Raw genomic sequence first — 57,671 nt, 5'->3', positions numbered from 1 at the left:
TGATCCGGTCAGCGAGACAAATGTCCGGGGAATGCCGCAGGCAGGACAGGGTTCTTGTGGGTCAGGCTCAAGGTGGGGCGCTCCGGACCGGCCCGCGACTGCGGGCCGTAGTCGTTTATTGCAAGACCTGCTTCGTAAATCTGCACGAGCGGGCTCGGCTACTTGTCCCTTCTCTTCTGGACCCTAGAGGAGACCCGAAATGACCGAAACAATGGCCCGACCCCGTGTCCGCTCAGGCGGAGGTTCCGCGCGCCACACGCTGCGCACCACCCGCGATTTCTCCATGCTGCGCGGATTGACCCGTTTACTGCCGCTTTGCGAAGTCATGGACGGCGCACAGGTCGAGATGATCAATGCGGCCTCGATGGACATTCTTGAAAATATGGGTGTGCAGTTCCGCGATCCGATTGCCCTGGCCGACTGGCGGGCGACCGGCTGTTCGTGCTGTCGGGAAGCGATATGCAATCCAAGGACCACACGGTCCTTTTGAATGCTCTGCGGCGCAAGGACCGGTTGACCAAGACCAGTATCGGCGCGTTGTGCTCTGGCAGTTGGGTGCTGGCGATCAGTGGCTTTCCGAATGGGCGGGACGCATTGATCGACTGGGAATACCATGACCGCTTCATGAAAAAATTCCCCTAGGTGAATCTTCTACGGAATGTCTTCGTGGCGGATGACAAACATCCTACCGCGTCTGGCGGCACCGCTACGGCCGATCTCATGCTGCACCTGCGGGCCGAGGACCACGGAGGGGATCTCTCCGTCGCCGTTGCCGACCAGATGGCCTGCAATGCGGTACGCGAAGCGACCGCTGCGCAGAAGGTTTCGCTTCAGTCGCGCAACGGTATGCGCAATTCACATCTGGTCGCCGCCATCGCCCGGATGGAACAACAGCTCGAAAACCCTGTTTCGCCTGCCGGCATCTTCCTGGCCCCCAAAAGACCGAACGGCGGCCAGAGATGCCGGTCGCCTTTTCAGCGCGAATGACTGGTGTCGGTTCTTCAAGGCCGTTGCCAAAATCGTCTGTGACAGTTCTGGCAGAGTGTCTCGGGCCGGAAAGGCTTGCACGGTTTGCTCGTGACGGATCAATGGCGTCTGGATGATGCGTCCAATGCTCCTGTCTCCAGGGCGCGAGCGACAGCATGGCTTCGGTTCATGGCGTCGAGGCGGCGGCAGGCACTTGCTATATGCAGGTCGATCGTTTTTGGTGACAATCCCAGCCGCGAAGCAATCTGCTTGCTGGTCAACCCTTCGGAAATGAGAGCCAGACACTCGCGTTCACGCGGCGACAGCAGAGATGTCGCCGGTGTGATTGCCCCGAAACTCAGGTGCAGGGCATAGGCAGCACCGGCAAGGTTACCGCTGAAACGGGCCAGCCAGTCTTCGAAAACGCCCCGCTGTTCGAAGTGAATCAAGGAAAAGGAGCCATAACGATTGGCTGCCGCATCGTGGATCGGCACCGAAATACCCGCCGATATCCGGTGATCGCGCAAGTGTTGCCAGAGAACGTCCGTGGAACGCTCAAAATCGCGCTCTGCAAGCAGCTTGTTCCAGTATACCGGAGCGAAGCTCGTCCGGATGGCCGCACGTACGGGATCAACGGCGTGACGCTGCGGGTCGTTGCAGTAATCCGACCACCAGCCTTTTGTTTCATCGTCACATAGAACCCTGTCGGAACGTGGGCGCGACCTGCCGGGCGCCTCCTCTCTTGGGGCACCGAAGGCATAAAACAGTGCGGTCCTGTCAGGCAGGTGCAAGCTTCTTCGGATGTAGTCCAGCCTCGCCTTCGGTTCGAGGTGACGGAAACCTTCAAGAACGTATGCTGTCATGCCAGGCTATCCTGAATATAGGGAATTCTCCCAGATTGCCCTTGCTCGATTGTTCCGCAAAAATGTTTTCGCGGCAAACCAGTAAAGTGATTCAAATGACTGTTTTCTCTCGGATCATCGCGGGTGAAATTCCCTGCGCCAAGGTGTTCGAAGACGATCACGTTTTCGCCTTCATGGATGCCGGGCAGGTCAACCCCGGCCATGTCATCGTCGCGCTGAAGCGGCCGGCCGAGACGATCCTGGACATGACGGATGAAGAGGCCGGGGCGCTTTTCCGGGCGGCACGGCGTATCGCGGTCGCGGTGCAAGCGGCGTTCAAACCGGAGGGGCTGACGATCTTGCAGGCCAACCGCCCGGCAGGCTGGCAGACCGTGCCTCATGTCCATCTGCACGTTTTGCCACGCCATGCTGATGATGGGGTGACTCTGGGCTGGCCCCGCAAGGAACCGGATATCGAAGTGCTCAGGCAACTTGCCGGACAGATCGAAGTGGAATGATCGACTGGCGCTGCCGGATGGTATCCGGTCAAGGCGGGCAGGGCTGCATGAACGCATCATCGATGTGAGCCGCGAAACCAACCGGTTCGGCCCGATGTCTGCCTCGGAGATCCGGCATCGCCGGGCGATAAGGCTGGTGGCATGTCGGCGAGGCGTTCGCAAAGAGAAACGGTGAGCAGCGCCGGTTTTGGCGCGACGCGGATCCCATTCGGTAATCTTTCGGTGGTTCCCCCGATGCGTTTATGCTGAACTGTTTCAAATATCCAAATGGGTGAGAGAGGGTGGCAGGCACGGCTCTTCGCTACGCCGTTTTCGCGGCAATTGCGGTCATGGCAAACCTTGGTGTTCAGCGCTTGTCGTTGAAACAGTTCGACGGTGCCTACGGTTATGTTCTGGCCCTGATGCTGGGAACCGGCGTGGGACTGGTCCTCAAATATCTGCTCGACAAGAAGTGGATCTTTTCCGACAAACTGCAGGATGCCCGTAGCGAGGCACGGAAGTTTTCTCTTTACACTTTGACCGGCGTGGCCACGACCCTCTTGTTCTGGTGCAGCGAGACCATTTTCCTGGTTGTTTGGCAGACAGACCGGATGCGAGAGGTCGGAGCGGTTCTGGGCCTTACGCTGGGGTATACGCTGAAATATCGCCTGGACCGGGCTTACGTTTTTCCGCGTGAGAGGTCAGTACGATATCAGAAAGATGACAATGGATAGGGCAAGCATGCTCAGTCCGACTTTGTCACGGGTAACAAAAACCACCGTGTCGTAGTCTTCGCGTCCCGTCAAGCTCAGCCGGATTACCCTTGCGAGCCAGAGCCCAAAGGGCAGCATTGCCAGGGACATGAGCGGCGGCGTGCTGACATAAGTCGCGGCCCCGTCCAGCAAAGTAGCCAGAAGAAACAACACGACCGAAGCAAAAGCGCTGCCATAGGCGAGTCTTTCCAGATTGCGGGTGTCCGCTGGGCGATACCCGCGACCATGCAGTTGCTCTGGGGTCTTGAGACGAGCCAGTGCCGTCAGGCGTTTGACGCAGGCGAGGGAAAGAAACACGGCAAAGACGAAGCCGAGATACAAGGGCGTTACCGTGACATTTGCGGCAATCGCTCCTGTTATCAGGCGAATCAGAAAGAATGTCGCGAGCAGGCCGAGGTCGATCCAGCGCTTTTTCTTCAGCGACAGGGAATAGGCCAGGTTGAGCACCATGTAGAGTGCCGCCATGGCCCAGACCAATGGATCGACGGCAAGCGCAATCCCCCATGACAGTGTCACCAGTATCGTTCCCAGGCCCATCGCAACGGAAATGGGCAAACGTCCCGAGGCGATAGGGCGGTGCCGTTTTTCAGGATGACGGCGATCGGCGTCGAGGTCGGTCAGGTCGTTGAAAATGTATACGGCAGAAGCTGACAGGCCAAAGCTGAGCGCCGCGGCGAGTACCGCCAATCCGGCTGGCGCACTTGCCGGCAACCCGGCCAGGAACGGAAGAAAGATCAGAAGGTTCTTTATCCACTGAAACAGGCGCATTTCCCGAAAGACATCGCGCAGGGTCCAGCCGTCTTTCACGATGCTGACCGGCTTTCCCAGCCCGTTCAATCTCGCCGTCAATCGCCTGTCGGGCGCAACCGCAATGATCCGCCGTGCGGTTTGCCATGATGGCAGGTCAGCCCAGGAATTTCCCGCATAATCATACCCTTCAGCGCCGAACTGGCCAAGGATCACCGCCGCTTTTTCCTGGCGGGTCAGGTTTCTTTCCAGTCGCGTTCCCCAGTTTGGGCCCGGTATTTCGAACCGTTCCGCGACAGCTGTGACCAATGTTTCATCAGCCCCTGATGCCAGATGCACCGACCGGCCTTGTGCCTTGGAGTTCCGCACCAACTCCAGCACGTCCTGACGTTCCGGAAGCAGGCCGATGTCCGGGCGGGCGATCGCCAGCAGCTTGCGTTTCAATACCGCTGGGTTTGCCAGATTTCCGATCAGCACCAGCAAGGTTGCGATTGCGTTTCTGCCCAGGGCGGCCCAGATCGTTTCCAGCAGCAGGTCGGTTCGCAAGAGCGTCCCGTCGACATCGACGACGAGTGGGATTGTCTTCGGCTCCTGGTGCTGGGTCTTTTCCTGCATGGCGCGCTTTTGCCTAACCGTTTGCTGTTCCGCGAACCTGGCTGAATGTTTCGTATGTCTTGTGATCGTATCAGCATCGGCCCCTTTTATGCGACCTTTCTTGATGCAGATCATGTTTGCGCGCCGAGTGAATGCGTCAGGCTTGTGTTATAATTGGTTCAACCCGGCGCAAGCCGATTTTCGAACAAGCACGGCAGAATAGGGAAACGATGAATTTTCTCGTCACCGGCGGTGCCGGTTTCATGGGCATAAACCTCATCCGTCATCTGTTGGCCAGCGGGCATCAGGTGCGCAGCTACGATATCGCGCCCTTCACCTATCCCGAAGCGGATGCAATCTCGGTGCTGCAAGCCGACATTCGTGACCCTGTTCGTCATGACGAGGCGTTCGACGGGGTGGACGTGGTCGTTCACTGCGCCGCGGCCTTGCCCTTGAGCCCGGCTGAGGAGATCCGCTCGATAAATGTCGATGGGACCCGGATGCTGCTGGAAACCGCGCTTCAACAGGGTATCGGTCGTTTCATCCACATTTCCAGCACTGCGGTTTACGGGATTCCCGACCATCATCCGCTGACCGAGGATGACCCGATGTACGGGGTCGGTCCCTATGGTGAATCGAAGGTTCAGGCCGAACGGATCTGCTTGGAATATCGGGAAAAGGGCCTGTGCCTGCCGGTCCTGCGACCCAAGTCCTTTGTCGGGCCCGAGCGGCTTGGCGCGTTTGAGCTGCTTTATGACTTCGCCTTCGACGGGCATAATTTCCCGGTTCTGGGTTCGGGTAACAACCTCTATCAATTGCTGGATGTAGAGGACCTCAATAAGGCGGTGCTGCTGTGCGCGACCGCGCCATCGGACCGGGCAAACGACACGTTCAATGTGGGAGCGGAGCGCTTCGGCAGCCTGCGCGCAAGTTTTCAGGCCGTTCTGGACCGCGCCGGGCACGGCAAACGGATTGTCGGCCTTCCGGCGGCACCCGCCATCTGGACCCTTAGGGCATTGGAGACCGTCGGCCTTTCGCCGCTTTACAAGTGGATTTACGAGACCGCCGGCAAGGACAGTTTCGTCAGCATCGACAAGATCGTGGATCGGTTGGGGTTCACGCCCCGGTATTCCAACGAGGAGGCGCTGATCCGCAACTATGACTGGTATGTGGCAAACCACGACAGGATCTCGGTCGCATCCGGCGTGACGCACAGGGTGCCCTGGAAACGCGGCGCGCTGAAACTGTTGCGCCTCGTGATGTAGGGAAAATCGGGAAAGGAGTTCGGATGCGCCTGCTGACTGAAATATCCATGACCCGTGCGGTGACGATCGCTGTATCCGTGACCGCATTGCTGTTCCCGGTTACAGCAATGTCCCAATCCGCCGAGACCCTTGCAGAGCAACTCAGGAAATACGAGGCGGTGGAAGCCAAGACCGTACTCGATCTGCAACCGTTTCGGACAGCTTCCGCCGTCGACCTTGCGGATGGTCGGGGAAGCATCGTTCTGACCTCTCTCAATCCCAGTATCGGCGCTTGGTTCCTGCTTCAGGCGGTCGATGCAAAAGGCCGGGTGGTTGAAAGCTATCATCTTGAGCTTCCGCAGCCTGCTGGGCACTCCGTGTTACTCGATCCGGACGGGCCGGCCCTGACCCTGAGCGGGCCCGATGGAGCTGCATCCTGCACCCCTTGGGAAGATGAACTGGAGGCCGCCCGAAAGACCGCCTTGCCCTATGCGCCGGTTTGTGCCGGCCGGCTTTACCTGCGCAACAGGTCCAGGGGCGCACGTACCAGCCTCGAGGCGACGGCCGAGTTTCTGCGCGACAACATATGGGGCGGAGAATCCATCGTGCGTTTCGTGCGCGGGACATTCTTCAAGGATGCCGAACTGGAAGCCAGCCCTGTCGAAGGAAACGAGAGTACGGCCCGCAACGCAGCTGGTCCGCCGCCGATGCAAACCGAGGCCGCCGATAACCTGCGCCCGGTGATAGGTACGCTGCTGGATGTCGCGGTGACTGGGGCGGAAGACGGCCGCATGGCCATCGGGGTCTGGTACCCTGTTACGGGGATGCCGGGCGTCTTTGCCAGTGCCTTCCAGCCCGGCGCAATCGCACGTTCGGTGTTCGACAGCCCCGGCAAGGTCAACCGGCTCGACTCCGTGGAGGCCAACGCAACCGGATACATGATCGCATTCGATCTGTCGGCCTACGATTTGGGGTTTGCGCTGGGAACGGATCACCCAGGCCTGGGATGGTCGCCGCGTCCGGCCGCATCAGCCCGGCCGCGCGGACTGCCCGGACCCGACGGTATTAGGACGGCCGATCCGCTGGTGCGCCTTGGCATGGTCAACCCTGCATTGGCGAACCGGACGATCGCCACGTTCACAGGCGGTTTCAAGCGACAGCACGGCGCTTTCAAGTTCGGAGAGATGGCGACCTTCAACATGGGTCACCATTACGGTTTTATCGAAAACGGGGTGATCCTGAGCAAGTTGCAGCCCGGTCTTTCGACGATCGTGGTGTTGAATGACGGTACCGTGCATATGAAGACCTGGCAGGAGGAGGACAATGTGTTGCTTCCCCTGATCCGTTTCGCCCGCCAGAACGGCGTTGCCCTGCTGGAACGGGATGCCGGGTCCGGACAGGGGGTGCCGGGCGAACTGGTCACACAATGGGGCGGGGGGAATTGGTCGGGATCCGCTGACGCCGAGTTGCGTACCCTGCGGGCGGGTGCCTGCATCGTCGAGGACGGTCAGACAAATTACCTGGTCTACGGCTATTTTTCGACGGCGACGCCTTCGGCGATGGTACGCACCTTCCAGGCTTATGGGTGCGGTTATGCCATGCTGATGGACATGAACGCGTTGGAGCACACCTACCTGGCGCTCTACGTGCCGCGAGGCGGCAAGATACATGTCGCGCATATCGTGCCGGGCATGGGCCTTATCGACAAGAAACTGGCAGGCGGCAAGGTCATCCCGCGCTTCATCGGATATCCCGACAACAGGGATCTTTTCTACGTGATGCGAAAGGAGGTCGTAAAATGAAGAAGCGGAGATTGGCGCTCGCGGTAATGGGCTTTCTGTTCGTCTTTGCGCCCCTGGCAAGAAGCGAGACGCTGCAACAGGCCAACGAGGTATTGTTCGACCAGTTGGCGAGGGTCCACGGGCTGAGTCCGGCCCAGATGCAGCAGGTCCGGTCGATCTTTCAACGATCTGGTTATATCGGGCAGGGTAATCCGCGGATCACCCGGCATCCGATGACTCCGAGTGAATGCCAGGCCCGCGTTCCGGGGGGCGCGACAGGCTATGACGATGCACGGAACCGGCGCATCTGCGGTGATCGCTACATGGCTCCACTTTACGATCCACGTCTGGAAAATCCATCAGACGCAAAGGCTTGCATTGACCAGTTCGAATTTCCCAACATTCCGTGCACGTATCCCGTGGTCTGGGTCAAGGCGCGGGAAGCGGCCGAGATATGCGCGGCCGTCGGCAAGCGCCTGTGCGATGCACATGAATGGGAAGGAGCCTGCGCCGGGGCGCTTGAGCCGCCGGACTACCGGTTCGGCTCGGGTTCCGTTGCGGCTATGCGCCAGGCTCACAACGCCAAATACGGGGCCAGCAAGAATTGGGCCTATGGCAATGCTTATAAAAAGGGGGTTTGTGCCGCAGCAAGCCAGAAAAGCGCTACCTGTGGCGGTGGTGGATACAACAGCTGCGGTTCCAATACCTATCCAGCCGGCAGTTTTCCCGGCTGCAAGAGCGCGCTGGGCGTCTATGACCAACACGGCAATGCGGCCGAGCATATGAATCTGCCGTTGACGCCGGACCAGATGGCAAGCGCGGGCAGTCGCAAGCTGGGGGTGACAGAAATGAAGGGCAGTTGGTTCATCTTTGACCGCTACTATGCCCATCCAGATTGGTGCCGGTGGCGCGCACCCTATTGGCACGGCTCTCCTGTCATGAGCCAGTCGAGCCACGCGAACTACCATCTGGGGTTTCGCTGTTGCAAGACGATCGACTAGAGCGTTTGGGGACATGCCCGAAACATGCGACATCGCCAATGCCGCCAGCGCGCAGGGCACAGGCGATGCGGGGTTTTCCCGAGAGGCTTGAGGCCAACTAGTTCAAGGCGATGCGGGCGTAGCTCCGGAGCAGACCGTTTGCATCCTCGATCGGCCCTTCGCTGCTGACCAGCTTGGAAAGTTCGCGATCGCGCATGATCTGGTCCAGTGTCATGGGATTTCCATCCACATAGGCGATACTGCTGACCAGCCGGACCCCGTGGCTGTAGTCGGCGTATTCAGAGCCGTGCACGGTACTCAGAGGCTGGATCGGCTTGCCGTTCTGACGATGCCAGCCATAAATCGCCACCCGGCCAGGTTTCGCCCTGAGCCGGTTGGACAGCACCAGATCCTTCTTGTGGCCGGCAGAAAGCCCATCTTTGCTGCCCCTGGCCCCCGACATTTGTTGTTCGACCGTTCGGTTGTGAGCGACGAAATACGACGTGGTCGTCATTTGCGAGGTCGGGTCCATGGGATTTGGTGCAACCCGCACGGCCGCCTGTTGGTAAATTGCATCGACGATCTTTGTGGTGGGCAGAAGGAAGCCCAGTTCGGTGGCAAGGTAGGCTGCCGCCGGCAGTCCGAGTGGAACCCGCACGAAATCCCGGTCGTTGCCAATGGCAAGATATTCAGGCGTGACGCACAGGGTGACCGAGATGGCCCGTCCGGTCGACGCGGTTCCCCTCAGGGTCAGCGGCACCAGCTTATTCATGAAAGACGGCACATTGCCTTGCAGCACTTCACTGACGATAGCCCGGTCCCGGATCGGCCCGGCAGCCTCTCCGATCCTTTTCATCACCGTGCTGCCCGGGGCCGCGCGCTCGGGTCGTGCCGAAATTTCCCGCGCCGATGGGGCCTTGCAGGATACCGTGGCCGCGGCGGCAACACCGGATAGCCCCAGACAGATCAGCGAAAGACATGTCGCGCGAACCGCGCGGACGGAGATACACCTCGGTTTCATGGGAAAACTCGCAGCCAGATTCAATTTTTTTCTGAATACGGTACGCTGGCTCGTGATCAACCCCGCCCCGAGGGAATGGGCGGGAAACCGCACAAATCGCGGTAATCGGCGGTTTCAGGGAAATCTGGATCGAGGCAGGGCAGGGGGGATGTCAGCTTTCCGCCAAGACCAGGTGGTCGCCGTCCCGCTATTTGCCCTCGCGCAACCGTGGTCACATGTCTGCGGGTCGCCGCCGTCAGCGAACAATGGCGGGGGGCACACATGACAGCAGTCATTTCCCGATCGGCGGCGTATCAATTTTACGGTTTCGTGAGCAGGCAGGGCGTCTCCACAGCGAAACGCCCTGCCTGGTCAAAAGACAGAATGTCTGCCGATTGAGCATGGTCGACAACCGGCTGCACAGGTGAAATCTTGTAGTGATCTGTCCGGTCACCTCGCGACGGGCGCCACCCGTCCGCCAGTTTACCCGGCCATCGTCATCGGACTAAAGGGCACCTCGGCAGTTTCGACCGCCTTGTCGATGAGGAACAATGCCTCAAGCTTGGTCGTGGCCCTGAGCGGGACCACTTCACCCAGCCGGCAAGAGATGTTTCCGATCGAAAGGTTTTCGCTATCGGACGTCGTCGCGATCTCCGCCATCCGGTTTGCAAGGCCTTGAATGTCGACAGGACAATTGTTGTCAAGAACCACGAGGAATACGCCGTTGCCCCAGTATGTAGCCAGGCTTCTGGCTCCCTGTGTTGCCGACAGGATTTCACGCCCCGCCGCGCTCATGACCGAGCGGAACACATCGGATGTCGAGTTCCGGTAGACCCAGTCGGCATCTTCGACCTTGACGGCCAGAACCGAGGCGTCGAGGGGGTGCGACGTAGCAATCTTGCCAACGTAGTTTTCGAACTCGGCCAGCCCCTGGCATCCGGCAAGCGTATTGAGGACGAGCGGATCACCCAGTTGGAACTCGTGCGCGACCTTGCTGTCAGTCTGCGCATTGTCGAACGCTTCCATCGCCAGGATCGCGGCCTTTCGTTCTGCGGCCAGCCTGTAGGCGTCTGAAAGCCTTTGTTTCAGATCCTCAAATTCAAACGGCTTGGTCACGTAGTCGGATGCTCCCACTTCGAAGGCATCGTCGATGTACTGCTTCTGGACCATCGCGGTAACCATGATGATCGGGGTGAAGCGATAGCCGGGCAGGCTGCGAACCGCTTCGCAAAGATCGATCCCGTTCATCTGGGGCATCTGCACGTCAAGCAGAAGACAGTCGAATGGTTTGGGGTCGCTGCGCAAGATCTCGAGCGCGTCGCGACCGTTTGGGGCGGTGACAACCTCTTCGTACCCGAAAACCGCCAGGATCTGGGTCAGAAGTTCCAAGATGCTCGGCTCGTCGTCTACGGCAAGAATTCGCATGATGTTTAACCTGGGTTGTGGCATCGCGCAGATTGATTGCGACACGGGTGCGATTTCGAACCCGCATGAAAGCGGATCCATGGCGTTTCAGTTAACCTGTGCGGCAAAAGCGGCGAATTGATGGCGTGTCATGGGCGAGTACATGGTTTTTCACCCCTTTAGACGTGGAACCATCACACCCGTAGCGCCGGGCCGGCCAATGCGGCAGGCGGACTGACGGTAGGCGGGAACCTGCGCGGGCAGCATCCCATGATTGTCGTTTTCTGTGGATAATACCCACAGGTTGTGCGATGCTGGCCAGACGTGTGCGTGTTTTCCTGTTTGCTGCTTTCACGCGGCGATCAGGTTTCATTTTCTCGAGTGCCAATTAGTCACACTTGACGTGCAACCTGTGAACGAAGGCTCCCCGGTAGTGGACTTAAAGTCCAACTTGGTGGCAAAATTTGGGAAAAATAAGAGCAGAAAATGGACCAATCCTTCAGGCTGGCGGACTCTTCCCCTGCTTCGATGGTGTTTCCCGAGTTGGAACCCGTCGAAACCAAAGTGGTGCGCGAAGACGTCCTGAAACCTGCGAGGCGTTCGAGGTTTCTGGCAGAACGAAAGGTTAAGCCGGGAACAAGACATTCTCTCGGCAACATTCATGCGACCGCGATGGGGTTTCGCGACATCCACGAACACGGTACTTTACTGGTCAAGTATCTCGAAGCCAGAAAGTCGATTTTCATCGATCGCCTGAACTGGACAGTTTCCGAAGCGGACGGGATGGAGTTCGATCAATACGACACACCCGCTTGCCGCTGGGTCGTTTTGCATGAATTCGGCGAAGTCCTGGGCGGGGTTCGCCTGCTTCCGACTACGGCGCGCTGCGGAACCTACAGCTACATGCTGCGCGACGCGCAGAACGGACTTCTCGAAGGCTTGCCCAGAGATGTGCTGTTCTTCGAGGCGCCAGTGAAGCCCTTTGTTTGGGAAGCATCGCGGTTCTTCATCACCGAAACGGTTCCCTCGACACGACGCACCGACGTTCAGCAAAAGCTGTTCGACAGCATGGCAAGAACGGCTGTGCAGAACGGTGCGTCCAAAATTCTCGGCATCGTTCCCTCGGTGTGGTCGCGCTGGGCCCGTCGCCTGGGGGCAGGCGCAACGCCGATCGGGGCAAAATTCTCGATCGACGGCACCATGAGCCAATCCGTCCTGTTCAATATACGCGACTATTTGATCTGATCCGCGCCCAACCAACAGGGAGCGTACTTCCCTTTGCGGAAGCAATACGCTGCCTGTGCGGCAGGCGGTGGGCTTCGGTCAAACTGTGACCGCAATTCCGACCCACTGCTTCCTCAATGGCAGGCTAAGAAATCGTCGAGGCTCAACTAAAGCAGTTTGACAAATGACGGCGATTGAAGCGCAGCGACTCGACCGGTCATCCGAGATGCCCGTCGATCGGCTACTACAGAACATGAAAGATTACACTGCCATGACCCTGGAGCTCATCTGGCAGCGTCAGGCGATCTTTCTTTCCTCTACGATTCTGACGGCCTTCTTTTTCGATCCGTTCAATGCGCTTCTATTCTACGTTACCATCCTGATACTCGAATGGCAGGACCTGATCCTGGCCAGGCGCGTCGCGCGTCTGAACCGCAACCAGCGAAAGGCTATTGCCAAAGCCTGGGTCCGGATACTGGTTAACGCGATCCTTCATTCCACAGCGATCTGTCTTTATGCCATCTTCGTCGCTTTCGAGCAGCCGTCCGGTGGCCATTTCACGCCCTTGTTCTTCCTGTTTGCGGCAGCTCTGTTCGCCGCCATGAACAATCACCAGATCGTCGGGGCGATGATCATTCGCCTGACCATGTACGGTTTTTCCTTCATGGTGATCGTCGTCAAGGATATCTGGATCGAACGGCCGGACCTGTCATCCGATTTGTGGCTGCAATTCTTCACGGTCGTGTTCGTGATGTACTTTCTTATCGATTGTTCGCTGGTTTTCCTGCGTCTTTACAGGACAAACCTGGCCCAATTGGAAAAGTTGCGGGAAGAACACGAACGGACAAAAGCCGCCTATATCGCCAAGTCACAGTTCGTTTCGACGGTGAGCCATGAGCTGCGCACGCCTTTGACCTCCATCAAGGGGGCTCTGGACCTTATCAACACAGGCGCATTGGGCGAGGTGCCCGACAAGATACAGAGCCTTGTCGACATGGCCAGCAAGAACAGCCAGAGGCTTTCGTCACTGATCAACGACATTCTGGACATCCAGAAGATGGAGGCAGGCGAAATGGTCTATCGGATCCGCCCCATCGATGTCGCCGAGATTGTCAGCGAGGCAGTCGCGAGCAATCTCGGGTATGCCAGTGCTCACAATGTCGAGATAGCACAGGACTATCCGGCCGAAAACGGCATTCATATCTCTGCCGATTCTGCCCGGCTGATACAGGTTCTGTCCAACATGATCTCGAATGCCGCAAAGTTTTCGTTCGATGGCGGCACGATCACCGTCGGTTTCCGCAGGAACGGGGACCGCGTCCGGATTTATGTCAAGGATCAGGGGATCGGGATTCCACCCGGCAGTCGCGACAAGGTGTTCGACCGCTTCTCGCAGATCGACTCCTCTGATGAGCGGCACGCCGGCGGCACGGGCTTGGGGATGAATATCTCAAGGGAAATCGTCGAACATTTTGGCGGCACAATCGACTATGAAAGCGAGTTGGGCGTCGGTTCGACCTTCTTCGTGGAGTTCGGCATCGTTGTCAAAGAAGGCCTGGCTGGAAAGCCTGACAGGTGCACTGTCCAAGGAAACTGAGGCAAGAGTGCCGTGCGCAGTGGTTTTCGGCCTGCTATCGATCCGACTGCTCGTTTCAATCCAGACAACGGGGTCCCCTTTGCCACGGCGAAATTCACCAAGGACATCATCGGATCGGCAGTTGGCAACGGCTTGACCGTGTCGGAAGGGAAAAGTGACGACCGCAGAGACAAAGCTGCGCGCCCCAGTTCGCGGTGCAAAACCTTCAGACCCTGGCCGGCCATTTCGCGGAAGCCGGCGATGAGGTTGCGGACTCCCTGTCGGGACACGAGAGGCCGGTGGGTGTTGCGCAGGTCGCGCCGGATTGGCTGAACAGCAAGGTTCCGGTTAGGAAGGTGCGCGATCTTGCGCGCCAGATGATCAAGCAGCGCCGTTCGGAAAACCGGGAACAGCCCGCATTTGACAGGGTTCCGGTACCGGAACCGGCTTCGGTGACTTCAAGCGCTATTTCTGCGCCAGGTAGCAATCCTTGCCGAAGAGTTCGAGCATGACGCGTTCATAGATCCGTCTGCGCTCTTTTTCCTGAGAGGCGGGTTCCACAAGCCCATCTTCTTCGGGGTGGGCTTCCACGTCCTTGCGCAGCGCCGCTTCGCGCATGTCCACGTTCTTTGTTGCCTTGTTCATCGCAGAGAATGCGCCCGCCTTGGACAGGGAGCGCATCGAAACCCGCTCACCGATCAGCGCGCGAAGCCAGCCGGAGGCGCGGCGATTGCCCAGTATCGTCTGAAACACCTGATTCAAACGTTCTTCCAGAGGCAAGGCAATGGTCGCCTCCTTGCCATGGGTGACAACAAGGAACACGCCGTTGCCGCGATAGGAAAAAACGGCATCCGAATCCTTGGTCGTTTTCTGAATGGCTGCGCCGATATCGGCAATGGCACGACGAAAATCACCGCAGTTGCTCAGGTCGAAGTAGAACTCGGCATCCTGCAGCTTGATCGCGGTCACCCACGAGTCGAACAGCCGGCCGCGGGACAATTGTTCGATGTAATTGTCGAACTCCACATACCGCAGGAACCTGTCCAGGCCTTCGATCGAAAGCGGATCCTCCAGATTGAACTGCTGATTGTAGTCGAGTTCTTCCCGCAGGAACCGCGCCGACTCCATGGTTTTCTGCGCCTTGAGACGTTCCTGCATCAACAGGTGGGCCGAGTTGATGCGGCTTCGCAGTTCAAGGAAATCAAACGGTTTGGTGACGTAGTCGGTGGCGCCTTCGAGAAAGGCTTCTTCGACGTATTTTCTTTCGCTCATTGCGGTGAGCATGATCACCGGGGTTTCTGAATATTGCGGCAAGCTGCGAATCCTGCGCAGCAACTCGATGCCGTTCATCGTCGGCATCTGGATATCCAGCAGGAAACATTCGAACGGGACTTCTGTCTTTTCCAGTATCTTGAGAGCCCCGGCGGCTGAGTTTGCCGCCGTTACCGTGCAGTTTCCGAAGGAGCTCAATGCGGTTTTGAGCAGCTCCAGTATGCTTGGTTCGTCATCGACGACCAAGACCTTCAGAGACTTCTGCTTCAAGGCGCGGAGCTCAAGCTTCTTTTCAAACTGATCTCTGCCTGGGCTGGAATGTTTCATCACTCTAAAGCCGGTGGTTGTCCTGGGTTACCGGTTAATCTTAGGTAATGACTGGGACCAAACCGTGGCGAAGCAGAAAATTTGTTGGAAGAATATGACTGAAATTAGGAAAAATTAGGGCGCCTGTTTCCCTGTGGGACATAGTAGGCGGTGCGGCCGGTTATTGTCGCCAGCTCAACAATAGGTTTCGATCCGGCAATTGCCTTGTGCCACAACCATTCCGCCTTGGATTCTCGACGGGCGGGCCAAAGGTCCGACGGCAACCGCCATCATCCCCTTTTGCCTGTTGCAATCGCTCGTTAATGATACAATTCAACGGTATGTCCGCCCATGTGCAGGTCGGCGGGACGATTGGAGCAAGAGATATGCTGACAAGGCGTCATTTCATCATCACAAGTACCGCGTTGTTTTCCGCGCCGCTCGCCGGCGCGTCCGTAGCGTCGGCTGAAACCGCATCCGATTGGGCGGCATGGGATGCCCGGGTCACGCCGCCGAGTTTCGATTTATGGACATCGAACCCCTGGGGCCTGCATCCTCGTTTCCTGCCGCGTGTGGTCGAAACCAATCGCGCTCTTGTACGCGGGGATATCCATGTGGATGCGGTTGCAAGATACCTCTATTTCATTCAGGACGAAGGTACGGCCCTTCGGTTCGGGGTGGCAATCGCAAAGGGGAATCTGTACGAACCCGGCGTTTACTCGATAAACCGCAAGGCGAAATGGCCCAGGTGGACCCCCACTGCCGACATGATCCGCCGCGATCCGGAGAGCTATGCGCGCTTTGCGGACGGAATGCCCGGCGGTCCGTCCAACCCATTGGGGTCGCGCGCCTTCTATCTCTATTCCGGTGGCCGCGATACCTATCTGCGCATTCACGGCAGCCCCTATCCGAACTCGATCGGCGGCAGGGCAAGTTCCGGCTGTGTCCGTATGGTTATGGCGCATATCATACCGCTGTACGACCGCGTGAGCCTCGGAGCCACGGCGCATCTCTATCCTCCGGAAACCTATGTCACGGCGCGCAGCTGACCGCTGAAAGGGGCCCGGGCACCGGGTTTCTCCGGCGGTTCAGGTGATGCGTCGTGAATGCAGGCCGGGCTAGGACGCCTTGGTGCAGATCGGGCGGCCTTCGGTGGTGCGCAAGGGCAGGTAGGTCGTTTCGACCGGTCCTACATATCGATACCAGTAGCAATTGTCCTCGGGCAGGAGGCGCACGGCCGTCAGGTCCTGGTTCGGCGCGGCAATCGAAGCCACCTCATCGGAAATCCGCACCGACGTTCCAGGGCCAGACTGGTCGGGGGTCGTGCTCACTTCGGTGCAGGCGCCAGCCAATGTCACTAGAACGAGTGCCTTGATAAAATCAGTCAATTTCAATTGTCCCGGGTCACGTGATGGTCGAATAGACTTGGCCATCTTGGCATCCCTCTCCCTGACCTGCAATGGTGGGGTGGGCGGGTCAGGAAACGAAAGGAAAGGACCGCTCGTGGGCGTATTTCGGATGCTGTCTGCTACCAGGGAATACAGCCGAAAACGGAATGCAGGCCAACCGGCTCTGCGGACCCCTACGGAGACGGGATATGTGGGATTTGGACCGAGGTCGTCCTATCCGTCGCAGAATCCTGCCCGACGCGGCGAGCGGTTGAAAGCGGAAAGGGACACGTCCGATGATATTGTGCTGCGGTGAAGCGCTGGTCGACATGATCCCCGAGCCGACGGTGTCGGGGCAACCGGGATTCGTTCCCCATCCGGGTGGGGCTGTGTTCAACACCGCCATTGCGCTGGGCCGGCTGGGCGCGCGGGTTGGCCTGCTGACCGGCCTGTCCCGCGACATTTTCGGCCAGCAGTTGCGCGGCAGCCTCGTGGCGGCCAATGTCGATGCCAGCCTTGCTATCTTGAGCGACCGCCCGACGACGCTGGCCTTTGTCCGGTTCTGCGAGGGGCGGGCAAGCTACAGTTTCTTCGACGAGAATTCAGCCGGTCGCATGCTGACACCCGCTGACATGCCCGCCCTGCCAGACGAGGTCTCGGCCCTGTTCCTTGGCGGTATCAGCCTGGCGTGCGAACCGGGGGCCGAGGCTTATGCCGCGTTGGTTGAAAGAGAGAGCGGCAGGCGCGCAATCATGCTCGACCCGAACATTCGCCCCGGTCTAGTCGAGAATGCCGCCCGCTACAGGGCGCGGCTGGCCCGAATGGTAGGTGGGGCCGATATCGTGAAGGTCTCGGACGAGGACCTTGACTGGATCGTCGATACACCGCGTTCCCAGGCTGAAAAGGCAAGGGTGCTGCTGGACATGGGCCCTTCGGTTGTCATCGTGACCCGCGGCGCCGCAGGGGCTGCGGGGATCCTGCCCGGCGGGACCGAGGTCCATGTCCCGGCGCGGCCGGCGCATGTTGTCGATACGGTCGGCGCCGGCGACACGTTCAATGCGGGTGTGCTGGCCACTCTTTCGGAACGCGGCCAGATGAGCCGGGCAGGGCTGGCGGCTTTAGCACGGGAAGACTTGCAGGAGGCGATGCAATTCGGCGCCAGGGTCGCTTCGGTAACGGTGTCTCGCGCCGGTGCGAATCCGCCGTGGGCACACGAAATCTGACGCGGAGAAGTTGCGGTGCCCTGGCAAGCTGAATGGCCGCCGGCGCGCCTCGGCGGGAACACGCAAGGTCCGGTTTTTCATTCTCTTTTTGCCTATGTTGCGTAGCGCGTTGGCCCGCGGCGGCGAACATCGACGGGCGCGTTCAATATCATCGCGTTATGTGCACGCTGATCGCAATTGGCACGGGGACAAATGCGGCAATTGATTCCGATCTCGGTGATGTTGGGGTTGCTCTGCCTGAATTCCTCGGCATAGCCGATGGCTTCGAGATGTTCGATGCCGCAGCCCATGGCGATTGCCAGGCGCTTGTCTTGTGTGTGACGCGTGAACCTCGGTCGGTTGACCGTTCGGGCAAACACGAAGAACCGTCCGCCATCGGGCATTTCCACGAACTGGGGGACGATCGCTCCGGGTGTGCGAAAGGACGAATGTACATCAAGGCGCGGACAGGCACCGCCATATTCGGCGAGTTGAAACGCGGTCGAGTTGAACCGCTTGGTGACATTGCCCGCCTTGTCGATCCGCAGGAAGAAGAACGGAACGCCCTTTGCCGTTTCGCGCTGCAGCGTCGTTGCGCGGTGGCAGGCCTGCTCGAAGCTGACGCCAAAGCGCAAGGACAGGTGGGTGAAGTCATACTTGCTCGCCAATGCTTCGTTCAGAAACGATTCATAAGGCATGAGAACCGCCGCGGCGAAGTAGTTTGCCAGTTCGACGCGGCAGCGATTGAGGCCAGCGGGCTCGACGACGTTCAGACGAGCCAGAATCGTATCGATCAGTTCGCTCTGCTCGATCAGCGCTGTAACATGAACCAGTTGAAATGTCCGGTTCGGGTGGTCCAACCCTTCGGAGAGACGCAGTATCTTCCGGCTTTCGTCGTATTCACGCAGGGACTCGGGCATCCGGGCGACGGGAACCAGTTCCGTCGTCACGCCAAGCCTCTCGTAGAGGCGTTCCTTCAATGCCGTGTAGACGTCATCGCTTCGAACCTCGCGTCCGCCCCAGAACGCGGCGGCGGCATCCTCCAGTTCCGGAAAGTGGTTCCTGTTGTTTCGGAAAAAGTCGTGAACCACCGCTTCGGGAGATGCTTGCAGGTTCCGCAACTTGGATTCGCGGGCATTGGACAGACCCAGAATCTGGTCTGTGGCGGCAAGATATGACCGGTGCAGCTGCAACAGGCATTGAACGACATCCGGGCAATGCGCCAGGAGGGCGCGCAACTGCGGCAGGTCCGGGCGATGCGCTTCGAAGAGCGGATCCTGGAACACTGTGCGCAAGTCTCCCAATGCCGCGGTGCTGTCGTCCTCGGCGATCTCGCGCCAGTCGACCCCGTAGGCTTCGAGCAGGCGCAGCAACACCGGAACCGATACGCTGCGCTCGTTCTTTTCAAGCATGTTCACATAGGAATTGCTGATCCCAAGCGCCTTGGCCATTTCCGCCTGGGTTTGTCCGGTCTCTTTCCTGAGGCGCCGAAGGCGTGGTCCGATAAAGGTTTTCATGTCTTCAAATATCACAAATTCACAAACTCACAAATATAAAATGATGTGAATTTTCGCATTCACAGCAGGACCCGGTTGCTTTTGCAGCATCGGCTTCTTGCGCGTTAGTGCTCCTTCTAACACGGAGGATTCTACATGCGCACTGGTCATTCCCACCTTTTCATTCCCGGTCCGACAAACATTCCCGAACCCGTTCGCCAGGCCATGAACGTCCCGATGCAGGATATGCGTGCTGCCGATTTCGGGGACCTTACACTTGGACTGTTTGCCGACATGAAATCGGTCCTTCGTACCGAAAAAGGACGGGTGATGTTCTTTCCGGGCTCCGGAACCGGTGCCTGGGAGGCCGCGATCACCAACACGCTCAGCCCTGGAGACAAGGTTCTCATGGCGCGGCACGGCCAGTTTTCTTCGCTTTGGGTCGAGATGGCGAAGCGTCTGGGTCTGGACGTCGTTGTTGTGGACGTTCCCTGGGGCGCCGGTACTCCGGTCAAGGAGTTTTCGCGACTCTTGGGACAGGATCGGGAGGACGCGATCAAGGCCGTGTTCGTGACACATAATGAAACCGCGACAGGTGTCACATCCGATATCGCCGCCGTCCGCCGCGCGCTGGACGAGAATTTCCACGACGCGCTGCTGTTCGTTGATGGTGTTTCCTCGGTCGGATCGCTGGATTTCCGGATGGACGAATGGGAGGTCGATCTGATCGTCACCGGCAGCCAGAAGGGTCTCATGCTGCCTGCCGGCCTTGGTATTCTGGGTGTCAGCGAAAAGGCGTTGGAAGCCTCCAGATCCGCAAGATCGCGCCGGGCATATTTCGAATTCGACGATATGCTGAAGATGAATGCCGATGGCTATTTTCCGTACACTCCGCCAACCCAGCTTTTCCACGGTCTGCGGAAATCGCTCGACCGGATCCGGGCCGAAGGGCTCGAGCAGGTCATCGCGCGTCATCATCGGCTGGCCGAGGGCGTGCGGCGCGGCGTTGCGGCCTGGGAACTGTCGCTGGTGGCCGAACATCACACGCTCTACTCGGATACGGTATCCGCGATCCGCGTGCCTGCCGATGTCGACGCGCGGGATGTCTTGCGCATCGCATATGCGGATTTCAACACATCCTTCGGAAGCGGGCTTGGTCCCCTGGCGGGCAAGGTCTTTCGTATCGGCCACCTGGGCGACCTGAACGACGGCATGTGCCTAGCCGCGCTTTCGATCGCCGAAATGGCGCTCTATCGCGCCGGCGTGCCGATCCGGTTGGGATCGGGCGTTGGTGCCGCACAGGCGTGGTACGCAACACAGGCCGACCTGCGCCCGATGCTGCGTGTCGCAGCCGAATAAACCCTTTCAAACCCCTAATCGATAGAGTTCACAATGTCACATACCTTGCATCCCTTGCGTAAACAGCGCCTGCAACGCTCGGAACTTGCCGTGCCTGCATCCAATCCGACGATGATTGACAAGGCCGCAGAAAGCGCCGCCGACTTCGTCTTCCTCGATCTCGAGGACGCGGTGGCGCCGCCGGAAAAAATCCAGGCGCGCAAGAACGCCATCCAGGCCCTGAACGATATCGACTGGGCCGCCAGAGGCAAGACGGTGTCGGTCCGGATCAACGGTCTTGATACCCAGTACATGTACCGCGATGTCGTCGACGTGATGGAACAGGCGGGAGACCGCGTGCACACGCTTCTGGTCCCCAAGGTGGGCGTTCCGGCCGATCTCTACATGGTCGAGGCCATGATCAATCAGGTCGAACAGGCTGGCGGACTGCAAACGCGCGTCGGGATAGAGGCGCTTATCGAGACGGCGCTGGGCATGGCCAATGTCGAAGCCATTGCGCAGTTCGGAGGCCGGCTCGAAGCGCTTCATTTCGGGGTGGCCGACTATGCGGCCAGCATGCGGGCGCGCACCGTCAATATCGGTGGTCTCAACCCGGACTATCCGGGCGACCAGTGGCATGCCTCCATCACCCGGATGGTCATTGCCTGCCGTGCCTACGGGTTGCGGCCGATCGACGGTCCGTTCGGCGATTTCAGCGATCCCGACGGATACGTTGCGGCGGCGCGCCGCGCGGCCGCTCTGGGTTGCGAAGGCAAATGGGCCATCCATCCCAGTCAGATCGGAATGGCCAACGATGTCTTCAGCCCGCCGGAAACGGAAATCGCAAAGGCCAGGCGCATCATCGCCGAGCTGAAGGCGGCAGAGGCGGAGGGCAGGGGCGCCGCCAGCCTTGATGGAAAGATGATCGACGCCGCCAGCGAAAAGATGGCGCGCAATCTGATCGACGCGGCAAATGCCATCGCTACCAAATCCACCAAGGTCGTGGCAGCGGAATAGTCTGAAACCGGGGAGCAGAGACAATGGACATTCACGAATACCAAGCCAAGGAAATCCTGAAGAATTTTGGCGTCCCGGTGCCGCGCGGCGGGATCGCCTTCACCCCGGAACAGGCCGCCTTTCGCCGCCTTGAGCTGGGCGGGGGCCGCTGTGTGGTCAAGGCGCAGATCCATTCCGGGGGGCGCGGTGCCGCCGGGGGCGTGAAACTGTGCGACACTGACGAGGACGTGCGGGATTTTGCCAGACATCTGCTGGGAACCGCCCTTGTGACCAAGCAGACCGATGCTGCCGGCAAGCGCATCGACCGCCTCTGGGTCGAGGAAGCCTCGCAGATCGAGCGAGAACTCTATCTCGGCTTCGTGCTCGACCGAAAATCCGAGCGGATCATGATCGTCGCCTCAGGTCACGGCGGGATGGAAATCGAGGATCTGGCGGAAGAAGACCCCGACAGCCTGATCCGGATGATCCTGGATCCCGCGGTCGGACTGGCCGAATACCAGGCTCGCGAGCTGGCCTTCAAGCTTGGCCTCGAAGGGGCGCAGGTCGGCCAGATGGTGACCGTTCTGAAAGCCTGCTACCGGGCCTATCGCGATCTCGATGCCATGATGGTCGAGATCAATCCGCTTGTCGTATGCGCCGACGGTTCGCTGGTCGCCCTGGATGCGAAAATGTCCTTCGATACGAATGCCCTGTTCCGGCGGGGCGAAATAGCGGGCCTGAGGGATCCGGGCCAGGAAGACCCGCGTGAGAGTTTCGCCGCCGATCACGGGCTGGCCTACGTGGGCCTTGACGGCGACATCGGTTGCATCATCAACGGCGCGGGCCTTGCCATGGCCTCGATGGACATGATCCACCTGGCCGGGGGAGCGCCCGCGAATTTCCTCGATATCGGCGGCGGCGCCAGCCCGGAGCGGGTCTGCCAGGCGTTTCGCACCGTGTTGTCCGACCCCAATGTCAGCGTGATTCTCGTCAACATCTTCGCCGGGATCAACCGGTGCGACTGGATCGCGAGAGGGGTGATCCAAGCCTACAAGGACATCGGCATCGGCGTTCCGGTGGTGGTGCGGCTGTCGGGCACCAATGTCGAGGCCGGGCGCAAGCTGATCCGGGACAGCGGCCTGCCGATCATCGACGCCGATACGCTGGCCGCAGCCGCAGAGGCCGCCGTGGCGGCCCGTCCACAATCCATCGCAGCCGAATAAGGGGGGTCTCATGGCAATTCTCATCACCGAAACCACGCGCGTCATCGTCCAGGGCCTGTCCGGGCGGATCGGCCAATTCCACGCGCAGGAGATGATCGAATACGGCACCAGGGTGGTTGCCGGGGTCACGCCGGGCAAGGGCGGCACCACCGTGCTGAACCGTCCGGTGTTCAACACCATGCGCGAGGCGGTGGAGGCGACGGGTGCCGAAGCCAGCCTTCTCTTCGTGCCACCTGCGGGCGCCGCCGACGCGATGATGGAAGCGGCCGATGCCGGTATCCGCACCGCGGTCTGCGTGACCGATGGCATTCCTGCCCAGGACATGATGCGGGTGAAACGGTTCCTGCGCCGGTTTCCCCGCGATCGAAAAATGCGCCTGATCGGCCCCAACTGCGCCGGGATCATCAGCCCCGGAAAAGGCTTCATGGGCATCATGCCACCCCATATCTACACGCCGGGGCGGGTCGGTATCGTCGGGCGTTCGGGAACACTCGGATACGAGGCTGCATCCCAGATGCAGGCCCTGGGCATCGGGGTGTCTTCGTCGATAGGTATCGGCGGCGATCCGATCAACGGTTCATCCTTCCGTGATATACTCGAGCTTTTCGAGGCCGATCCGGACACCGATGCGGTCATGATGATCGGGGAAATCGGCGGACCGCAGGAGGCCGAGGCCGCCGCCTATGTGCGGGACCACATGACCAAACCGGTCGCGGCCTACATTGCCGGCCTGGCCGCGCCGAAGGGTCGCCAGATGGGTCATGCCGGCGCGATCATCTCCGCTTTCGGCGAAAGTGCGCAGGAAAAGGTCGCACTGCTCAGTTCTTGCGGCATCGAGGTTGCGCCAAACCCTTCCGCGATGGGAGAGACGATGGCGCGGATCCTGGCCCCGGGCCGGGTTGCGGCATGACGCTGTCCATGGACGGAATGCGCGACATACCTGCCGGGAGCATGCCGAAAACCGGCCCGCCGCCCGGCGCCGGCCTTTCGGATTGGGTGGGCCGAAAGGAAACGGTGACGGGCTGCGTCCCGGTCACTTCGGCCATCGCCATCCATGCGACGCTTTCCCGGCCGTATCTGGACTGTCCAGCGGCAGGGGATCCGATGCCCGCGCTCTGGCATTGGTACGCGTTCCCCAGCGCCGTGGGGACTTGTGACCTGGCTGCGGACGGCCACCCCAGACTTGGCGGCTTCTTGCCGCCCGTTCCCTACGAACGGCGGATGTGGGCCAGCGGCAGGCTGCAATTCCTGGGCGATCTTGTGGTCGGCGAGGAGATCGAAAAGACATCGACCATCACCAGCATCGAGGAGAAGTCAGGCTCGGCCGGGGGCATGGTGTTTGTCGAGGTTGAGCATGAATTGCGCGGACGCCGCGGCCTGGCGGTCCGGGAAAGTCAGACGATCGTTTATCTGCCCATAGCGCCGGAGTTCTCGCCGCCCCCCAGGAAGATGGCTCCGACCAGAGACCTGGTGATCGACATTCGCCAGCCGGTTTCGACCGCATTGTTGTTCCGGTATTCGGCGATAACCTTCAACGCACACAGGATTCATTATGATCTGCCCTATGCCCGGCAGGTCGAGCATTACCCCGGGCTGGTGGTGCATGGGCCCCTTCAGGCGAACCTCTTGCTGGCGGAAGCCACGGCATGGAAGGGCCGCAGACCGGATCGCTTCAGCTTTCGCGGGGTGCACCCGATGTTTCAGGGCGCGGATATCCATCTGCGCGCAACACAAGCCGGGACCGGCCGGCTCGATATGTGCACCGTCGCAGCGGCCGGTCACATCTGCATGCAATCAAAAGCGGAATGGGAGGATTAGATGGCGGGTATCTTGAACGGATTGCGGGTGGTCGAAGGGTCCGCCTTTGTCGCGGTTCCGCTGGCGGGCATGACGCTGGCCCAGATGGGGGCCGACGTCATTCGCTTCGATCGGCTCGAAGGCGGATTGGACGCCGGTCGCTGGCCTCTCGCTCCTTCGGGGAAAAGCCTGTTCTGGGCGGGGCTGAACAAGGGCAAGCGATCGATCGCGGTGAACATGAACCACCCGGAAGGCCGGGACCTGATCACGCGCACTATAACCGCGCCGGGTGAAGAGGCGGGCGTGTTCCTGACCAACCTGCGGGTCAGGGGATGGATGGATTACGAAACGCTCCGTCGTCACCGCGAGGATCTGATCATGGTCACGCTGCTGGGCGACCGTCATGGCCGCCCGCAGGTAGACTATACGGTCAACCCCGCGCTGGGCATTCCCGACATCACGGGGCCCGAAGGGCACGAGGGGCCGGTGGCGAACGCGCTACCTGCTTGGGACCTGATAGCCGGGCATATGTGCGTATCGTCCGTCCTGGCGGCAGAACGTCATCGGCTGAGGAAAGGTTCGGGCCAGGAGGTGACGCTGACCCTCAAGGACATCGCGGCCGCCACGATTGGACATCTCGGCATGATCGGGGACGCCGTGCTCAACAAGGAACAGCGCACAAAATCGGGCAATGCGCTTTACGGTGCCTATGGGCAGGATTTCCTGTGCGCGGATGGTCGTCGGATCATGGTGATCGGCCTGACCCGCAGGCAATGGGCCGGGTTGGTCGAGGTGACCGGCACCGGGCAGGAAATGGAGCTGTTGGCACGACGCACCGGGCGCAACCTGACGGATGAAGGGGTGCGTTGGCAGTTGCGCAAGGAGATCACCGAAATCCTCGCGCCCTGGTTCGCGGCCCGTCCCGTAAATGTGATCGCACAAACCTTCGACGAGGCGAAACTGACATGGTCAGAGTTCCGGACCGTGAAGGAAGCGGTTGCCTGCGACCCGGATTTAGGCCCGGACAACCCGATCTTCACAGAGCTTGCGCAAGAGGGTCTCGGCCGGTTCCCGGTGCCCGGGCATGTGGCCGATTTTTCCGGTTTGGACCGCGAAAAGCCACGGGCCGCTCCGAGCCTCGGGGCGAATACCGAGGAGATACTCAGCGAGGTCACGGGGTTGGACGACACGGAAATCGCACGTCTGTTCGACAAGGGTATCGTCGGCGGCGGCCGGTCGGCCAGGCTGTACACGGCCGCCTGAGCGACCTCACCCGGATTGCCCGGTTCGTCGCCCGGCAATCCCGCTCCATGGCCGCGATCTCCGATGGTTGTGGACGCAAGACCCCTGTCCGGACGCAGGGAACTGCGATGGCGCATACGCTGCGTCAGAAATCTGGGCTCTTGCGACAAGGGCGATATCTTGCTCTGAATTGCCGAGGACGGCCAATGGCCGGATTCCGGGCAGGGACCCAGGAGGTCGAGGAGGGGAAGAGATGAAGGTATTCATTGCAGGCCTGGCGACAGAGACCAACAGTTTCTCGCCGATACCCACGGGAACGCTTGCCTTTCAGGACAGTTTTGTCAGCCGCCGCGCGACCGCCGAACCGGCCAACCTGTTTTCCGCGCCGCTGCACGAGTGGCGGGGCATGGCCGAGGCGCGGGGCTGGGAGGTGATCGAAAGCCTTGCCGCCTTCGCCCAGCCGGCCGGTCCGACCATACGCGGAACCTATGAGACGTTTCGCGACGAAATCCTTGGCGATCTTAGGAAAGCCGCACCCGACATCGCGCTTTTCTCCATGCATGGCGCCATGATCGCCGACGGGTACGACGATTGCGAAGGTGATCTGCTGACCCGCGCGCGGGCGATCCTGGGCGACGAGGTCGTCATCGGGCTGGAAATCGACCCGCACAATCACCTGACGCAGGACATGCTCGACGCCGCCGATCTGATCATCTGCTACAAGGAATACCCTCATACCGACAGCCCCGACCGGGCGCGCGAATTGTTCACGCTCGCGGCGGATACCGCCGAAGGCAAGATCAGCCCGGTAATGCGCGATTACGATTGCCGGATGATCTCGATGTTTCACACCACCCGCGCGCCGATGCGCGGTTTCGTTGACGAGATGCAGGCACGCGAAGGGCAGGGCGGTATCCTGTCGCTTTCGCTGGCACATGGCTTTCCCTGGGGAGACTGCGCCCGGGTGGGCGCACGGATGCTTGCCATCACCGACGGCGACGCCAAGAAGGCGGATGCTGTCGCGCGGGAGTTCGGCGAAAAACTCTGGTCCCTGCGCGAAGGCGTACGGGTGGACTGGCCTTCGATCGGTGGCGCACTGGACCTTGCCCAGGCCGCCCCGAAAACACCGGTGGTTGTTGCTGATTTTGCCGACAACGCGGGCGGCGGCGCGCCGGCGGACTCGACTTTCGTCCTGCAAGAGGTCCTGCGGCGGGGCCTGAAGGATGTGGCGATCGGCATCTTCTGGGATCCGGTCGTGGTGCGCATGTGCATGGATGCCGGGGTCGGCGCCACGATGCAGGTCAGGTTGGGCGGCAAGGTGGGGCCGATGTCCGGCGATCCGGTGGACCTGACCGTGACCGTGCGTGGCGTGAAGGAGAACATGCACCAGATGATGGGCCAGACCCGGATGCCGATGGGCAATGGCGTCTGGCTGGAATCGAACGGCGTACACTTGGTACTTAGCGACAAGCGCACACAGGCGTTCCATCCGATTGGCTTCACCGAACTGGGGCTTGACCTTTCGCGGATGCAGATCGTGGTCGTGAAATCCTCGCAACACTTCCACGCCGGATTCGCGCCGATTGCCTCCGAGGTCATCTACATCTCCGGCCCCGGTGCGATCACCCCGGATTACGCCAATATCCCCTACACCAGGCGCGACGGGAACTATTGGCCAAAGGTCGAAAACCCCTTCACCTGATTCCGCGATTGCCGCCGTTCTTTTTGCGTCCGGTTGTTCGTCACAAAAGCGGGTTGCCTCTGAAAAGACAGGGTTTTTACTCCCGTTGGTTCGATATCCGAACCAACGGTAAATATTTTTTCGAAATCCTTTGACACGTGCCGGATCGGCCTCAATGATGAAGATGGCGCAAGTAAATTGCGTATGAAAACCACAGGGAGCAAACAATGTTCAAAACCGCACGACGCGGCCTGATAAAGGGTGCCGTGGCAGCGATGGTGATGGGCCTGGGGCTGAGCGCCACGGGAACATACGCCCAGGCCGAGACCACTCTGAAGATCGTTCCGCACTCGGACCTGAAAATTCTCGACCCGATCTGGACCACGGCCTATATCTCGCGCAACCACGGTTACATGATTTATGACACGCTGTTTGCGCTGGACGAATCCGGCAACATTCAGCCGCAGATGGTCGATACGGTCACCACTTCGGACGATGGCCTGACCATCACCATGACTTTGCGCGACGGTCTGGCGTGGCATGACGGTGCGCCGGTGACGGCGGCCGACTGTGTCGCCTCGATCAAGCGCTGGGGCTCCAAGGACGCCATGGGCCAGAAGATGATGAGCTTCGTCGACTCGCTGGAGGCGACGGATGAGAAGACCATCACCTTCAAGCTGAATGCCCAGACCGGCCTTGTGACGCTGGCGCTGGCCAAGCCCAGTTCGAACGTGCCGTTCATGATGCCCGAGCGCATCGCCAACACGCCCTCATCCGAGCAGATCTCGGAGTTCATCGGGTCGGGTCCCTTCGTGTTCAACCAGGAAGCCTGGGAGCCGGGTACCAAGATCGTGTACGACAAGTTCGAGGGCTATGTGCCGCGGTCCGAACCGGCCTCAGGCCTGGCGGGCGGCAAGGTCGCCAAGGTCGACCGGGTGGAATGGCTTCCGATCCGCGACCAGCAACAGGCGGTCAACGCGCTGAAGGCGGGCGAACTCGACTATATCGAGGGTCTGCCGCATGACCTGCTGCCGCTGGTCGAAGGCGACGAGAACATCAAGCTTGTCGATTTCAACCCGGCGGGCAACCAGTTCACCTTCCGGTTCAACGTCCTGCACCCGCCGTTCGACAACCCGAAGATGCGCCAGGCGCTTCTCTATGCGCTCAACCAGGAGGATTTCCTGCAGGCGCAGATCGGCAACGCCGACTATTACAAGGCGTGCAAGGCGATGTTCGGCTGCGGCATGCCCTTCGAAACCGATGCCCACATGGATGGGCTGCTGGAGTCGAACTTCGACAAGGCGCGCGAGCTGATCAAGGAGGCCGGCTATGACGGCACCCCGATCCTGCTGATGCACTCGACCGACCTTGCGGTGCTGACCAACCTGGCCCCGGTGGCCAAGGACCTGATGGAAGCCGTCGGCCTGAATGTCGACATGCAGTCGATGGACTGGCAGACGCTGGTGGCCCGCCGCGCGAAGAAGGAAGCCATTGCCGACGGCGGCTGGAACGCCTTCATCACCTCGTGGACCGCGGGCGACCTGTTCAACCCGGTTGCCATGGCCTTCCTCAACTCGAGCTGCGAAACCGCCCTGTTCGGCTGGCCCTGCGATGAAAAGATCGAAGGACTCCGTGACGCCTTTGCCCGGGCGACAACCAAGGAAGAACAGCTGAAGATCGTGGAAGATGTCCAGGGCGCCTGGTTCGAATACCCGACCCACATCCACCTGGGTCAGTGGAACCAGGCGACCGCCACGCGGTCGAACATCGACGGCGTCCTGCCCACAGGTGCCGCCGTGTTCTGGAATATCTCCAAGAACTGATGAAATCGCACCTGCGCGGCGGCTCGTCTGCCGCGCAGGTCATCTGAGCTGCAAGAAGTCGGAGTCCAATGTTCAGTTATCTTCTTCGCCGCCTGCTTGCGACCATTCCCGTCATGCTGCTGGTCGCTGTCTTCGTTTTCATGCTGCTGCGTCTGACGCCCGGCGACCCCGCTGCGATCATTGCCGGCGACTACGCGAACGACGCGCAAATCGCCGAGATCCGGTCCAAGCTGGGACTGGACAAGCCATTGCCTGTCCAGTTCATGGTCTGGCTCGGCAACATGTTCCAGGGCGATTTCGGCGAAAGCTTCTTTTACAAGAAGCAGGTTGGCGAATTGATCGCGGCGCGGCTCGAACCCACCCTGTCGCTGTCGCTTCTGACCATCATCCTGACCGTCTGCATCGCGGTGCCGCTGGGCACGCTGGCGGCCTATCGCCAGGGCAGCTGGCTTGACCGGGGCATCATGGGGTTCTCGGTCCTGGGCTTCTCGCTGCCGGTCTTCGTGATCGGCTACATTCTGATCTACGTGTTCTCGATCCAGCTCGGATGGCTGCCGGTGCAAGGCTATCAGCGTATCTCCGACGGGGTCGGGGGATGGCTGCTGCGGCTGATCCTGCCCTCTGTCGCGCTGTCGGTGATCTTCGTGGCGTTCATCGCCCGGATGACGCGAACCAGCGTGCTCGAGGTCCTGGGCGAGGATTACATCCGCACCGCGCGCGCCAAGGGCCAGACTGAAAGCAAGGTTCTGATGCACCATGCCGTGCGCAACGCGGCGGTGCCCATCGTCACGGTGATCGGGCTGTCCTTTGCCATTCTGATCGGGGGCGTGGTCGTGACCGAGTCGGTCTTCAACCTGCCCGGTCTCGGCCTGCTGACGGTCGAGGCCGTTCTGGCACGGGATTTCCCGACGATCCAGGCAGTGATCCTGCTGTTTTCCTTCATCTATGTGCTGATCAACCTCGCGATTGACGTCAGCTATACCCTGCTCGACCCAAGGATACGCTACTGATGACGACCGCTGCGATTTCTCCCGGTAGCCAGACCCTGCGCCGGATGCTGGCCAATCCTTCGGTGATCATTGGCGGGCTGCTGGTTCTGGCCATTCTGCTGATGGGGCTGCTGGCGCCGGTGCTGGGCACCCGCGATCCGGCCGATATCTCGCCCAAGGACCGCAACCAGCCCCCGGGCTACGAGACCACGGTCCGCGACAATTCTGGCGCGAAGGTTCCCGTGGTCTATCGCCTTGGCTCGGATACGCTGGGCCGCGATGTCTACAGCCGCATCGTCTATGGCGCGCGGATCTCGCTGGTCGTGGGCATTTCGGTCGCTGCGATCTCCATCGTGATCGGCATGGCGATCGGGGTGCTGGCCGGTTATGTCCGATGGCTCGACGGGATCATCATGCGAATAATGGACGGGTTGATGGCGATCCCGGCAATCCTGCTGGCCATCGCGGTCGTGTCGCTGTTCAGCGCCGGCCTGACCAGCGTGATCATCGCCATCGTGGTGCCTGAGGTGCCGCGCGTGGTGCGTCTGGTCCGTTCCATCGTGCTGTCGATCCGTGAAGAACCCTATGTCGAGGCCGCGATCACCGCAGGCACCCGAACCCCGGTTCTGCTGGTGCGCCACATCCTGCCCAACACCATCGCACCGCTGATCGTGCAGGGCACGTTCATCGTCGCCTCCGCCATCATCGTCGAAGCGATCCTGTCGTTCCTCGGTATCGGCATCCCGCCCGAGATCCCGACATGGGGCAACATCATGGCCGAGGGCCGCGCGGTGTTCCAGCTCTATCCCCACAACATCTTCTACCCCGGTCTGGTGCTGGCCCTGACCGTTCTGGCGGTCAACATGCTGGGCGACGGTCTGCGCGACACGCTTGACCCGCGCTTTGCGAAACGGGTTTGAGGGGGACGCAGGAAATGGAAAAGCAAAACGTCCTCGAAGTTCGCAACCTCACCGTCAGCCTGCCAAGAAACGCCGACCGCCCCAACGCCGTGGAAAACATCAGTTTCACCGTCGCACCGGGCGAGATCGTCTGTGTCGTGGGTGAAAGCGGGTCGGGAAAATCGGTCACCGCCTCGGCGGTCATGGGCCTCTTGCCGTCGGCGCTGAACCCGTCGGCGGGCGAGACCCTGCTGCAAGGCGAAGACACGCTCAAGGCCAGCCCCAACCGGCTGCGCGACCTGCGCGGCACCCGCATGGCGATGATCTTTCAGGAGCCGATGACCGCGCTCAATCCCGTGACACGGGTGGGCGATCAGATTTCCGAAGTGCTCGAGATCCACACTGATCTTTCCGCATCCGAACGGCGCAAGCGCGCCATCGAGATCATGGAGTCGGTGCACCTGCCGGACCCTGAAAAGATGGTCGACAGTTTTCCGCATCAGCTGTCCGGCGGACAGCGCCAGCGGATCATGATCGCGATGGCCCTGGTGCTCGACCCCGCGCTGCTGATCGCGGACGAGCCGACAACCGCTCTCGACGTCACGACCCAGGCGCAGATCCTCAAGCTGATCAAGGAAATGCAGGAAAGGCGTGGCACCGGCGTTCTGTTCATCACCCATGATTTCGGCGTCGTGGCCGAAATCGCCGACCGTATCGTGGTGATGCAGAACGGGCGTGTCGTCGAATATGGCGACCGCGATGACGTGCTGCGGCGTCCGAAACAGCCCTATACCCAGATGCTCATGGCCTCGGTGCCGTCGATGACCCCGCCAGACCGGGTGCCCCGCACCGGCGACAAGGCGATCGAGGTGAGCAACCTCAACAAGATCTACGGTCGCACAGGCTGGCTGTCGAAGGACCGGATCGTGCATGCGGCCTCGGATGTCGACCTTTTCGTGCGCAAGGGCGAAACCCTGGGCATCGTGGGCGAATCCGGTTCAGGCAAATCCACCGTGGCCCGCTGTATCGCCCGGCTGATCGACCCGACCTCGGGCAGCATCAGCCTGCACGGCACCGATATCGGAACCCTGCCGCAGTCCCGCCTGCGTCCGCACCGCCGCAAGGTGCAGATCGTGTTCCAGGATCCCTATCGCTCGCTCAACCCGCGCCGCACCATCGGGCAATCGTTGATCGAGGCGCCGGTGAATTTCGGTGTGCCGGTGGAACAGGCGCGGAAAACGGCGCGTGACCTTATGGAGTTGGTCGGGCTGTCCGGCGATGCGCTGGAACGCTATCCGCACCAGTTCTCGGGCGGCCAGCGCCAGCGCATCTGCATCGCCCGCGCGCTTGCCGTGGAGCCCGAAGTGCTGATCGCGGACGAGGCGGTGTCGGCGCTCGATGTTTCGGTTCAGGCCCAGGTGCTGGAGCTGCTGGACGACATCCGCGAACGCTATGACCTGGCCATGCTCTTCATCACCCATGACCTGCGCGTCGCGGCGCAGATCTGCGACCGGCTGATCGTGATGAAAAAGGGCGTCATCGTGGAGCAGGGCCCCACGAAAAAGGTCTATTCCGACCCGCAGCACGAATACACCCGGTTGTTGCTCGATGCCGCCCCCGGGCGCGACGTTACATTCGGTTCGGATACCGCTGCCTGAGACCGGACAGGACCACGAAAAGGAACATCTTCATGGGTATTCTTCCCGTCATCGAACAGTACAAGGGCGAGCTGGAGGCGATCTTCAAGGATCTGCACGCCCATCCCGAAATCGGCTTTACCGAAACCCGCACCGCCGCGGTGGTGGCCGAAAGGCTGCGCGCCTATGGCGTCGACGAGGTGCACGAGGGCATCGGCAAGACCGGCGTTGTCGCGCTGATCAAGGGCAAGGGCGGCGGCAACCGCCGCGTCGGCCTGCGGGCGGACATGGATGCGCTGCCGATCCACGAGGAATCCGGGCTGGACTATGCCTCGCAGACCCCGGGCGTCATGCATGCCTGCGGCCATGACGCGCATACCACGATGTTGCTGGGCGCGGCCAGGCATCTGGCAGAAACCCGCGAGTTCGACGGGACGGCGGTGCTGATCTTCCAGCCCGCCGAAGAGGGCCTGGGCGGCGCGCGCGGCATGCTGGCCGACGGGTTGTTCGAGAGGTTCCCCTGCGATGAAGTATATGGCCTGCACAACTGGCCCAGCGGCCAGCCACGCAAATTCGGTATCGTCAAGGGGGCGGCCATGGCCGGATCGAGCTTTTTCGATATCCATATCAAGGGCAAGGGCAGCCATGGCGCCATGCCGCATGAATCCCGCGACCCGCTGATCATCGCCTCTTCGCTGGTGGGCGACATCCAGACCATCGTGTCGCGCAACGTGCGTGCGCTGGATGCCTGCGTCGTCTCGGTCACGCAGATCCACGCCGGCTCGGCCTATAACGTGGTGCCGGACACGGCGTCGCTGGCAGGCACCATCCGCTATTTCAAGGACGAAGTCTGTGAACTGGCAGAACGCCGGATGAAAGAACTTTGCGACGGCTTCGCGCTGGCCTATGGCGTCGAGATCGAGCTGAAGCTGCGAAATGTCTTCAACGTCCTGGAAAACGACGCGGAGCTTTCGGATGCCTATATGGAGGCGGCTGGCGATATCGTCGGCGCCGAGAACGTTGTCGAACGTGACGAGCCGGTGACCGGGTCCGAGGATTTCGCCGACATGCTGCGCGTTGTCCCCGGCGCCTATTGCACGCTGGGGCACGCTGGTACGGTCGCGGTGCACAACCCGAAATTCGTGATCGACACCGGCATTCTGCCGGTCGGGGCCTCGATCATGGCGCGCGTGCTGGAACGCCGCCTGCCGCTGGCGGGGTAGATACATGTCCTTTCTGGATCTGCCTTTCGATACCGACGCCATGGTGGCGGGCCTGCGCCCATGGATCGAATGCGAAAGCCCCACTTTCGACGCCGCCGCTGTAAACCGGATGATGGACCTTGCCGCCTATGACCTGGCCGGTCTCGGCACCGTCGAGCGTATTCCGGGCCGGATGGGGTTCGGCGGAAGCCTGCGGGTGCGCCTGCCGCATCCGGATGCGGGCAAGCCCGGCATCCTGATCGCAGGCCACATGGACACGGTCCACCCGGTCGGGACACTGGAAAAGCTGCCGTTCCGGCGCGAGGGGAACCTGTGCTACGGCCCCGGCATCCAGGACATGAAGGGCGGCAATTTCTGCGCGGTCGAGGCGCTGCGCCAACTGGCCCGTGCCGGCATGCAGACGCCCCTGCCGGTGACCGTCCTCTTCACCCCCGACGAAGAGGTCGGCACCCCGTCGACCCGCGAGCTGATCGAGGCGGAGGCGGCGCGCAACAGCTATGTGCTGGTTCCCGAGCCTGCCCGCGACGACGGCGGCGCGGTGATCGGCCGCTATGCCATTGCGCGTTTCAACATGGAAACCGTGGGCCGTCCCAGCCATGCAGGCGCGCGCCTGTCCGAAGGACGTTCCGCCATTGCCACAATGGCGCGCAAGATCCTGGACATCGAGGCGATGACCGGTCCTGACTGCACCTTCAGCGTCGGCGTGATCCATGCCGGGCAATGGGTCAACTGCGTGTCTTCCTCCTGCAGGGCCGAGGCGCTCAGCATGGCCAAGCGGCAGGAGGATCTCGATCAGGGCGTGGCGCGTATGCTGGCCCTGTCGGGTGAGGAGAACGGGGTCGAATTCCGCGTCACCCGCGGCGTCACCCGCCCGGTCTGGGAACCTGACCAGCCCGGCACGATGGCGATGTTCGAGTTGGCCCGCGACATCGCGCAAGAGCTTGGTTTCAACCTGACGGCCGCCAGTGCCGGGGGGGGGTCGGACGGAAACTTCACCGGGGCGATGGGAATCCCGACGCTCGATTCCATCGGGGTGCGGGGCAAGGGCCTGCATACGCTGAACGAACATATCGAGGTCGACAGCCTGCCCGAACGCGCCCGGCTGATCGCCGGCCTGCTCATGCGCCTGACCTGAACCAGAAAACCTGTGTTCAAGCGCTGACGGATCTTGCCCGCGAACCATGTTGTCACGCGGTACGCTCCGTCTGGTTCCGGCAGGGCGGCAGTGACAACGTCCACGTCGGAACCACGCCCAGGAAATAGCGCGTCAGCGGTTGTTCCATCAGGAAATATTATATTCTTAAACTTGAATATAATATTTCCATGTTCCATATTGAGTACCGGAGCCTCGATTCGGCAGCAAACGGAGAACGAAGATGACACTCGACCGCGCAGTACTGGCATTCGCCGGCGTAATGATCCTTCTGAGCGTCTTGCTCACCCTTTTTGTCCATCCGCTCTGGGTGTGGTTCACGGTGTTTATCGGGCTGAACATGCTCCAGTCCGCCTTTACGGGTTTCTGCCCCGCGGCCATGATCTTCAAGATGCTGGGAATCAAGGAAGGATGCGCGTTCCAGTAAACCTGCGGAGTTCGCAGGCGGATACGCGATTCCCACCGGCAAATCCGGCGGCGGCTCGGGCAGTCGCCGCCATTTTCTTCTGGCCGTCGGCAGTCGCTATCCCCCGATCGGGCCCTATGTGCCGGTTGCTTTGCCAAACCTGTCGAGCACGTTGCGCGTGATCTGTTCGACCTGCACATCTTGCCGGATCAGGCCCGCGACCCATTCGCAGGTTGCGGCGGTAAAGATCTCGCCCTTGTGACGGCGCCAAGAAACGATCATTCCGTTGCCGCGCTGGCAGGCATCGAGCGTTTCCGGCGTGACCTTTCCGAAAAGCACCTGCGCCTTGAACGCCGCATCGGCCGAGCCGATGTAGAGCGTTTCGCCCCAGACACCGTGGTCGGCCTCGATATTGGTGGCGAGCCCCATAGCGAGGATCTCGATCTCCGGCACGGCGCCGTCGACGCAGGTTGGAAAGGGCAACCCGTCCTCGAAACGATAGTCGAGCCCATCGACCTCATAGCCGAAAATCCGCGCCCGCGCGCCCAGCACATCGCCATATCCAACACCTGCACCGTCGAACGCCCAATGGCCGGGGCGGTAGATGGTGAACCCGCCCGTACCGCCGCCCACACAATTGCCGAGGCCTGCATAGACACCGCGCAGGGCGTTGACGCCGAAGGTCAGCGCGCCGGGGCGGTCCACCGGCGCGACTTCGAAAGCGCCCGAGACAAGGTGCTCCCGGTCGGTTCCCATCAACGGATCCTGGTCGGCTATATACTTGTAGCATACCTGTGTGCGGCCCTCGTCCTCGATCCGGGTCTGCCACAGGAAGTTCCCGGCGAACCGCGCGACATTGCCGCCGGCTTCGACATAGGCATCCACTGCGTCGCGCATTTGGGCGCTCCAGTATTCATCGTGGCCCACGAAGACGGCACAGGCATAGCGGTTGAGCAACCCAGGGTCGCGGTGCAGATCATGCAGCGCGATCACGTCGAACGCATAGCCCTCACCCTCGGCCCAGCGGGCGAAATGGCGCTCATAGCTCGCCCAGCCTGCCGAGGCATATTTCTTGGAATAGCCATAGGCATAGGCCCATTCCATGTAAGGATAGCGGACCATTTCGCCAGGACGGGTCGGCTCTTCCCGCAGCGCGCGGGGCGCGCCCTCGGGCAATCTGCAAAAGCCCCGTGTCCATGGCCGCTGCGTCGAGACGACGGCGGAGAAGGCGTTGCCATTCGGGCCGGTGATACCCTCGTAGTGGTTCGACCCGCCCCAGCAATTATAGGCCAGCCAGGTGCCCGTCGCACAGACCAGAACATAGGGCGGGGGCGGGGCCTCGGGCGCGCTTCTGACCAGGATGATGTGATGCTCTTCGACCCTATCGTCGCCCCTTTGGGCGCGAAATGTGACCAGATAGCCGCCGGGCGTCCAATCATCTGGGATGGTAAAGGCATAGGTCTCGGGCCAGCCACAGCCCTTGACCGAGCAATCCTCCGGCGTGGGATGATGCACCCCCGGCAGGCCCGTCTCGGTCAGCAAGGGGTGATAGGCCAGCCCGTCGCGGCCGATCTCGAGATCCCATTCCGCCGCGGTGGTCGACACATGCAGCGCAACGCGGTCCCCGGGGGCATAGCTCATCTCGGGGGTGTAGCCCCAGATTTCGAGCACCGAGTCATCGCGCGCCGGTCCGATATAATAGTGATCGAGGATATGGCGTGCCTTGGCGCGGGTGCGGGGCGTGATCGCCGGTCCGTTCAGGTCTTTGGTCATGTGTCTACTCCGGCAGATATTTTTCCGACCAGCTCTCGGCTGTCGCGCCTGCGTCGATCATGCCCTGGATGTCGGTGTCGTTGTAGCCGAGGCGCGCAAGGATCTTGCGCGTGTCCTGTCCGTATTTCGGCGCTGGGCCGGGAATGGTGATCCCGGCTTTCCCTGGGCGCACCGCATTGGGCGCGACAAGGTCGACCCAACGGCCCATCGGGTGCCGATCATGGCGCACAGCGCGGAAGGTCGCCTTGCAAATGTCGATTGTCCCTTCGCTTTCCAGCTGGAGTCCGGCGTTGCGGGTGCCATGGAGCGAGCCGAGTGGCGTGATCCCCGTCGAACTGCCGGCGAAGGCGTGCGTCCAATGGGCCACCGGCCTTTTCGCAAACCGGTTGCAAAGCTCGGCTTCCAGATCGGCTTCGCACCCGACGAGATCGGAGAGTTCGGGCACGCGGGCCAAGGCCGTCTCACGCTCTGTCGGCGCGGCGACGAACATCCAGCCATCGGCGGCAGTATAGCAGCGATAGAACGGCCCCCAACCGCGCGCTGCGCGCCCCGAGGGTTCATCGAACGCGGGGCGGCCTTCGAAATCATACATGAACTGGGCCTGGATCATCTCGCCCGCGGCGGCCAGCGAAGCGCGGGCAATACCGCCTTTGCCGGTGACCCTGAGCCGTTCCAACGCCGCGCCAAGGGCCACGCAGGCGCAATACCCGGTCAGTGCATCGATCGTGCCGAAATGGGCGTGTTCCTCGGGTGTTTCCGGTCCACCGCCAAAGCGGGTCATCACACCCGTCGCCGCCTGCGCAAGATCGTCATACCCGAGGTGATCCGATTTCGGCCCCCGACGCGGTCCCCCCCAGGCATCGAGCTGCACCAGAATGAGGCGCGGGTTGATCTCGTTCAGGCGGCTTTCGGTCAGTCCCAGCGAAGCGCGTTGCTGATCGGTGCCGTTCATGGTGATCACGTCCGCCTCGGCCACCATCCGCCAGAGCGCCTCCTGGCCCGCCCCTGAGTGCAGATCGAGCAATATGCTCTCCTTGCCGCGCTGCGCATGCAATCCGAACACCACCGCATTCCAGGGATCGACCGAAGGCCGCACTGGCTGGACCAGCGTGACCTGCGCCCCAAAACGCGCCAGCGTCGATCCGATGGTCGGCCCGGCGATGACATTGGTCAGATCCAGCACCTTCAACCCATCAAGCCAGCCGCCTTTGCCTTGGCCGCCCGAACTTGTGCGCGGCGGTTCCTCTAGAATGCAGCTCAGGTCGCCCCGGACATCATCCGGCTTTGGTCCCGCGATCTTGATCATCGTCCCTGGATCATCCGCGAGCCACGCCACATTGCCCATCTGCCGAATTCGTCCATGGCGGGGGTCGTCAAGTTCGACCACCAGCCCAGACGCCAACGCATGAGGGTCAGCCAGCCATTCGGCCGTGCTGCGCTGTGCCGTGGCAGGGGCCTTGGCCGCGCCGAACAGCGCTTCCCACTCATGCGACGGGCGAGTCAGGAAGGCCGCCTTCATCGCCTCCGAAAGGCGCTGGCGGTCGCGCGCGCCCACCGGATAGCTGCGCAGGGCCCAGTCGGCAGGCCAATCGGCCTTGTCAACATAGACGTCGAAATCCGGCAACTCCTTGAGCAGATCGCCAAGCCCCAGTACCTGAAGCACCCTTTGGGGATGGTTCACGATCGAGCAGGACACGATGTAGAACCCGCGCCCGTCGGCGCAGGTATAGGTACGGTAGAACGGATCGAGGAATTCCGAAAGCTCGGCAAAACTCAGATCGTTGGGCAGCCCCTCGCGGGCTCGCCGCTCCAGCTCCAGCTCACGCGGCGATTTATAGCGGTCGGGGTAGTCCTCGACCTGCTCGCAGTTGTAGACAAGCCCCTCCAGCAGGGCCGAGGCCAGCGGCACCTCGATATGATCGCCCCCCGTCCGGTCCCGCGCTGCCAGCGCAAAAAGCACCGACATCGCGCCGAACGCGGCGCCATAGGCCGAGGCCAACCCCAGCGGCGTAAACGAAGGGTTGATCCCCATCAGCCGCCGGTTCAGCCCCATATCGGTAAACTGCCCGGTGCGCGCCGCGATCACCGCCTCCCAGGCCGCGAGACCCGCGAACTCCGGATCGGTCGAGGCAAAACCGGGGAGCGAAAGAGAGATGATATCGGCATTCGCCTGCCGCAGTGCCTCTGGCCCAAGCCCCAGCCGCTCCATCACGCCGGGGCGGAAGTTCTCGATCACCACGTCGGCGCGGCGCACCAGGTCGAGCGCCGTATCGCGCCCGGCTGCCGACTTGAGGTCAAGCGTCAGCGCGCGCTTGCCGCGCGACAGCATGTCGAAAGCAGGATCCTTCCACCTGGGGCCGCCCGGCGGGTCGATACGGATCACCTCGGCCCCGAGATCGGCAAGCATCATGCCGGCCAGCGGACCGGCCAGATAATGCCCGAAATCAAGCACGCGAACGTGGGAAAGTGGGCGGTTCTGCATGGTCACCTGATCCTGCTCTGGCTGAAAACTCCCACCACTCTAGAAACTTGTCCGGGCATCGCTCATACTCATTCTGCCAAATTTCGGATCAATCCTGCCAATGAGTTCCATCAATGTCTCTGTTTTCCTGTGCGATGCCTTTTCCAACATGGTGCTCGCTTGTCTGCTCGAGCCGTTGCGGGTGGTCCGCGATCAAACCGGCGCGGACATACGCTGGAGCATTCTGACCGATGGCGACCGTGCCGTGACCAGTTCCAGTGGACTGAGCATTTCTCCGGAAATGCCGATAGCGGAAGCGCCCGGCTCCGATCTGGTCCTCCTCATCGGCGGCGACGCCTTTCGCAGGCAAGAGGCGACGCCCGCGCGCAGCCTTCGGCGGTTGATGCAGGGGGCAACCGTGATTGCCGCGGATACCGGTGCCTGGGTACTGGCGCGCGGCGGTTTCCTGGACGGTCGAAAGGCCACGTTGCACTGGCAATTGCTTGAAGAGTTCGCCGAGGAGTTCCCCGGAACCCAGGTCCGCCCCGATCGCCACGTTCAGGATGGCCGGTTCTGGACGTGCGGCAGCGCGGCGGCCGCCCTGGATCTGATGTTGCACTTCATCCGGGACCGGTTCGGTGCTTCGGTCGCCTTCGATGCGGGCGCGATGTTCCTGCATGACAATGCCAGGCGGCACGGCGCCTCCTATCCAGATCAGGCGTTATCACAATCGGTGTCGCCAAAACTCAAACAGGTTGTCGTTCTCATGTCCGAGACGCTCGAAGCACCGTGGCCGATCCCGGATCTGGCGCGACAGGCCCATATATCGGAACGGTCCTTGCGCCGTCTGTTCTGGACGGAATTGCAGATGACTCCGGGTCGGTACTACCTTCTTCTTCGTCTGGCGCGCGCCCGTGAACTGCGTCGCTACAGCGACCTTGCGCCAGACCAGATCGCGTTGCGTTGCGGTTTTGCGAATGCAACCACCCTGACACGCAGCCTGCGCAGGAATTTCACAAGCGAACCCTGACAGGACCGCCCCGCGACTCCCTGACCCTTTCGGCCGAGCCAGATCGAAATGCTCTTGAAGGCTTGAACGATGGAATTCCAGGCGCTGCCCCTGCGTTGAAACGGCCGGTCGGTATCCCTGGAAGCTCTGTATCGGGATAAAATGGATAATCAGGGGCATTCCCAGGGCTCTCGGAGAACCGGACAGGTTTGTTCCGCGCGCCGACCTTGGACAGGGCGGCCCGGAGCCCCGCGCGGGTGAGCGCAGCGGGGCCGGCCGGAAGCGAGAAAAAGGGCGACCGGCTGTTTACCGGCTGATTTGGATTTGCAACGCAAAACGCAGATCCGGCTCGGATCGGACGCTGGCGCAAGGGTGCCACCGAACCTGTTCCCTGCCGAAGCATGCTGCATTACACGGCCACCGCCGGGTGCGCCGAGATTGAGGCTTATCCGGAGCAGAACGCGGCGGATGCCGCGGACGGGGGGCGGGACTCTTGCCCGGTGTCGCCTTCACCGATGCGCCGCTGCGGATCTCGGACATGCCGTGGTTCCGGCACGCGCACGACAAGGAAGTTTCGTCCGGTCAGTTGAAAGGGCCGGGTCGGTCTCGAACTGCATCGCCTGCCATCGGGCCGCCGATCGCGGCGTGTTCAAGGACGATTGAACACAAACTGGGCCAACGACTGGGTCGTGGGACGTTTCCTTCCGAGTTATCTGCCCGAACCCGACACGTTGAGACGTGGGAAGGGCGTTGCTTCATGGGGTTTCACGCCGGGTCCGTCGGCCTGTGCCTGGCCGCCACCCACGCGATGATAGCCCAGACCGTGCAGCGCAGGGTCATCGCGCCGACCGTCCGGGCCTCGTAGACTCCGCCGCGCAAGACATGAAGACCGAACAGGGCAAACACGATTGCGGTTGCCAGGAACACGAGCAGTGACAGGCGCACCGCCCAACGGCGCCCGCGCCACAGGCCGATACCGGCGATGACATAGGCAAACCCGGCCAAGAAGTTGAACCAAAGCACGAAGGGCACGACCGCCCCCATGTCGGCGTTGCCGAACAGGGCGCGTCCGCTGGAAACGATGGTGAGCGCGCCGAAGACAACGGCGAAGCCGCCGGCAACGCGCAGAGAAATCGTGGTTTCAGGGTTGGTCACTGCAGGCTCCCCCTGGTGTGCGCCGCATCATGGCGATTTGAGTGTCGAACAGGCGGCCGCCTTCTTCGACGAGGTGAAAGGACCGGTTGCCCAGCATCCAGCGGATTGCCAGTCCCTGAACCAGCGAGGTGAGGAACACGGCGGCGTCTTCGGCGGCCAGCGAGGGCGGAATGGTTCCGCCCGACTTCATGGTACGCAACTCGGCGACCAGCCGGCCCTGGAAACACGCCAGCAAGTCGCGGAACGCCGCGCGAAGTTCGGCATTCTCGACCTGCATCTCGCGTGAGAACAATATGCTCGGCAATGCCGGACAGAGCTCGATCCGGCGCAACTGGGCCAGAACCAGCGCGCGAAGCCTCTTCTCCGGCGTTTCCACCCCGGCGACCGCGCTGTCCCATGCAGCGGTCAGACGTGTCGCCACGGTTTCCGCCACGGCCAGCCACAGCGCCTGTTTGGTCGGGAAATGACGGAAGATGCCTGGCTGGGTCAGGCCCACGGCCCTGGCCACGTCGCTGGTGGTGATGCGGTCGGGGCCGACCTCGTCGGCGAGTCGAAGCATCGCTTCGACGATCTGCAACTTGCGGTCTTCTGCGGTTCTTCGACGGGCCATTGACGTGCTGCTTGTTAGTGAGTAATAACTAACTAAACGGAACCCCCACAAAGATCAACCGGTTTTCGAAAGTTGCCGCTTGCGACGACCGAGGCACGAGAAGGAGCCGCCTTGGGACGTTTCACTCTTCTCTGGATGCTGCCGCCCCTGGCGATCGGCGCCGCAGCCGCGGCCTGGTTTATCTCGCAGGCCTCCGGCCCGGCCCAGGTTCCCGCCGAAGCGCCCGGTCAGGCCGTGCACGTGCAAAGGGCGCAGGTCCGGGATATCCGCCCAACGGTGCGCGCTTGGGGCAATGTCCGCGCCGCCGAACACTGGACGGCAATCGCCGAGGTGCGCGGGACGGTAATCTGGCGGCACGACAACCTCGAGCCCGGCCGGGTGATCGCAGCCGGCGATGAGGTGCTGCGGCTCGATCCCGCCGACCACGACCTGGCCATCGCCCAGTTCGAGGCCGACCTGACCGCCTTTGCCGCCGAAGTGGCGCAGATCGAGGCCGAGGCTGCCAATACTGGCAAGGTGCTGGCGCTGGAACGGGCGCGGCTGGCCCTGCTGGACAGCGATCTGGCCAGGGTCCGGGACCTCGTTGCCCAGGGCGCCGCCCCACGGGCTCGGGCCGACGAAACCGAACGCGGCGTGCTGGCGGCCCGCCGGGTGGTGACGGAACTGGAAAATTCGTTGGCGTTGATCCCGTCCCGGCAAATGAGGCTGACCGCGCAGGTGGCACGGACCGAGGCGGCGCTGGCAGGCGCGCGACGCGACCTGGAGAACACGAGGATCGCGGTGCCTTACGACCTGCGCGTGACACAGGTTCAGGCCGAACGGTTCCAGTTCATGTCCATCGGCCAGCCGCTGTTTGCCGGCGACGCGATCGACCGGGTGGAAGTGGTGGCGCAGATCCCGATACCGGGTTTCCGGCGGCTGTTGTCCGGGGCGCCCGTAACCGCCGATGTATTGTCCGCCTTGCAGGCCGGTGTAACCTGGCCCATCGACGCCGAGTTGCGGCTGATCGGTGACCCCAGCCAGGTCTGGCAGGGAAAGGTCACGCGGATCGAAGGCGCTCTGGACCCGCGTGCGCGCACCGTTCCCGTTGTGGTCGAGGTGACCGATCCCTATCAGGGCGCGGCGCCGCCGTTCCGCGTTCCCCTGGTGCCGAACATGCAGATGGAAGTGACCCTGACCGGCGCCACACTTGCCGGTGTCGTCACCATCCCGGAAAGCGCCCTGCATGGTGATCTGGTCTACATCGCCGACGAGGCCGACCGGCTCATCCTGCGTCCGGTCACGCTGGCGTTCCGCCAGGACGGTATCGCTGCAATCGTTGACGGGCTGAGCGCCGGAACAAGGGTGGTGACGGATGACATCGCGCCGGCAATTCCGGGCATGGTTCTGCGACCGGTGGAGGCCGTGGAATGATCCGCTGGTTCGCTGCCCACCCGACCGCGGCCAATCTGCTGCTGGTGCTGTTCGTCGCGGCAGGTGTCATGGCCCTGCCGACGCTCAATCGAGAGACCTTTCCGGATTTCCGCCCGGTCGAGGCCGAGATCACCGTGATCTATCGCGGCGCAACGGCGGCGGATGTCGAGGATGCGATCTGCCGGCCGCTGTGGGATGCGGTGCAGGCGGTCGAGTCGCTGAAGGAATTCACCTGCACGGCTCGCGACAACAGCGCCCGCGCGGTGGCGACCATGGCGACAGGGGGCGATGCCCTGCGCTTTGTCAACGATCTGCGCACCGAGGCGGCGGCGATCGACAACCTTCCGGATCTGGCCGAGCCGCCGATCACGCTCGAATTGCACCGCACCGACCTGGTCGCGTCGGTAGCGGTCTCCGGTGACCTGCCGCTGCGTGACCTCGACATCTACGCCGAAGGGCTGGCTGATCGGCTGGCGGCACTGCCGGATGTGGCGCGGGTCGATGTTTCGGGGCTGGGAGACGCGCAATTCCGCATTACCGCGTCGCGCGAGGTTTTGGCCCAGCATGGCCTGACCGCCGCAGGGCTGGCGGCAACGCTCGCCGGGCAAAGCCTGGACCTGCCGGCCGGCACGCTGGAGACCCAAGCCGCCGACCTGCGTATTCGTCTGACCGAACAGCGGCGTTCGATCCAGGACCTGGCGTCGGTGCCGGTTCTGACCCTGGCGAACGGCGCGACACTGACGCTGGGCGAGGTGGCGTCGATCACCGAGAGCTTCGAACCGGCCGAGGAACGGGTTCTGGTCGACGGCCGTCGCGCGGTGCTGCTGGAGGTGCGCAAGCCGCTGGATGCCGATGCGCTGCGGGCGTTGGACTCGATGACGCAGGTGGTCGCGGCGGAAACCGCGCGGCTGCCGGCCGCCTTGAAGGTCGATGTGGTGCAGGACGTGACCTCGATCATCCGTGACCGGCTGGCTATGCTGGTGCAGAACGGGCTGATTGGGTTGGTTCTGGTTGTTGCGGTGATGAGCCTGTTCTTCCGGCCCGGATTTGCAATCTGGGTGGCTATGGGCCTGCCGGTGGCCTTTCTTGGCGCCTTCGTGTGGATGGCGCTGACCGGGCTCAGCCTGAACATGATCACACTGGTGGCGCTGCTGATGGCGATCGGGATCGTGATGGACGATTCCATCGTGATCTCGGAGTCCATCGCGGTCGAGACTGCTGACGGGGTGACGCTGGATGCAGTGGTGCGTGGGGTCACGGCGGTGGCTCCGGGCGTGTTGTCTTCGTTCCTGACGACCGCAGCCGTGTTCACACCGCTGTCGTTCCTGAACGGCGACCTCGGCGCAGTCCTGGAAGTGCTGCCGGTGGTGTTGCTGGCGGCGCTGGCGGCCAGCCTGGTCGAGGCGTTCCTGATCCTGCCGCATCACTTGAAGAGTGGCCTCAAGAACGCCAGAAAAAAGCCGTCGGCGTTTCGCCGCCGTTTCGACGCGGGCTTTGATCTGGTGCGCGACCGAGGGATCGGGCGGCTGGCCGATCTCGCCATCGCCTGGCGGTATCTGTTGGCCGGCCTGGCGCTGGGGGCGCTGATCCTGACCGTCGGCGCTATGCGCGCCGGGATCGTCAAACGAGAGGCGATGCCCGAAATCGACGGTGACGTGATCGAGGCGCGCATCCTGATGCCGCAGGGAACGCCGCTGACGCGGACCGAGGCGGCGGTGGCGCAGGTCGAAGCCGCCCTGTCACGCGTCAACGCGCAGCTTGCCCCGGATCAGCCGGGCGGCCAGGATCTGGTGCAGCGCCGGATCACGCGCTTCAACCGCAACCTGTCGGCCGGCGAGACCGGAACCCATGTCGCCACCGTGTCAGTAGACCTGCTGGGTGCCGAGATTCGCGCGACAGACCTCGACACCCTGATCGCCGCATGGCGCAGGGAAATCGGCGTGCTGCCCGGCGTCACCGCGCTGATCCTGACCGAACCGGGCATTGGCCCGCAGGGCATCGCGGTGGAACTGCATCTGTCGCATCCCGACCTCGCCACGCTCGATGCCGCGGGGCGCGCCACGCTGGCCGAACTGGAAACCTATGTCGGCGTGCGCAACGCCATGCTCGATCTGCGACCGGGCAAGCCCGAACTTCGTCTGGCCCTTCGCACCGGGGCACAGGCGCTGGGGCTGAGCGCCGCCGAGGTGGCCAACCAGATACGCGCCGCCTTTCTCGGCACCGAACTGGCCGATGTGCGCCACGGCGACATCCTGCGCGAGGTCGAGGTGGTGTTCGCAGACAGCGACCGCGATACCCGCGCCGACCTGGAGGATTTCCACCTCGCGCTGGCGGACGGAACGACGGTGCCGCTGGACACCGTGGCCGAGGTTGCCGAAGCGCGCGGCTGGGGTGGCATCACCCATTTCGACGGGCTTCGCCGGCTGACCGTCCAGGCCGATGTCGACGGACGGGTCGGCAACGCCGATGCCATTACTTCTCGGCTGGCCTCCGGTTTCCTGCCCGACCTCGCCATGGCGACGCCCGGGCTCAGCTTCGAGATCGGCGGCCAGGCAGCCAACTCGGCGGAAACCGTGGTGTCGATCCTGCGCGGGTTTTTGATCGGGCTGGTCGGCATCTACGTCGTGCTGTCGTTCCAGTTCCGCAGCTATGTCGAGCCTTTGATCGTGATGCTGACCATCCCGCTGGCCTTTCTCGGCGTGATCTGGGGCCATGTGGCGATGGGCTACAACATCTCGATGCCGTCGCTGGTCGGTGCGGCCTCGCTGGCCGGAATCGTGGTCAACAACGCCATCCTGCTGGTCGGGGTGATCAAGGCGCGCCAGGCCGAGGGCGCGGACGCCGTTCGCGCCGCGGGAGAGGCGGTGCGCAGCCGGTTCCGCCCGATCCTGGTTTCGGTTTCGACAACGATCATGGGCATGGCGCCGCTTCTGGCCGAGACCTCGACCCAGGCGCAAACGCTGAAACCGCTGGTCATCTCGGTCGTGTTTGGCCTGCTGGCGTCGACAGTGCTTGTCCTGCTGGTGTTGCCGTCCTTCTATGCGATCCTTGCCGATTTCAGGATCGGGCGAGCCAGTCGCGACGCGAGTTGACGGGTCCTTTCGAAGATGTCGCCAGAGACGCTCAGCGGCTTTGGGGCTGCCATCTCGCGTTTCCTGCTACACAATTCCCGACGTCGGCAGCCGTAGCGCCTGCCCGCGAAGCCCCAGCGCGTCTTACTCGCAAAACAGCAGCAAATCTGGCCGAGGGGCAGTTCGGCCGAGCACTGCGTCCCATATCAAGAACTTCGGCCTGGCATCCTCGGTCTCTTTCATTTCAGCGGTCTCGCTTGAGCGTTGCCGAGGTATTATTCGGGTAATTCGTGGATACATACAGATGGGCATGCATTCCTTGCGATGTCGCGCAGATGCGCGTGATGAGTAAGGTAGATCACCTGGCCGGTTTTGCTCATCTCAGCCAGAAGACCAAAGGTCACGGCTGTGCGGTCGTCGTCGAAACTTTCCATGATGTCATCGGCAATGAACGGCACTGGGCCGTTGTTGCGCGCAAACTCATGGTAGCCTGCAATGCGCAGGGCAAGGTAGAGTTGAGCCCGGGTGCCTTCTGAGAGTTGGTCGGCCTGTTTCGAACCACCCCCTGCCGCCAGCGCCACCAATACCTCTCGGGAGTCATCCGGCTGTGCGGCAAGGCCGGAATAGCGATTCCGCGTCATGATACGGAATGCTTCTGATGCGCGTTCGAGCATACCGCTGCGGTGCGTGTCGCGATAGCTCCTGAGGGCAGCGTCGACGGCCAAGAGCCCCAACCGCTGCCTGAGGTGACGCCGGGCGCCGTCCTCAATCTCAAGCAGCAATGTCTGGCGTTGTTCTTCCAGGCGGGCGACCGCGCCGTCGCCGCCGACCGCTTCGACGGCCTCTTCTGCCTTGCGGAAGGCATCCTGCGCTTCTTCCTGTGCCGTGCGCAGGGTTTTCAAGTCGGTGCGCAGGCTGTCGGCGCGTGTGGCGAGCACATCGGCATCCAGTTCACGCAGTTGCGCACGTGCTTCTTCAACAGTATCGCATCGCATCCCCGCACAGAGATCTTCGGTGAGTTCGCGCTGAGCTTCGCGCTGTTTCGATAATTCACCTGCTCGCGTGAGCGCATTGCGTGCCTCGGCCCAACTTGCGACCCCAAAGTGACGGGAGAACTCGGCGGTCCTGTTGCGATGGATCGCGGCTTCCTCTTCCAACTTCGAAAGAGCTTGCGTCGCCTTCACCAAACGATCTGAGAGATTGGCCCTCTGGTCTTCGCGGCTTTCGGCTGCGCGCTTTCGCTGGGTGATGCCACGCCACAGGTCGGCTGTTGGCAGATCGGTCGCCATGTCGAGACGACCCGCCAAATCGCAAACCTTTTGTTCAAACCTTTCACGGTTGGATTGCATCGTCGTTATCCGGTGGGTGAGTTCGACGATGCGTCCCTGATGTTCACGTAGCCGGTCAAGCTCTTCGAGGATCGCGCGCATCTCGCCGACAGTGGGTGGCGCGTCCGCCATCCAGGTGTCGGCACAGGCGGCCCCCCAGTCTTTCTGCCATGTGGCGCGCGCATCATCAGCCTTCAGCTTGTTGCGCTCACGCAAGGTAAGATTTTGGCGCGCCTCGGCTACGGATACGCTCAAAGCCTCAACCCTGGACGCCTGGTCCAACAAAAATTGAGCGGTTTCGAGGGCAAGGGCCAGGCTCATGTCTTCGGGTATTTCGCGGCCAGCCTGTGCCAGCGCCTTCGAAAGATCCAAACGCGCTTGGGTGACGCCCTGCGCGCGCCGGACGAGATCTCGTGCCTTGTCATCACGCCTGATCAGGGCATCGTGTGCCGTGTCGAGCTTCTCGAGCCAAGCGAGGAAGGTTGACAGGTTGATGTCGACAGGGAGCGCAGGCGATACCTTGGTTGCGATGTCGGCCAGCCGTTTTGCCAGGTTTCCGCGCAGCTCGCTGGCCTCGGCCGCCTTGACTTTGGCAGCGTCAATTTGTTGTTGGGCTTCGGCCAACGCACGCTCGGCCTCGGCAGTCTTTTCGGCATGGGCGCGCTGATCGGCCAGGGTGGCTGTCACCTGGTCGTCGAGGCGCATTGCGGCCTCGAAACGCTCTGCGGTCTCCTTCGTCAGATCCGCTCGGTGGCGGGCCCATTCGGATTCCCGGCGGGCTCGCATTTGGGCGGCCTCTTCCAAAGTAACCGCGGCGGTTGTGCCGATTGCATCGCGCCGAGCGAGCGCTTGGGTTGCGGCCTGTTTCAATTGCTCCAGCCGATCATGCGCCCGGTCGACCGCCCTGTCTGCCTCAGCGATTTCCGCGCCCAGTTGCTCCAGATCGGCATGGTCTGGCCGTGTCAAATTCGCCAAATCATCTTTGTTGCCCGTCCACGGAGAGAGCGCTAATAACGCGGATTTCAAACGCGCTTCCGTCTCTTCCAATTCGGTGCTTGCGCGGTCGTGTGCGCCGACAGGATCATCGCGGCGAAGGTTTTGTACCAAACCGGCCAGCCCACCCAATTCAGACACGCTTCCTCCAGCCTCACGTAAACGCCGCTCGGCGCGCTCCAGGTTGTCGGTGGCAACCAGCAATTCCCCATTCGCCGACTCGCAAGCGGTTTCCACACCTGAACTTTGTTCGATCAATGCGCGCAGGCGCCCTAGAGTTCTTGCTTCGGGCAACAGCGTGGCCGGATCCGCCCCGACTTGCCCTAGTCGCGACAGGCAATCGTTGACTGCTCCGGTCTTTGCGTCGAGTTCTCCGCGCCGTTTGGGCAAGTCCTCCACTGCCGTGTCATGGGCCGATTTCAACAGCTCCGCCGCCTTGATGTCCTCAAGTGCATCCAGAAGAGGTTCGTCTGGATGGAGGCCGTTCAATTCGGCCTCCAACCCTGCCACAGCCTTTTTCGCGGCCTCAAGCCGGGTGGCAATGGCAGTCTCGGCGCGGTCCATTTCCGGAAGCTCAGCAAGCCACCCTTCCGGAGGTTCCGGCAGCGCACCGTAACTGGCGATCTGCGCCATCAGGCGGTCCAGCCGCGGCACAAGGGGCAGGGCGGCGATTTGGCGGTCTGTCTCGATCACATCGGTCTGCGCGGCTTCCGCCGCTTCGCGCGCTTGATGCCAGATATTCCTTGCCCGATCACGTTCAGCCGACAGGCGGGCATATTCGGCCGCTGCCGTATCGAGTTCCCTGATCTGCCTACCCAAGTCCTCGTATTCGGCGCCAAGATCACGCAACACACCCTTGCGTCCGGTCCTGTTCAGGAACTCCTCGGACTCTGCACGCAACTCGTCCAACTGCGCCGCCAGATCGGTCAACCCGGCACTCGCCTGAAACAGCAATTCACCCAGATCCCCTTTGCTGGCCAGGATGCTTTCGCCTCCTTCACCCAAGGTCTGCCGATTAAGCGAGAACATCGCCGCATAGGACGAGCGGTCGAGTCCTCGCAGGCCGCCATGCAGCAGCGCTTCACCCAACGGTCCACCGCTGGCGTCCAGCAGGGAATTGTCGCGTTTCTTGACCCGAAGCAGTTCATGTGTCCGCCCGTCGATTTGCAGCGCGGCCCCCAACTGCATCGACGGATAGGGGTGAATGAAGTCCATGCGGCTTCGCACAGGGATCTGGAACAGCATGTCCAGCCAACCTTCGAGCAGGGTTGATTTCCCAGCCTCGTTAGCGCCGTAGATCACATGCAAATCGGGGTCACCAGGGGGCGGGACGGGAAACGACAAGCTCAGATCGGTGAACTTGCCAAAACGGGTTAGGTCGAGCCGGTTCAGTCGCATCGTTCAACCATCGGTCTCTTCGAGGCGTGCAAGCACCTCCATTGCACCCTGCTGCATCGCGTCGGCAATAGCGGCGGTAGTCTCTGCCTCACTATCCCCAAGAAGTCCTCGCAGCTCGCGTGGAAGGTGCTTCAGCAGCCGTTCCACGTCTTCCAGAACGGTCGGATCATCTGGGGGAAGACTTTGCCGCATGATGATCTGAGCTAGCTCCTCCACCGCGCCTCCAGTGGATGTATTGCTGACGGTGGTCAACGCGACCTCGATCTTGTCGATCCAGAGCGTGCCGATCTGCTCGGCGACGTTCTGTGCCTCGGCATGCAGCAGGTCGAGGTCACGTCCCGCTCTCCAGGCCAGTGGAGTTTCTCCGGTTAGCACGGACCGAACGATCAGATGTTCACCTGCGTGATCACGCCGCGCCGTGCGCAGTGCGTGCTTCAGTGCCTGAATTAGGTCCGGCCAGTCAGACAATTGGAGGCAATCCACCGAGAGACGTTCGAACTGCGCCATTGCAAGGTGCCGTTCTTCTGTTGCGACCGAACCGTCGTCGCCCACCGAAACCAGCGTCACCGACTTGTTCCCGGCCTCGCCGATGTCGCGTCCCTGCGGTATTCCTGGCATGACTACGGTTGTCGCGCCGGGGTAAATGCTCCGTCGATGGATGTGGCCCAACGCCCAATAGTCGAAGCCGGTAGCTTGAAGGTCGGCCAGCGTGCAAGGTGCATAGGGGTCATGCCCTTGAGCCCCTCCGAGGGACGTGTGTAGCATCCCGATATTGAAAGCACCTTTCACCGGCGGCCCAAAACGGTCCAACAGAGTGTCGGGTGCATGGGGGTCACGAAAAGAAATACCGTGAACAGCGACTGAATGATCGTTCCAGTCAGTCCGGATGACTTCTGATTTGCCCGGAAACACGATGACGTTCTCAGGTAAAGTCAATTCACGGGTAATTCTAGATGCTGCGTCATGGTTGCCTCGGATAACGAAAACAGGAATACCGGCCGCGGCCAGCCTCTCCATTTCTTGTGCCAGGAAACGGGCGGTCTTCATTGAAGTCTGGCTGCCGTCATAGAGATCCCCGGCAATCAGTAGCGCCTGGACATCTTCGGCCAAGCACAGATCGACGATCCGCCGGAACGTGGACCGGGTCGCGTTTCCGACCACTTCGGCCAGCGCCTCGTCGCGCAAGGCCAGAGACTTTAACGGCGAGTCCAAATGAATATCGGCAGTATGAACGAACCGAAAGGCCAATTTGGTTCTCCGTCAAGCATTAAACCTATGGGAGAAATTGAAACCACGAAGCCGAAACCGTCAAGGCAGAAGTATCGAGATCGCTTATGTTCAACGAGAACACTGGGGTGCAGACAGCGTATCGTTTTCCTCGAAATCCCCAATGACAAGATGCGCACCAGCACGACGTCCTGACCCCCGGCGAGAGCGCCTGGCTGCGCGTCCTGCGCCTGGGCGGCTCCTGCGGCGCCTCTGCGAGCCCGGACGCAGCCAGATCCTTCGGCGGCAAACACTCGCTTTCCGGCGGGAACGACAGCATCGAACAGGATCGGGCCGCGGACCAGCTTCATGTCTCCGACCTCGGGGTGGGAGACGGCGTCGATCAGTCCATGCGCGGCGACATGGTCCTGATCCAGGGCCTCGCCGATGCTGAGGATGGGGGCATTCGGGACATCGAACTCGGTCAGCCGTTCCAGCCAGATGGCTGTCGCATTCCGCTGCATGATCTCGCGGATGATCGGTTCGAGCACGTCGCGATTTGAAGGCCGCTGCCTGTATTCCGCGAAGCGAGGGTCGTCGATGAGATCTTCACGCCTGAGGCAGCGCTCGAAATTGTGCCAGAACCTTTCGGTCAGACAGGCGACGATGACATGACCGTCGCTGGTGGGAAAGGAGCCGTCGGGCACGATCGACGGATGCCGCGTGCCGACCGGCTGGGGGCTTTCACCGGCGACGAAGTAGATCTGCGACAGGTAGCCCTGCATCGCGATCAGGCTGTCGAGCATGGCGACCGTGACCTGTCCGACGGGTGCCTTCCGCGGCGAGCCCATGGGGCTGTCCCGCGCGACCCGGAACGCCCCCGTCCAACGAAGCCGACGACCACCCGCGCGCTAGAACGCGGTGGCCCGGAAGACAGGCGTGGATGAGCGGGGCGGTGTCAGGCGGGGGCGACAAAACAGGCGTCGGCGACTTGGCGGCGGATATGGTGTTTCAACTCGAAAGCGGTTGGCGGATCCGGCCCAAACCGGAAACCCGTGAAACTGGCAGCGAACGACCAAATTGAGCCCGCATCGGTCTCCGGAAATGTGCTAATATCATTTGAGACCTCAGCAACCGGCGGCGGGTGAAATGAAAAACTTGACCGAATTTCTGGCGAATCGTGTCTCGGCGACGATCCATGAAAACCATAGGGCTCCTGTTAAGTCATGGCCTGTAGAACCATGACAGGCAATTCCGGTTTTCAACTGAAAAAGGGAGGCCCAGAAGTTTATGAGCAATGCTGGGTCCGCGCCCAGATGGGGCGCGCTGCGGAGGAACTAGTCACGGCTGCCGGTGTCAAACCAGGCCACCGTGTTCTCGATACGGCCTGCGGTACCGGCGTCGTGGCCCGAACCGCTGCAAGACACTCCGGTGCAGCCGCCAATGTGACCGGAACTGATGTCAGCGCCGACATGTTGGAAGCCGCAGAGCGTTTTGCCGTTGCGGTCGGTCTTCCAGAAATCAGGTGGGTTGAATGCGACGCCGCTAGCATGCCTCTGCCCGATGCGACTTTCGATGTCGTGCTTTGCCAGCAGGGGCTTCAGTTCATGCCGGACAAGGATGCCGCGATGGCCGAGATGGCGCGTCTGTTGAAACCCGGCGGCAACCTCGCACTTAGCGTCTGGAAGACACGCTCGCCGATCGGCACGGCTTTCACGACCGTTCTGGACCGTGAATTCGGCGAAGGCACGACCGCGCCATGGGAGATGGTCTATTCGCTGGGAAATCGAGATACGCTCCACGAACTTTCCAAGGCTGCGGGTTTAAAGGATGCCCATGTCGTCCTGGATGTGAAGTTTGCCCGCTATCCCGACGCCGAGGAATTCATCACGGGCGCCCTTGCCGGTTCGCCGTTGGCCGAGACCATGGCCAAGCTGCCGGAAACTGAGCACCGAAGGCTGATCGGTGAGATCGTTGCCGAGCTTGCCGATTGTCACGACGACGATGGCCTTGCAGTTCCCTCCCAATGCTTGACCCTTACGGCACGGAGGTGAAATGGCAGAACTGTCCGCAACTGAGACCTCTAAGGCCAGGGCAGCGAACGACCGGTTTTGAATTGGGCCAACCGAGCTTCAGCGACACCGCGATCCAGACATGTCCGACAATGAAGGTGCTCTTCGGCAGGCCGTTGCGCCAGACGACGGGGTTCGTGCAAAGCCTGTTTAAGCTTGTCGGTTTGGACTGGGTGGTACCGGACTTCAGTACCCTGTGCCGCCGTTAACGAACGCTGAACGTTCGCATCCCCTATCGTGGCGGCAAGGGACCACTGAACCTGCTCATCGACAGCACCGGCATCAAGGCCGAAGGCGAAGGGGAATGGAACGCCCGCAAGCATGGTGGCGAAAAACGACGTATCTGGCGCAAGATACACATCGGCATCGATGAAGAAACGCTGGAAGTCCGGGCCGTCGAGATCACCGGAAGCAACATCGCAGATGCACCTGTCCTACCGGAACTGCTGGAGCAGATCCCGCCGGATCAGAAGATCAGTAGCGTCACCGCCGACGGTGCCTGCGACACCCGAAAGTGCCACCAAGCAATTGCCGCTCGAAACGCGGCCGCTGTCATACCGCCCCGAAGAAACGCCAAGCCATGGAAACCGACGAGCCCGGGCGCCGTCGCACGCAACGAAGTTCTGCGAGCCTCAAGGTACCTGGGTCGCGCTATCTGGCGACGATGGAGCGGTTATCACCGCAGGAGCCGTGTCGAGTCTAGGATGAACTGTATCAAGCTGCTTGGTCAGTCATTGATGGCTCGAGACTTCGATCGCCAGGCCGCGGAATTGCAGGTCCGCATCGCCGTGCTGAACGGCTACACCGCGCTTGGCATACCCGTCACCATGCCCGTCGAGTAAATCCGTCCGGGGAAAGCAGAAGTCCGCTCCTTGGCTGATTTATGCAACAACGCCCTACAACGCCCAGAATGCGCTCATGCTGGAGCGCAAGGAGGACATGAAAAAGCGCGGTATCCCTTCACCTGACGTCGCCGATGCCTTCGCGCTCACCTTCGCTTATCCAGTAATGTCCCGGGACGCAGAGGACGAAGAGGAGGAGGTAGAATTCTGGGCAACAGGACGGGACCCGACAACGGGATACTGAGTTGGTCCGGGCATCGCTGTCGTTATGATGGTCGGCTTTGCTCTGCCCGGCATACCCACACCTTTAGACCATGCTCGGCCAGGTGCCAAAGAATGCTATGCCGGCCAAAGCAGACATCTGGCAGAATGGTTCAGATGTCGACTTTGAGCCCCAAGCGGACCACGAAAGCGCACAAAAAACCCGACGCATACGGGCAAGCCATGGGATTGTATTTCTGTCGATGGCGATACGCGATTGAAATCGATCTTTTCAACTGACACTATCTCTTATGAAACGCCGATTGACCACCATTGTAGCCGCCGATTTGGTCGGTTTTTCTCGCCTGATGGCAGAAGATGAAGAGGGGGTCATAAGGCGATTGCGGAAGGCCCGTGCAGAGGTCATCGATCCCGCCGTCGAGGACGCAAACGGGCGCATCATCAAGACGATGGGCGATGGGCTCCTGGTCGAATATCCGTCACCCGTGTCTGCGCTGCGCTCGGTTATCTCAGTACAGGAACAAATGCGCGCGCGCGAAACCGGCCCCGAAGAGCAACGCCTGCGCTTTCGCGTTGGAGTGAACTTGGGCGATGTCGTGGAGGACGGTGCGGATATTCTCGGCGACGGCGTTAATGTCGCGGCTCGTCTTGAGACCCTCGCGCACCCTGGTGGCATCTGTATCTCCCGCAGCGTTCACGATCAGTTGCGCGGGAAGATTGACGCACAAATGATCGCCCTCGGGCCACAGATGGTAAAGAACATTCCGGAACCGATCGACGTCTGGCGGGTGGAAATTGAAGGCGTGACAGCCTCTGCAGAGGCAAAGACGAGTGAACGGCCATCCATCGCTGTGCTTCCATTCGACAATATGTCCGCCGATCCGGAGCAGGAGTTCTTTGTCGATGGACTTGTCGAGGATGTCATCACCGAACTCAGCCGGTTCCGCAGCCTCTTCGTCATCGCCCGCAATTCGACCTTCGTTTACAAGGGGACGGCGACAGACATACGTAAGGTCGCGCGCGAACTTGGGGTGCGCTACGTCGTCGAGGGCTCCGTGCGGCGGGGCGGAAATCGCATCCGCCTGACGGCGCAGTTGATAGAGGCCGCTTCTGGAACCCATGTGTGGGCGGATAAATGGGATCGGACGGTGGATGATCTGTTCGCCCTGCAAGACGAGTTGACCACCGCAATCGTTAGTGCGGTCGAGCCGGAACTCGGGGCACATGAACGCCAGATCGCCCGCAAGAGACCCTCCAGCAGTCTGACCGCATGGGAATTGTGCCAGCGAGGCCTCTCCGACCAAATGAAATACACTGCCGAGGGTCTGGATGCCGCCGAGGCCTTCTTTCGTCAGGCAATAGCGATTGACCCGAACTTTGCAGATCCCTACGCAATGATCGGTCGCGTCGGCTGGACGCGCGTCGGATCTGGTTGGAGTGCTGATCCGCCCTCTGAAATTCAAGCTTCGATTGCCAGTGTGCGGCGCGCCCTTGAACTGGATGACAGGCACGAGGTCGCATATCTCGTTCTTGGGGTCCTGCTCGCCATTTCAGGCGATCCCAGCGACGGAATGGCGGCGGTAAAACGCGCATTGGCCCTGAACCCCAACAATGCTCAATGCCACTACGCAATGTGTATGGTGACCCTGTTCGATCCGGACACCGATGGCGAACTCATGCTGCGCAGCGCCGAGGCCGCTATCAAACTCAGCCCCAAAGACCCAAGGGCTACGATGTGCTATTTCCTCAGCGCCATAGGCCGTTGGGTTATGGATGAGTTCGTTCCGTCAGACGAGTACTTGGGGGACCTCGAAACCGCTTGCAGATACAACAACGCTCCTTGGTTCGCCTTCATGATCTGCGCGGTTGCTTGCGCCAAACGAGGCTTCACGGAGAAAGCACGAAAATATTTGTCTGCCGCCCTGGAACGACGGCCAGAATTGACGAAAGAAAACTATCGAAAAGCATTTCTGCATCCTTCTTGGCCGGACTGGTATGAGTACGATCTTGATGCGCTAGAAACTTTGGTTGGACTGGGCTTACCGAGAAATTAGGCTGATGCGCCTCTCGGACATTTCACAAGATCATTTCGTTTCACCAGCAGACTGGTCTTGCCCCCATTTCACCGGACACTCAGGCGGTTGCGGTTTGAGCTGCGATGAACTCGCGTGGCGAGCGCATTTTCAGCCCTGAGTGCGGGTGGTTGTCGTTGTAGTCCTCGATCCAGCCTCCGATCAATCCGAGAACGGTTTTGGCATCCGGCAACGGTGTCACCTGGACGTAATCGCGCTTGAGTGTCTTTACGAAGGCCTCCGAGATTCCGTTGCTCTGCGGGCTCTGAACCGGCGTGAAGCAGGGCTTCAGACCCAGCTGGCGGGCGAAGATCTGCGTGTCCTTCGCGATGTAAGGCGAGCCGTTA

General features: G+C 61.4%; 46 protein-coding genes and 1 pseudogene. 32 read left to right on the top strand and 15 right to left on the bottom strand.

Going from position 1 to position 57,671, the window contains the following annotated elements; genetic code table 11:
* The first annotated feature begins 199 nt into the window (after window positions 1-199).
* Both BLT75_RS21865 and BLT75_RS21860 read left to right on the top strand, forming a co-directional pair.
* Window positions 200-490: a trimethylamine methyltransferase family protein gene (locus tag BLT75_RS21865; protein ID WP_093037260.1), complete on the top strand. Its 291-nt coding sequence runs from the start codon at window positions 200-202 to the stop codon at window positions 488-490.
* Between the two features lie 176 nt (window positions 491-666).
* A complete protein-coding gene (locus BLT75_RS21860; RefSeq protein ID WP_143028629.1) occupies window positions 667-987 on the top strand; it encodes a helix-turn-helix domain-containing protein in 321 nt (106 codons plus the stop codon).
* Between the two features lie 98 nt (window positions 988-1,085).
* Here the strand turns inward: BLT75_RS21860 and BLT75_RS21855 are convergent, their stop codons facing one another.
* On the bottom strand, window positions 1,086-1,829 hold the full coding sequence (locus BLT75_RS21855) for a helix-turn-helix transcriptional regulator (protein ID WP_093037254.1): 744 nt from the start codon (window positions 1,827-1,829) through the stop codon (window positions 1,086-1,088).
* Window positions 1,830-1,924: 95 nt separating this feature from the next.
* Between BLT75_RS21855 and BLT75_RS21850 the strand changes: the two genes are divergently transcribed.
* Together BLT75_RS21850 and BLT75_RS21845 are read left to right on the top strand one after the other, a co-directional pair.
* The gene (locus BLT75_RS21850) at window positions 1,925-2,326 is read left to right on the top strand and encodes an HIT family protein (protein ID WP_218128996.1); all 402 of its coding nucleotides are present in this window, start codon (window positions 1,925-1,927) and stop codon (window positions 2,324-2,326) included.
* 281 nt (window positions 2,327-2,607) lie between these two features.
* Complete coding sequence (locus BLT75_RS21845) at window positions 2,608-3,039, top strand: GtrA family protein (protein WP_245706619.1); 432 nt, start codon at window positions 2,608-2,610, stop codon at window positions 3,037-3,039.
* On the opposite strand, the gene BLT75_RS21840 is transcribed toward BLT75_RS21845, so the two are convergent.
* The gene (locus BLT75_RS21840; RefSeq protein WP_176828181.1) at window positions 3,007-4,440 is read right to left on the bottom strand and encodes a UbiA family prenyltransferase; all 1,434 of its coding nucleotides are present in this window, start codon (window positions 4,438-4,440) and stop codon (window positions 3,007-3,009) included. The genes BLT75_RS21845 and BLT75_RS21840 overlap by 33 nt on opposite strands.
* Before the next feature lie 209 nt (window positions 4,441-4,649).
* On the opposite strand from BLT75_RS21840, the gene BLT75_RS21835 reads away from it, so the two are divergent.
* The 3 genes from BLT75_RS21835 to BLT75_RS21825 are packed head-to-tail and all read left to right on the top strand — an operon-like array spanning window position 4,650 to window position 8,445.
* Complete coding sequence (locus BLT75_RS21835) at window positions 4,650-5,684, top strand: NAD-dependent epimerase/dehydratase family protein (protein ID WP_093037242.1); 1,035 nt, start codon at window positions 4,650-4,652, stop codon at window positions 5,682-5,684.
* Window positions 5,685-5,707: 23 nt separating this feature from the next.
* Entirely contained in the window at window positions 5,708-7,465 is a 1,758-nt protein-coding gene (locus BLT75_RS21830; protein ID WP_093037239.1) for a hypothetical protein, read from the top strand.
* Window positions 7,462-8,445 (top strand): SUMF1/EgtB/PvdO family nonheme iron enzyme, encoded by a 984-nt coding sequence (locus BLT75_RS21825; RefSeq protein ID WP_093037236.1) that lies wholly within the window; start codon window positions 7,462-7,464, stop codon window positions 8,443-8,445. Before BLT75_RS21830 ends, BLT75_RS21825 begins: the two co-directional genes overlap by 4 nt.
* Before the next feature lie 97 nt (window positions 8,446-8,542).
* Here BLT75_RS21825 and BLT75_RS21820 read toward each other — a convergent pair whose 3' ends face one another.
* Both BLT75_RS21820 and BLT75_RS21815 read right to left on the bottom strand, forming a co-directional pair.
* Window positions 8,543-9,505, bottom strand: coding sequence for a hypothetical protein (locus BLT75_RS21820; RefSeq protein ID WP_143028628.1), 963 nt, complete (start codon window positions 9,503-9,505; stop codon window positions 8,543-8,545).
* Between the two features lie 402 nt (window positions 9,506-9,907).
* On the bottom strand, window positions 9,908-10,849 hold the full coding sequence (locus BLT75_RS21815; RefSeq protein WP_176828179.1) for a response regulator: 942 nt from the start codon (window positions 10,847-10,849) through the stop codon (window positions 9,908-9,910).
* Window positions 10,850-11,314: 465 nt separating this feature from the next.
* On the opposite strand from BLT75_RS21815, the gene BLT75_RS21810 reads away from it, so the two are divergent.
* Both BLT75_RS21810 and BLT75_RS21805 read left to right on the top strand, forming a co-directional pair.
* Window positions 11,315-12,073, top strand: a complete 759-nt coding sequence (locus BLT75_RS21810; protein ID WP_245706618.1) for an acyl-homoserine-lactone synthase — start codon at window positions 11,315-11,317, stop codon at window positions 12,071-12,073.
* Window positions 12,074-12,236: 163 nt separating this feature from the next.
* On the top strand, window positions 12,237-13,649 hold the full coding sequence (locus BLT75_RS21805) for a sensor histidine kinase (RefSeq protein WP_093037224.1): 1,413 nt from the start codon (window positions 12,237-12,239) through the stop codon (window positions 13,647-13,649).
* A gap of 444 nt (window positions 13,650-14,093) precedes the next feature.
* Here the strand turns inward: BLT75_RS21805 and BLT75_RS21800 are convergent, their stop codons facing one another.
* Entirely contained in the window at window positions 14,094-15,227 is a 1,134-nt protein-coding gene (locus BLT75_RS21800; protein WP_093037221.1) for a response regulator, read from the bottom strand.
* 365 nt (window positions 15,228-15,592) lie between these two features.
* On the opposite strand from BLT75_RS21800, the gene BLT75_RS21795 reads away from it, so the two are divergent.
* Window positions 15,593-16,255: a L,D-transpeptidase gene (locus tag BLT75_RS21795; RefSeq protein WP_093037282.1), complete on the top strand. Its 663-nt coding sequence runs from the start codon at window positions 15,593-15,595 to the stop codon at window positions 16,253-16,255.
* Between the two features lie 69 nt (window positions 16,256-16,324).
* Here the strand turns inward: BLT75_RS21795 and BLT75_RS21790 are convergent, their stop codons facing one another.
* Window positions 16,325-16,594, bottom strand: a complete 270-nt coding sequence (locus tag BLT75_RS21790) for a hypothetical protein (protein ID WP_245706617.1) — start codon at window positions 16,592-16,594, stop codon at window positions 16,325-16,327.
* A gap of 296 nt (window positions 16,595-16,890) precedes the next feature.
* Between BLT75_RS21790 and BLT75_RS21785 the strand changes: the two genes are divergently transcribed.
* Window positions 16,891-17,817, top strand: a complete 927-nt coding sequence (locus BLT75_RS21785) for a carbohydrate kinase family protein (RefSeq protein ID WP_093037212.1) — start codon at window positions 16,891-16,893, stop codon at window positions 17,815-17,817.
* A 92-nt stretch (window positions 17,818-17,909) separates the two neighbouring features.
* Here BLT75_RS21785 and BLT75_RS21780 read toward each other — a convergent pair whose 3' ends face one another.
* Window positions 17,910-19,313, bottom strand: a complete 1,404-nt coding sequence (locus BLT75_RS21780; protein ID WP_093037279.1) for a helix-turn-helix domain-containing protein — start codon at window positions 19,311-19,313, stop codon at window positions 17,910-17,912.
* Between the two features lie 135 nt (window positions 19,314-19,448).
* Here BLT75_RS21780 and BLT75_RS21775 point away from each other — a divergent pair, with 135 nt between their 5' ends.
* The 14 genes from BLT75_RS21775 (at window position 19,449) to BLT75_RS21710 (ending at window position 35,720) form a co-directional block, all read left to right on the top strand.
* Complete coding sequence (locus tag BLT75_RS21775; RefSeq protein WP_093037209.1) at window positions 19,449-20,651, top strand: pyridoxal-phosphate-dependent aminotransferase family protein; 1,203 nt, start codon at window positions 19,449-19,451, stop codon at window positions 20,649-20,651.
* A 33-nt stretch (window positions 20,652-20,684) separates the two neighbouring features.
* Window positions 20,685-21,647, top strand: a complete 963-nt coding sequence (locus BLT75_RS21770) for an HpcH/HpaI aldolase/citrate lyase family protein (RefSeq protein ID WP_093037206.1) — start codon at window positions 20,685-20,687, stop codon at window positions 21,645-21,647.
* Window positions 21,648-21,670: 23 nt separating this feature from the next.
* Window positions 21,671-22,849 carry a malate--CoA ligase subunit beta gene (locus tag BLT75_RS21765; RefSeq protein ID WP_093037203.1) on the top strand — a complete coding sequence of 393 codons (1,179 nt, stop codon included), beginning with the start codon at window positions 21,671-21,673 and terminating at the stop codon, window positions 22,847-22,849.
* A 10-nt stretch (window positions 22,850-22,859) separates the two neighbouring features.
* On the top strand, window positions 22,860-23,759 hold the full coding sequence (sucD, locus tag BLT75_RS21760; RefSeq protein ID WP_093037200.1) for a succinate--CoA ligase subunit alpha: 900 nt from the start codon (window positions 22,860-22,862) through the stop codon (window positions 23,757-23,759).
* Window positions 23,756-24,667: an HTD2 family dehydratase gene (locus tag BLT75_RS21755; protein ID WP_245706616.1), complete on the top strand. Its 912-nt coding sequence runs from the start codon at window positions 23,756-23,758 to the stop codon at window positions 24,665-24,667. The genes sucD and BLT75_RS21755 overlap by 4 nt, the downstream gene beginning before the upstream one ends.
* On the top strand, window positions 24,668-25,909 hold the full coding sequence (locus tag BLT75_RS21750) for a CoA transferase (RefSeq protein WP_093037197.1): 1,242 nt from the start codon (window positions 24,668-24,670) through the stop codon (window positions 25,907-25,909).
* A gap of 232 nt (window positions 25,910-26,141) precedes the next feature.
* Window positions 26,142-27,590 (top strand): M81 family metallopeptidase, encoded by a 1,449-nt coding sequence (locus BLT75_RS21745; RefSeq protein ID WP_093037194.1) that lies wholly within the window; start codon window positions 26,142-26,144, stop codon window positions 27,588-27,590.
* 206 nt (window positions 27,591-27,796) lie between these two features.
* Window positions 27,797-29,392 (top strand): ABC transporter substrate-binding protein, encoded by a 1,596-nt coding sequence (locus BLT75_RS21740; RefSeq protein ID WP_093037191.1) that lies wholly within the window; start codon window positions 27,797-27,799, stop codon window positions 29,390-29,392.
* A gap of 68 nt (window positions 29,393-29,460) precedes the next feature.
* Entirely contained in the window at window positions 29,461-30,402 is a 942-nt protein-coding gene (locus BLT75_RS21735; RefSeq protein WP_093037188.1) for an ABC transporter permease, read from the top strand.
* Complete coding sequence (locus BLT75_RS21730; RefSeq protein ID WP_093037185.1) at window positions 30,402-31,301, top strand: ABC transporter permease; 900 nt, start codon at window positions 30,402-30,404, stop codon at window positions 31,299-31,301. The genes BLT75_RS21735 and BLT75_RS21730 overlap by 1 nt, the downstream gene beginning before the upstream one ends.
* A 14-nt stretch (window positions 31,302-31,315) precedes the next feature.
* Entirely contained in the window at window positions 31,316-32,938 is a 1,623-nt protein-coding gene (locus BLT75_RS21725; protein WP_093037182.1) for an ABC transporter ATP-binding protein, read from the top strand.
* Between the two features lie 32 nt (window positions 32,939-32,970).
* Window positions 32,971-34,140, top strand: a complete 1,170-nt coding sequence (locus BLT75_RS21720) for a M20 aminoacylase family protein (RefSeq protein WP_093037179.1) — start codon at window positions 32,971-32,973, stop codon at window positions 34,138-34,140.
* A gap of 4 nt (window positions 34,141-34,144) precedes the next feature.
* On the top strand, window positions 34,145-35,275 hold the full coding sequence (locus tag BLT75_RS21715) for a M20/M25/M40 family metallo-hydrolase (RefSeq protein WP_093037176.1): 1,131 nt from the start codon (window positions 34,145-34,147) through the stop codon (window positions 35,273-35,275).
* Between the two features lie 241 nt (window positions 35,276-35,516).
* Window positions 35,517-35,720: a YgaP family membrane protein gene (locus tag BLT75_RS21710; protein WP_093037173.1), complete on the top strand. Its 204-nt coding sequence runs from the start codon at window positions 35,517-35,519 to the stop codon at window positions 35,718-35,720.
* Between the two features lie 114 nt (window positions 35,721-35,834).
* Here the strand turns inward: BLT75_RS21710 and BLT75_RS21705 are convergent, their stop codons facing one another.
* Together BLT75_RS21705 and BLT75_RS21700 are read right to left on the bottom strand one after the other, a co-directional pair.
* Window positions 35,835-37,472 (bottom strand): N,N-dimethylformamidase beta subunit family domain-containing protein, encoded by a 1,638-nt coding sequence (locus tag BLT75_RS21705; protein WP_093037169.1) that lies wholly within the window; start codon window positions 37,470-37,472, stop codon window positions 35,835-35,837.
* Window positions 37,473-37,476: 4 nt separating this feature from the next.
* Complete coding sequence (locus tag BLT75_RS21700) at window positions 37,477-39,954, bottom strand: CoA transferase (RefSeq protein ID WP_093037166.1); 2,478 nt, start codon at window positions 39,952-39,954, stop codon at window positions 37,477-37,479.
* A 100-nt stretch (window positions 39,955-40,054) separates the two neighbouring features.
* Here BLT75_RS21700 and BLT75_RS21695 point away from each other — a divergent pair, with 100 nt between their 5' ends.
* The gene (locus tag BLT75_RS21695) at window positions 40,055-40,963 is read left to right on the top strand and encodes a GlxA family transcriptional regulator (protein WP_093037162.1); all 909 of its coding nucleotides are present in this window, start codon (window positions 40,055-40,057) and stop codon (window positions 40,961-40,963) included.
* Window positions 40,964-41,707: 744 nt separating this feature from the next.
* Here BLT75_RS21695 and BLT75_RS21690 read toward each other — a convergent pair.
* Together BLT75_RS21690 and BLT75_RS21685 are read right to left on the bottom strand one after the other, a co-directional pair.
* On the bottom strand, window positions 41,708-42,097 hold the full coding sequence (locus BLT75_RS21690; RefSeq protein ID WP_245706615.1) for a hypothetical protein: 390 nt from the start codon (window positions 42,095-42,097) through the stop codon (window positions 41,708-41,710).
* Window positions 42,084-42,707 (bottom strand): TetR/AcrR family transcriptional regulator, encoded by a 624-nt coding sequence (locus BLT75_RS21685; protein ID WP_093037159.1) that lies wholly within the window; start codon window positions 42,705-42,707, stop codon window positions 42,084-42,086. Before BLT75_RS21685 ends, BLT75_RS21690 begins: the two co-directional genes overlap by 14 nt.
* A 111-nt stretch (window positions 42,708-42,818) precedes the next feature.
* On the opposite strand from BLT75_RS21685, the gene BLT75_RS21680 reads away from it, so the two are divergent.
* Entirely contained in the window at window positions 42,819-44,120 is a 1,302-nt protein-coding gene (locus BLT75_RS21680) for an efflux RND transporter periplasmic adaptor subunit (RefSeq protein ID WP_143028627.1), read from the top strand.
* A complete protein-coding gene (locus tag BLT75_RS21675; RefSeq protein ID WP_093037153.1) occupies window positions 44,117-47,212 on the top strand; it encodes an efflux RND transporter permease subunit in 3,096 nt (1,031 codons plus the stop codon). Before BLT75_RS21680 ends, BLT75_RS21675 begins: the two co-directional genes overlap by 4 nt.
* Window positions 47,213-47,466: 254 nt before the next feature.
* Here the strand turns inward: BLT75_RS21675 and BLT75_RS21670 are convergent, their stop codons facing one another.
* From BLT75_RS21670 to BLT75_RS21660, 3 genes are read right to left on the bottom strand one after another with little or no spacing between them, the layout of a single operon-like run.
* Window positions 47,467-50,910, bottom strand: a complete 3,444-nt coding sequence (locus BLT75_RS21670; protein ID WP_093037150.1) for an AAA family ATPase — start codon at window positions 50,908-50,910, stop codon at window positions 47,467-47,469.
* Window positions 50,911-50,913: 3 nt separating this feature from the next.
* On the bottom strand, window positions 50,914-52,158 hold the full coding sequence (locus BLT75_RS21665; protein WP_093037147.1) for a metallophosphoesterase family protein: 1,245 nt from the start codon (window positions 52,156-52,158) through the stop codon (window positions 50,914-50,916).
* Entirely contained in the window at window positions 52,107-52,967 is an 861-nt protein-coding gene (locus BLT75_RS21660; RefSeq protein WP_093037144.1) for a CoA transferase, read from the bottom strand. Before BLT75_RS21660 ends, BLT75_RS21665 begins: the two co-directional genes overlap by 52 nt.
* Window positions 52,968-53,357: 390 nt before the next feature.
* Here BLT75_RS21660 and BLT75_RS21655 point away from each other — a divergent pair, with 390 nt between their 5' ends.
* The 4 genes and pseudogenes from BLT75_RS21655 to BLT75_RS21645 all read left to right on the top strand — a co-directional run bounded on the left by BLT75_RS21655 (window position 53,358) and on the right by BLT75_RS21645 (window position 57,306).
* A complete protein-coding gene (locus BLT75_RS21655; RefSeq protein ID WP_176828177.1) occupies window positions 53,358-54,170 on the top strand; it encodes a class I SAM-dependent methyltransferase in 813 nt (270 codons plus the stop codon).
* Window positions 54,143-55,030: pseudogene (locus tag BLT75_RS21650) on the top strand (IS5 family transposase). Before BLT75_RS21655 ends, BLT75_RS21650 begins: the two are co-directional and overlap by 28 nt.
* 76 nt (window positions 55,031-55,106) lie before the next feature.
* On the top strand, window positions 55,107-55,274 hold the full coding sequence (locus BLT75_RS24515; RefSeq protein WP_176828175.1) for a hypothetical protein: 168 nt from the start codon (window positions 55,107-55,109) through the stop codon (window positions 55,272-55,274).
* Between the two features lie 280 nt (window positions 55,275-55,554).
* Entirely contained in the window at window positions 55,555-57,306 is a 1,752-nt protein-coding gene (locus BLT75_RS21645; RefSeq protein ID WP_176828172.1) for an adenylate/guanylate cyclase domain-containing protein, read from the top strand.
* A gap of 79 nt (window positions 57,307-57,385) precedes the next feature.
* On the opposite strand, the gene BLT75_RS21640 is transcribed toward BLT75_RS21645, so the two are convergent.
* Window positions 57,386-57,671: integrase core domain-containing protein (locus BLT75_RS21640; RefSeq protein WP_143028625.1), on the bottom strand; the 286-nt coding region annotated here is incomplete at its 5' end.

This window comes from Ruegeria marina (assembly GCF_900101475.1).
Classification (GTDB): Bacteria; Pseudomonadota; Alphaproteobacteria; order Rhodobacterales; family Rhodobacteraceae; genus Ruegeria_B; species Ruegeria_B marina.
Note: the sequence above shows the minus strand (reverse complement) of the source record. Positions and strands in the feature narration are given on the sequence as shown.

Coding starts and splice junctions, on each gene's coding strand:
- BLT75_RS21805 (WP_093037224.1), top strand. CDS start 12,237: ATGACGGCGATTGAAGCGCAGCGACTCGACCGGTCATCCGAGATGCCC.
- BLT75_RS21785 (WP_093037212.1), top strand. CDS start 16,891: ATGATATTGTGCTGCGGTGAAGCGCTGGTCGACATGATCCCCGAGCCG.
- BLT75_RS21715 (WP_093037176.1), top strand. CDS start 34,145: ATGTCCTTTCTGGATCTGCCTTTCGATACCGACGCCATGGTGGCGGGC.
- BLT75_RS21835 (WP_093037242.1), top strand. CDS start 4,650: ATGAATTTTCTCGTCACCGGCGGTGCCGGTTTCATGGGCATAAACCTC.
- BLT75_RS21815 (WP_176828179.1), bottom strand. CDS start 10,849: ATGCGAATTCTTGCCGTAGACGACGAGCCGAGCATCTTGGAACTTCTG.
- BLT75_RS21745 (WP_093037194.1), top strand. CDS start 26,142: ATGAAGGTATTCATTGCAGGCCTGGCGACAGAGACCAACAGTTTCTCG.
- BLT75_RS21740 (WP_093037191.1), top strand. CDS start 27,797: ATGTTCAAAACCGCACGACGCGGCCTGATAAAGGGTGCCGTGGCAGCG.
- BLT75_RS21840 (WP_176828181.1), bottom strand. CDS start 4,440: ATGCAGGAAAAGACCCAGCACCAGGAGCCGAAGACAATCCCACTCGTC.
- BLT75_RS21755 (WP_245706616.1), top strand. CDS start 23,756: ATGACGCTGTCCATGGACGGAATGCGCGACATACCTGCCGGGAGCATG.
- BLT75_RS24515 (WP_176828175.1), top strand. CDS start 55,107: ATGCTGGAGCGCAAGGAGGACATGAAAAAGCGCGGTATCCCTTCACCT.
- BLT75_RS21725 (WP_093037182.1), top strand. CDS start 31,316: ATGGAAAAGCAAAACGTCCTCGAAGTTCGCAACCTCACCGTCAGCCTG.
- BLT75_RS21695 (WP_093037162.1), top strand. CDS start 40,055: ATGAGTTCCATCAATGTCTCTGTTTTCCTGTGCGATGCCTTTTCCAAC.
- BLT75_RS21720 (WP_093037179.1), top strand. CDS start 32,971: ATGGGTATTCTTCCCGTCATCGAACAGTACAAGGGCGAGCTGGAGGCG.
- BLT75_RS21775 (WP_093037209.1), top strand. CDS start 19,449: ATGCGCACTGGTCATTCCCACCTTTTCATTCCCGGTCCGACAAACATT.
- BLT75_RS21670 (WP_093037150.1), bottom strand. CDS start 50,910: ATGCGACTGAACCGGCTCGACCTAACCCGTTTTGGCAAGTTCACCGAT.
- BLT75_RS21800 (WP_093037221.1), bottom strand. CDS start 15,227: ATGAAACATTCCAGCCCAGGCAGAGATCAGTTTGAAAAGAAGCTTGAG.
- BLT75_RS21700 (WP_093037166.1), bottom strand. CDS start 39,954: ATGCAGAACCGCCCACTTTCCCACGTTCGCGTGCTTGATTTCGGGCAT.
- BLT75_RS21780 (WP_093037279.1), bottom strand. CDS start 19,313: ATGAAAACCTTTATCGGACCACGCCTTCGGCGCCTCAGGAAAGAGACC.
- BLT75_RS21675 (WP_093037153.1), top strand. CDS start 44,117: ATGATCCGCTGGTTCGCTGCCCACCCGACCGCGGCCAATCTGCTGCTG.
- BLT75_RS21825 (WP_093037236.1), top strand. CDS start 7,462: ATGAAGAAGCGGAGATTGGCGCTCGCGGTAATGGGCTTTCTGTTCGTC.
- BLT75_RS21770 (WP_093037206.1), top strand. CDS start 20,685: ATGTCACATACCTTGCATCCCTTGCGTAAACAGCGCCTGCAACGCTCG.
- BLT75_RS21830 (WP_093037239.1), top strand. CDS start 5,708: ATGCGCCTGCTGACTGAAATATCCATGACCCGTGCGGTGACGATCGCT.
- BLT75_RS21850 (WP_218128996.1), top strand. CDS start 1,925: ATGACTGTTTTCTCTCGGATCATCGCGGGTGAAATTCCCTGCGCCAAG.
- BLT75_RS21765 (WP_093037203.1), top strand. CDS start 21,671: ATGGACATTCACGAATACCAAGCCAAGGAAATCCTGAAGAATTTTGGC.
- BLT75_RS21865 (WP_093037260.1), top strand. CDS start 200: ATGACCGAAACAATGGCCCGACCCCGTGTCCGCTCAGGCGGAGGTTCC.
- BLT75_RS21710 (WP_093037173.1), top strand. CDS start 35,517: ATGACACTCGACCGCGCAGTACTGGCATTCGCCGGCGTAATGATCCTT.
- BLT75_RS21750 (WP_093037197.1), top strand. CDS start 24,668: ATGGCGGGTATCTTGAACGGATTGCGGGTGGTCGAAGGGTCCGCCTTT.
- BLT75_RS21730 (WP_093037185.1), top strand. CDS start 30,402: ATGACGACCGCTGCGATTTCTCCCGGTAGCCAGACCCTGCGCCGGATG.
- BLT75_RS21655 (WP_176828177.1), top strand. CDS start 53,358: ATGACAGGCAATTCCGGTTTTCAACTGAAAAAGGGAGGCCCAGAAGTT.
- BLT75_RS21735 (WP_093037188.1), top strand. CDS start 29,461: ATGTTCAGTTATCTTCTTCGCCGCCTGCTTGCGACCATTCCCGTCATG.
- BLT75_RS21705 (WP_093037169.1), bottom strand. CDS start 37,472: ATGACCAAAGACCTGAACGGACCGGCGATCACGCCCCGCACCCGCGCC.
- BLT75_RS21795 (WP_093037282.1), top strand. CDS start 15,593: ATGCTGACAAGGCGTCATTTCATCATCACAAGTACCGCGTTGTTTTCC.
- BLT75_RS21660 (WP_093037144.1), bottom strand. CDS start 52,967: ATGGGCTCGCCGCGGAAGGCACCCGTCGGACAGGTCACGGTCGCCATG.
- BLT75_RS21855 (WP_093037254.1), bottom strand. CDS start 1,829: ATGACAGCATACGTTCTTGAAGGTTTCCGTCACCTCGAACCGAAGGCG.
- BLT75_RS21810 (WP_245706618.1), top strand. CDS start 11,315: ATGGACCAATCCTTCAGGCTGGCGGACTCTTCCCCTGCTTCGATGGTG.
- sucD (WP_093037200.1), top strand. CDS start 22,860: ATGGCAATTCTCATCACCGAAACCACGCGCGTCATCGTCCAGGGCCTG.
- BLT75_RS21685 (WP_093037159.1), bottom strand. CDS start 42,707: ATGGCCCGTCGAAGAACCGCAGAAGACCGCAAGTTGCAGATCGTCGAA.